This window comes from Tepidicaulis sp. (assembly GCF_965222285.1).
Taxonomy (GTDB): Bacteria; Pseudomonadota; Alphaproteobacteria; order Parvibaculales; family Parvibaculaceae; genus Tepidicaulis.
The window spans coordinates 115,343-173,013 of record NZ_OZ244942.1; the positions used below are offsets into that span (position 1 = coordinate 115,343).

Consider the following 57,671-nt stretch of genomic DNA (forward strand, 5'->3'; position numbering starts at 1 on the left):
CGCAGACCCGGCGTTCCGAGGAAAGCCAAAACCTCCAGCAATTTTCGACGCCGATCCCGCTCGGCCTTACCGCTCTGACGGCTGCCGCGATTACGCCCGATGACAGGGTGCTGGAACCATCGGCGGGCACCGGCCTTCTGGCGATCCTGGCGCAGACCATCGGTGGCTCGCTGATCCTCAACGAACTGGCCGAGACCCGCGCCGATCTGCTTGCCCAGATCTTTCCGGCTTTTGCCGTCACCCGCTTCGACGCCGCCCAGATCGATGATCATCTGGCTCCGGATGCTGTCCCGTCCGTGGTGCTGATGAACCCGCCATTCTCGGTCATGGCCAATGTCAGCGGGCGTGTCGCGGATGCGGCCTATCGCCATGTTGCCGCGGCACTGGCCCGTCTTGCTCCCGGCGGGCGGTTGGTGACGATCACCGGCGCTGGCTTTGGCCCCGAAGCTCCGGCATGGCGGGACGCCTTCATCCGCTTGCAGGCCCGTGGCCGCGTGGTGTTCAGCGCTGCCGTCGATGGCGCGGTCTATGCAAAGCACGGCACCACGATCGACACGCGGCTGACCGTGATCGACAAACTGCCCGCCGACGATCCCGCCAGTTTGCCGGCTTCGCCGGGGATCGCGCCTGATGTTGCCACGCTGATCAGATGGATCGAGGAACAGGTTCCGCCGCGCCTGCCAGTGTCATTGCCGAAGATCGTGGTTTCCGCTTCGGCCACCGCGCCGAAGACCGTGCGGGGCTATCTCGCACGCTCGGCGGTTACGCGATCTGTCGCTGCTTCGGCCAATGATCCTGATGGCGTCGAACTCGCCTATGAGACCGTGGACTGGACGCCACCGGAAGGCGCTCGCCTGTCCGACGCGATCTATGAGGAATATGCGCTGCAATCGCTGCGTATCGCTGGTGCACAGCCGCATCCGACCAAGCTGGTGCAATCCGCCGCCATGGCCTCGGTCGCACCGCCCAAGCCGTCCTACCGGCCCATGCTGCCGCCCGACATCTGCGCGCGTCTGTCGGACGCCCAGCTTGAAACGGTGATCTATGCAGGTGAAGCCCATGCCGATCATCTCGCGGGTGCCTGGACCGTGGACGAGCATTTCGACAATGTGAGTGCCGCGCCCGAGGATGCTGCCGGATCGATCCGCTTTCGCCGGGGCTTCATGCTCGGGGATGGAACCGGCGCTGGCAAGGGTCGCCAGTCCGCCGCCATCATTCTCGACAACTGGCTTCGCGGTCGGCGCAAGGCGATCTGGATCTCCAAATCCGACAAGCTGATCGAGGACGCGCAACGCGACTGGTCGGCGCTCGGCATGGAACGGCTGCTGGTCACGCCTCTGTCACGCTTCCCGCAGGGCAAGCCGATCACGCTGTCGGAAGGCATCCTTTTTACCACCTATGCCACGCTACGCTCCGACGACCGGGGCGAGAAGGTTTCCCGCGTCAAGCAGATCGTCGAATGGTTGGGGTCCGATTTCGATGGAGCCATTATCTTCGACGAGAGCCATTCCATGCAGAATGCCGGTGGCGGAAAAGGTGAACGCGGTGATGTCGCCGCCTCGCAGCAGGGACGTGCGGGCCTGCGGCTTCAGCACGCGCTGCCCGACGCCCGCGTCGTCTATGTCTCGGCGACTGGCGCCACCACCGTCCATAATCTCGCCTATGCTCAGCGCCTCGGCCTCTGGGGCGGTGAGGACTTTCCGTTCCAGACCCGCGCCGAGTTCGTCGAGGCGATCGAATCCGGTGGCGTTGCGGCCATGGAGGTCCTGGCCCGCGACCTGCGATCTCTCGGCCTCTATACCGCCCGCTCACTCTCCTATGATGGCGTCGAATATGAACTGATCGAGCATCAGCTCACGGACGAACAGCGGCACATTTACGACTCATATGCTGCCGCCTTCGCTGTCATTCATGGAAACCTGGACGCGGCGATGGAAGCCGCCAACATCACCGGCAGCGATGGGACGCTGAACCGGCAGGCCAAATCCGCCGCCCGTTCGGCCTTTGAAAGCACCAAGCAGCGCTTCTTTGGCCATCTGCTGACCTCCATGAAAACCCCGACCCTGATCCGGTCCATCGAGGCCGATCTGGAAGCGGGCCATGCCGCCGTCATCCAGATCGTCTCGACTGGCGAAGCCCTGATGGATCGGCGGCTGTCCGAGATCCCGACCGAGGAATGGAACGATATTTCCGTCGATGTCACGCCGAGGGAGTATGTCGGCTCGTATTTGCAGCATTCCTTCCCGGTGCAGCTCTATGAACCCTTCACCGATGGCGAGGGCAACCTGTCGTCACGCCCCGTCTTCCGCGATGGTCAGCCGGTGGAATGCCGCGAAGCCGTGGCGCGGCGCGACGAGATGCTGGAGCAGCTGGGTTCGCTTCCGCCTGTCCCCGGAGCGCTCGACCAGATCGTGCAGCGCTTCGGCACGGATATGGTGGCCGAGGTCACAGGCCGCTCACGCCGGATCGTGCGCAAGGGTGACGGGGTATCGGCACGTCTTGCGGTCGAGAACCGTGCGCCTTCTGCCAACCTTGCCGAGACCTCGGCCTTCATGGATGACCAGAAGCGCGTTCTGGTCTTCTCTGATGCCGGTGGCACGGGGCGCAGCTATCACGCCGAACTCTCGGCGAAAAACCAGCGGCTGCGCGTGCATTACCTGCTGGAACCTGGCTGGAAGGCCGATGCCGCCATTCAGGGGCTGGGTCGCACCAACCGTACCAATCAGGCGCAGCCGCCGCTCTTCCGGCCCATCGCTACGGATGTCAAAGCCGAGAAGCGCTTTCTCTCGACCATCGCCCGCCGCCTCGACACGCTGGGCGCGATCACACGCGGCCAGCGCCAGACCGGCGGTCAGGGGCTATTCCGTCCCGAGGATAATCTGGAATCCGCCTATGCTCGCGATGCGTTGCGCCAGCTCTATCTTCTGATTGTGCGCGGCAAGGTCGAGGGATGCTCGCTCGAACGGTTTGAATCCGCAACCGGCCTGAAGCTGATGGACGGCAATGGTGTGAAGGACGACCTGCCGCCGATCACCACCTTCCTCAACCGCCTGCTAGCATTGACCATCGAATTGCAGGGTATCCTGTTCGCCGCCTTCGAGCAGCTTCTGCAGGCGCGTATCGACGGGGCGATTGCATCCGGCACCTATGATATGGGGCTGGAAACGCTGAAGGCCGAAAGTTTCATCGTCACCGACCGGCAAGTGATCCACACCCATCCGGGCACCGGCGCGGAAACCCGGCTCCTGACGCTCACCGAGCGCAAACGCAATCAGCCGGTCACGCTCGATGCGGCCCTCGCGGAACTGGATGATCCCCGCGCAAGATTGCTCATCAACGAGCGATCCGGTCGCGCCGCCGTGCAGATCCCGACCACCAGCGTCATGCTGGATGATGGCGAGATCGAACGGCGCGTGCGGCTGATCCGTCCCATGGAGGCGATGAACATTCCGGTGCGGGCGACGGGCGAGACCCATTGGATCGAGGCTGACCGTGCCGCCTTCACCAAAGCCTGGAAGGCGGAACTGGCCCAGGTGCCGGAGTTCACCGACAGCATCCTGCATATGGTGACAGGGCTGCTTCTGCCGATCTGGAAACGCCTGCCGCAGGACTCCGCCCGCGTCTATCGGCTCCAGACCGACGAGGGCGAACGCATCATCGGTCGCCGGGTATCGCCGGCCTGGGCCGCCAAAGCTTCGACCAGTGGCGTCACCAACAGCCTGACACCGGATGCCGCCTATACCGCGCTGATCGAAGGTCGCACGATCCTTGATCTCGCCGAGGGACTGCAATTGCGCCGCGTCCGCGTCATGGGCGCCAACCGGATCGAACTGACCGGCTTTACTGACGCGATGCGCGAACGGCTGCGGGCCTATGGCCTCTTCAGCGAGATCATCTCGTGGAAACTGCGCTTCTTCGTGCCCGTCGATGCAACGGGATCGGAGATCATCGGCAAACTGCTTGACCGCTTCCCGGCCCTGCGCATCGGTGAGCGGGAGGCCGCATAATGGCGCGTCTCAACGCTTCCGAACTGGCGCAGCGTCTCGGCCGACAGGCCGAGGCGGTGTGCCGTCACTATCTGTCGAATGGTCGCAAACAGGGCAATTACTGGCAGGTTGGTGATGTCCGAAACACGGCTGGCCGCTCCATGTTCGTCCGGCTGCACGACAGCGTGAAAGGCATTGCCGGCAAATGGCAGGACTCGGCCACGGGTGAATATGGCGATCTGCTGGACGTGATCCGGGACTCGCTCGGCCTGATCGACTTCGCAGACGTTGCCGAAGAGGCCCGGCGCTTCCTCAGCCTGCCGCATCCTGAACCGCAGCCGCCATCCCGTCAGTCCAGAACGCCAGCACCATCGGGATCATCCGAGGCAGCACGCCGCCTCTGGCGCATGACGCAGCCGCTGATCGGCAGTACCGCAGAAGCGTATTTACGCGGACGCGGCATTACGGATTTACGCCAAACCGCAAATCTGCGCTTCCATCCCAACTGCTACTGGCGGCCCGAGGACGATGGCACGACCGAAACATGGCCCGCCATGATCGCCGCCGTCACCGACCTCGATGGCAGGATCACCGGTGCGCACCGCACTTGGCTGGCCCCTGACGGTTCCGGCAAGGCACCTGTCGATCCGCCGAGGAAGGCAATGGGCGACCTGCTCGGACATGCGGTTCGTTTCGGGGATGTGCGGGATGTCATGGCAGCGGGGGAAGGTATCGAAACCATCCTGTCGCTGCGTCAGGCTCTGCCCACCATGCCAATGGTTTCCGCACTCTCGGCCGGGCATCTCGCTGCCATCCTGTTCCCGCCGCACCTGCGCAGGCTCTATATCGTCCGCGACAACGATCCGGCAGGTGACAGCGCCCGCGATAGCCTGGTGGACCGGGCGCACGAGGTCGGGATCGAGACCATCACGCTCTCCCCCATGATGGGGGACTTCAACGAAGATCTCACAACTCATGGACTGGATGCCGTTCGGACAGAGATCCGGGTGCAAATCGCTCCCGAGGACGTCAGCCGCTTCATGGCTTCAATTGCATAGCCGGCACGGGGCCGTGATCGGACCGTTCCGATCCTGTCATGCGTGCAGGCTGCATCCTGTCATCAGCAGAGGACCGCGCCTTGGCCTTCCGAGAGGGCGATCGGCCCACAAACGCTCCGGTCAGGCAATGGCGGCGCCCGACTGATTTCCGTCGGCGGGCAAGCCCGCCTTTACAGCGCGAAACAAATCAGCCGGGCTTTGCCATCAAGGCCCTCGCCAGAGGCTCGCGCTGCCAGACCGGAGCGCCCGTGGGCGTGTCTCGCCATGAAGGCCGCGACGGTCGCGGTCCAACTGACGGAAGCATCCCATGTACGCGCACGACGATTTCGAACCCGATCACAGCACGTCCCCGACCGGCCATGCCATCGAAGAACTCGAACTCTACGGCTACCGTCCCTCCGAAGACGAGGCCGATCCCCGGATTACACCCGAAGATCACGTCATCCAGGGCGCAGTTTCCGACATCTTCGACGCCCTGATTTCCACCATGGCCGACACCAGCCTCGATTTCGACCTCGACGAGATCCTCTGGTCCACCGTCAACACCTTCCACCGCGCTGTCGAGCGGATCGAGACCAAACTCGACGATAACGAGCAGGCACAGAAGCGCCTTCAGCGTGAACAGGATGGCAGCGAGGTCAAATCCGTCCAGCTCGAAACCCTGATCGGCGCGGGACAAAGCCTGATCGAGCGCCGCGACAGCATGGAAACCTTCCGCGATACCGCCGCCGACATCTATCTGCGCACCACCGGAACGCCCTGGTCGCAACGCTCCGGCTCACGGGTCAACCATCGCCAGATGACCTCGGCCATGATCGACAGCCGCGACTTCATCGCCGCAAAACGCCGGGCCGACAACGAGGTGCTGCTGCCCGCCGGACCGAAAATCGCTTTCTCGGGCGGAGACACCACCGATCACCGGACGATCTGGGCCAAGCTCGATCAGGTCCACGCCAAGCACCCGGACATGGTGCTGATGCATGGCGGATCGCCCAAGGGCGCGGAACGCATCGCGGCCACATGGGCTAATAACCGCAAGGTCGCACAGGTCGCCTTCAAACCTGACTGGGCGAAACATGCCAAGGCAGCACCGTTCAAGCGCAACGACCAGATGCTCGACATCATGCCGATCGGGGTCATCATCTTCCCCGGCACCGGCATTCAGGACAACCTTGCCGACAAGGCCCGCAAGATGGGCATCCCAGTCTATCGCTTCGGGACCGGCAGCGCGTGAGCGCTGCCGGTTCGGCATAACGCCATTGCGCACTACTGCAAGAGCGCCAGGTCCTCCCAGCGAATCCGGAGATAACGGCCTGAGCGCTTTGGCAATTGCTTGCGGCTGACCATTCGCCCGGAGACCTGGAACTCCGCATTTATTTTGACCACGAGCAACTTGTTGAAATGCCTCGATGTATCCACCATCACTACGTCCTTGGTCTTGAAAGGTGTGATGGTTTTGATTTCGACATGATCGTTTTCGAGTCTGCCGTCCGAACCCTGCGCGTAGGTCTTGTTCAACTTGATGCCGTAGGTGATGGCACCGAACAGCTCACCGATGTCGCCATACACGGACAAATGCAGGCCCGTCTCCAGATGGTAGCTCTCAGCGAGTGAGATCAGGTCCTCAAAATACGGGATCATTGATCGGATGGCGTTTGGATACTTCGCTCCCCATTCCTTGTGGCGAAGCTGTTCGTCAATGTCTGACCAGCTTACCCATTCGCCATCGTCGTAAAATGCCCGATCTGACCAATCGACTTCTGCCATAAAGTTTAACCCGCATCCTTCCGCCCAACGATATGGTCATCGTAGAGGTGCAGCAGATACTGGTCCACCAGACGCATAAGGTTTCTCATTCAACCTGCTAGTTTTCGGACAGGCCTGGCCTCGAAAGCCATCGCTTCTCGCGCGGTGAGAGGAATGCTGCTATGCTGTGATTGCGCCATGGTGGTGGTGGTGGAAGGCGCAGCCGTCCGACCTTTTGCACGGAGTCACCGCCATGATCGTTCTCGGAATTATTGTTTCCATTGCAGCCATCGGGACCATGTGCTGGCTGCTGTTCAATCTCGCCGTTTTTGCCCTGCCGTTCTTTATCGGCCTGAACGCAGGCATATGGGCCTATGGCACGGGCGCTGGCTGGCTTGGCGGCATCCTCATCGGTCTTATCGCTGCGGGTCTGACAGTGGCGGTCGGTCAGGGCCTGCTCATGCTGGTTCGTCCGATCTGGGCACGGCTGCTGATCGCTTTGACCTTCGTTGCCCCGGCGGGCGTGGCAGGGTTTTACGCTACGCTCGGGATCGTCAAACACATGATGCCGTCCGAGACGTGGCAGATCATCTTTTCGGTAGTCGGTGCGGTCGCGGTGGGCGTGACGGCGTTCCTGCGCGTTGCAGGCATGGCGGCAACCGGCCCTGCGGACGGGAACCTTGCACGCACCTGAACTGGAGTGACCCGTAGAGGCAGGACCAGAAGCGGATACGGATCATCTGCCGTCTTCGTCAGGAGGCGGATGGGTAGATAGCGTGTGGATCCCAGGGCAGCGTGAGGCACAGGCACGGTCCATAGGAGCGCAGGACGGTCAGTGCCAGCATTCGAGGACTGACCGAAAACCGGTTGGGGCAATGCCGATAGCACAGGCCGGAGAAAAGGATGTGCACGACCTGAAACGCGGGGGACCAGACAAGCCGGTGCGCCGGTCTGGTCATCCTGATGGAGCCTCGAGGTTGCCACCGTCCCCGTTCACCCCCGTGTCTCGACCGCTCCAAACGGCCTCTTCAATGGCCTGATCTGGCCGAAGAACAGCGCGATGCGCTTCGACCGCTTTAGCGCAACAGCGTCGTCACAACTTTCTTCCCCTGTCGGCAAAGCCGCCATTCCGCGCGGAACAAGAAAGTTCCTCCTGTGCTGTCCAGCCCCTTTGGGGTGCGCCAGCGTTCGTCTCCGGCCGGTCGATCGCCATAGAGGCCGCAATGGTGCGGGCTCGGAAACGGAAAGCGGAGACTTAAAATGGCAACCATCGGCACCTTCAAGAAGACCGGCTCGAACGAATTCACCGGCGAAATCGTCACCCTCAGCGTCCAGGCCAAGGGCGTGCGCATCATCCCCGACCTGCGCGCCACCGGCGAGAATGCCCCCAGCCACCGCGTTCTGGTCGGTCGCGCTGAAATCGGCGCCGCCTGGTCCAAGCGCTCCAACGAGGGCCGCGACTATCTGGGCCTCAAGCTGGACGATCCAAGCTTCAACGCTCCGATCTACGCCAACCTCTTCGACGAAGAGGACGGCGAAACCTTCTCCCTCATCTGGTCCCGCCCCAACGGTCGCCGCGGCGACTGAGGCGCGGAACAAAGGCTCCGACCGCAAGGTCGGGGCCTTTCCCGTGCCCGCGGGAAAGCCGCCAGGCCCGGTGACCTGACCGGGCTGGAACTGCTCAGCCGGTCAGGATCGGGATCATGGTTTTCACATGGGCGTCGATCCGTTCCAGCACGGGCGGGGGGACCACCTCGCGTTCCGGCAGTGTCCACCATTTCGCATCGATGCGTTTCACCGTCTCGACAACGGCCTTGAGCACGGCAGGCTCGGGAAGCCTTGCCCGATTGGCAAACGTCTTCCAGCGGGCCGGGGCCAGGCCCTTGAAGGCCCGCTCGCCGCCCAGAGACAGCGCCAGCCCATCTGCCGGAATATAGGGAATGGTCGAAAGCATGTCGTAGATCGGTGCAAGAGCGGGGGTGTCGCCGTCGCCCGGATAGATCAGTGACCAGTTCTTGAGGTGCATGTCGCCATTGCCCATGACCACCGAGAAGGTCAGCCGCCGGACAAACTCCAGCGCGGCGAACGGCGAGATTGCCACATTCAGCACAGAGGCGATGTCGTGGGAGGCGGCGCCATCATATTTGCGCGCCGGGTACAGGCCGAAAACCTGCGCGAAATCCTCGATATGGATGCGCTGCCCGTCTGCCCCGCGATCAAAACGCCGCACGAGCAGGACCAGCCCCTCGGCAAGTGTTTCGAACTCTTCGGGAATCCCCTCGAACTGCCTTCGGCTGACCAGTTCCCGCTCGGGCACGTCCATGCCGATGGCTTCGGCAAGCGCGAGGTTCGCGAACTCGTTTTCCGACACACCCGGAAAGGCGGTCGAGGGGAATTTTGCAATATACTGGCCCTCGTCATCCCCGAGCGGCAAGGTCAGCCCCCCGCCTTTGCCCGTGTTCTTCATTACCGAGAGCTTCATCTGCACGCCCGCCAGCGAGAAGCGGGCTTTGGGCCGCCCTTGGGCGGGCGCCGCCCCGATGCCCGGTTGACCGTCACTGGGCACCACCCGAACGGCACCCGGCAGGTCCGCGCCCAGAGCTGCCAGGAGATCGAAATCATTCCCCGGCCGCACATTGCCCGCATGGTGTCTTTCCATCGCCTCGCGCAGCCGGTCTTCGGGCAGCAGGTTGGCAAAGAAGGGCGGCAGGCTGCCTGCGACAGGTCGCGGATCCTTGCGTAGCCCCCCTGATGCCGCGCGCAGCGACAGGCTCAGAACCGGAATGCCGCCGGTCGCGCGATAGGCCGGATCAAGGCTGAAGGCGTTGAAATCACCCGGCGTCCTGACGATCATGCCAACCTTCGCACTGTTCAGAAACACGTCCAGCGCGGTGATGGTCTCAGCGGTACGGACGGCTGTCATCGTCGCTCTCCGGTTGCGGGCTGAAGGCCGGATGATCATCCTCGGCCTCGGGGCGCAAAAGCGCCTCGATGGCGGGCACCATCGCCTGCGGGACCAGCATCATTTCCAGCCCAAGCGCCCTGGCAATGTTGATCAATGTCGTGGTGCGCGCAGCCGCCGCCCCCGTCTCGATGTCGCGGTAGCGCGGGCGCGAAATGCCCGCAAGATCGGCCACCTGCTCCTGGGTCAACCCCGCTGCAAGACGCGCGCGGCGAAAATGGTCGCCGATCAGCCTCAGTGTTTCTTCTTCCGCCTTCATGTGATGCCTTTACGGATCATTACTGTCGCATTGATCTGAATAGGTATCAGATCCAGTGTAGAATGCAACAAAAATGATCTCCAAACATATCATGATCATTTCCCGTGGAGCGTTTGGAGATCATCTTGCGCTGGTCGGCGCTACGGCCAGCACAAGCGCTGCAATTGTGACATACAGGCGAATCAGTCGGCTGCATGCTCAGCCGTGCAGATAACGCCCTGGCCAGATTCGACGATTTCGTATGGCGTATCAGGCGAAGGCGACTAAAATAGCCGTAGTTCTGGAATGCGCGCCGGTCGCGATGGGAGGTGATCATGCATGATCACCGCTCGACAGTCGCGGGCCGCACGCGCGTTGCTGGGTTGGACGCAGGAGACGCTCGCTGACAAGGCCCGAATATCGCTGACTGCCCTGAAACGCCTTGAGTCCGAGAACCGGCTCGAGGTGTATGAGACAACGCGGGATCAGGTGCGCCGGGCGCTTGAAGCAGCAGGGATTGTTCTCCTGTCCACGGATCGCGGGCAAGGAGTATTGCTGGTTCATGACCAAGACGAGAAGAGATACCGACAGATCCGTGACGCCTGACCGGCGCCGGCGACATCATCAATCCGCTGCGGCGGCCTATGCTCTGTGGCGACCCGCGACATGACATCTCCGGTTCCTCCCTTCGACGATATTGCACCTGTTAGCGACGAGCTGACCAAATATGATCGCGCGCATATCAAGCTCTATATGCGGCTGCTCGATGCCGCCGGTGATGGGGCGGAATGGACCGAAGCCGTCAATGTGCTGTTCGGAATTGACCCTGTTCGGGAACCTGAACGCGCCCGGCAGGTCCATGACAGCCATCTGGCACGGGCGCGCTGGATGACACAGAGCGGCTATCGTCAGCTGCTGCGTCATCCGACAGATCGGACCTGACCTCGCCGCCGTCGCACCAGTGATGCCTTCAGAGCATCACCCCATGTCTTTGTCCCGGCTTCCATCTCGGTAGAGGCGCCGCAATTCTTTCACGCTCCACCTGTGCAGTTTCAACCAGGAGCGGAGCAATGAAGCCGGATACATCCCGCTGGCGAGACCAGAACCAGTATGAATTCTACGATGCGCTGCCCGTTGAGGGTGTCGCCTGGGAATGCCTGCGGCGTAACGCCTCCTACCAGGCCAGTTTCGATGATCTTGTAGCGCAAGGCGCCGGGCATCTTCCCTTTGCGGATGATGTCCAACATCGCTGGGGGTTGCGATTTCCCGGCAGACCCCGGCTTTTCCGCGCTCGACCAACCGGTCATCTGGTCGCCTGTTGCCAATCCGGACATGCTGATGCTCGGGGCAGCGCCCGATTTTCTTCCGCCTTCTCCGTCCGCCTTATCGGTAGATCTTGCTGATGCCATCTGCGGACCAGAGGGGACATATGGTGTCTGCGACGCCAGAGACGGCGTTCAATATCTGATCCTCGCCGACACCGATGCCAATTCGCAGCCGGCGATCATTCTGCCACTTGACGAAAATCTGCCGGATCGGCTCGAAGCCATTCTCAGGCTCTGGCACATGCTGGCCGGGAAACCCGCGCGCCGCGACCCCAGGATGACGCCGTATCAGCGCCGGCGGTTTCGCCTGATGATGCAAGCTGCCGACGGAAACGCCAACCACGCGACCTATCGTGAGATTGCCATCGCCATCTACGGAGAGGCGCGCGTTCGCGCTGAGCCGTGGAAGACATCGGCTTTGCGCGCCTCTGTCATCGCCCTTGTCCGATCTGCCGCCGCGCTGATCGACGGCGGTTATCAGGACCTTTTGCGCCATCGTCGCAAACCCTGACACTGACGTCTGATCGAGGGTGAGGATTCTACCCCTTCGATCTTCCTCATCCCCCATGCCGCCGCGCCTTCGCCACCGTGCGCATGTCATGCCGTTGATCGTCAGCGGCATCCTGCACAACCACGGAGGCCACCCCATGCGACCTGATCTCGCCGCCTTGCCGCCACGCTATCTGCGCACCAAGGAAGCCGCCGATTTCCTCAGTCTGTCCGCGCGCACGCTGGAAAAGCACAGAACCTACGGAACGGGACCTGCCTATCACAAGCTCGGCGGCCGCGTTGTCTATTCGGTCGAGGATCTCGCAGCCTGGGTTGCGCGCGGATCGGTTACCTCCACGTCGGACCCACGCGGACAAGTTCTCCCGGCGAAACCTATGCCGCCGACCGCATTCACCTCGCCCAAGCGCATCACGCGCTGAACACGGCGGTCAGCCCCTGATGGCAGCGCAGCACCCATCCGCCTCGGAACGCGGGCAACTCGATCTGTTTCGGGCGCTTCCCGGGGAATTCGCACCACGAGACGCGCAGGATCTCATGGCCTATCCTTTCTTTTCCCTTTCCAAATCGCACCGTATCCGCCCGATTGACTTTGCCTTGGGCAACGTCTCGATCCGTGTCGAAGCTGTTCCCGATCACGGTATGGCGACGATCTGGGACGCCGATATACTGATCTGGGCGGCCAGCCAGATCGTGGAAGCGCGGGACGCCGGTCTGCGCACGTCGCGCCTGATGGCGGCAACGCCTTATGAAATCCTGACATTCACAGGGCGCGGAACTTCCCTGAGGGACTATCAGCGCCTGAAGGCGGCGCTGGACCGGCTGCAATCGACCACGGTTGCAACCTCGATCCGCCAGCGCGCGAATGGACGGCGACATCGTTTTTCGTGGATCAACGAATGGCACGAGCGGACCGATGCCAATGGCCGTCCGGACGGCATCGAGATGATCGTGCCCGACTGGTTCTACAGTGCGGTTCTGGATGACGCCCTGATCCTCACCATCGACCGGGCCTATTTCAATCTGACCGGCGGGTTGGATCGCTGGCTCTATCGCCTGGTGCGCAAGCATGGTGGGCGACAGAAAAACGGTTGGCGGTTCGACTTCCGTCACCTGCACCAGAAATCGGGCAGTCTGTCGCCGTTCAAGCGATTCGCCTTCGAGCTGCGCGACATTATCCGCCGCCAGCCACTGCCCGGCTACACCCTGTTCGCCGAGGTCGAAACCGGCGGCCGGATGCTGCTCGCTTTCGAGCCTGTCCCGGCCTGTGGAAAACCTGTGAATAGTCTCGTGCTATCGGGAACCCGGACTATCGTGCCATCAGGAACCGGAGGCTCGTGCTATCGGGAACCCAAACACCTCCTATCCTTCGGTAACAAAAGCGAAAATCGCGCCCTTAACTTAGAGTCTAACACAGAATCTAACTTTGAAGAGCGGCGGCGCGATGTGGAAAAGCTTATCGCGAAGGCTGGTGCGGCCCTCAGATCGGGTGCCCATAAAGGCAAGCTGACACCCCCAAAGCAAGGATCGCCCGCGTCAACAAGCACGCCTGAACTTCCTCTCGGCAAACCGGGAGGACGGCGATGATTGTCGCGCTCCTCAATCAGAAAGGCGGCGTGGGCAAGACGACGCTGGCGCTGCATCTCGCCGGAGCCTGGGCCGCGGAAGGCAAGCGCGTCATCCTGATCGATGCCGACCCGCAAGGCTCCGCACTCGACTGGTCGGAGCGGCGCAGCCATGAAGGGCTGCCAAGGCTGTTCACCGTCATCGGACTTGCCCGCGATACCCTGCACAGGGAGGCGCCGGAGCTGGCGCGTGACGCGGATCATGTCGTCATTGACGGTCCGCCCCGTGTCGCTGGCCTGATGCGCTCAGCGCTGCTTGCAGCCGATCTGGTGCTGATCCCGGTGCAGCCATCCCCCTTTGACGGCTGGGCCACAGCCGAGATGCTGGCGCTTCTGAACGAAGCGCGCATCTATCGACCGGAGCTGTCCGCCCGTTTCCTGCTGAACCGATGCGGTGCGCGCACCGTCATCGCCCGCGAAACGGCCAAGACACTGGCGGACCATGATCCGCCTTTGCTGGCCACGACGGTCGGCCAGCGTGTCGCCTTCGCCGAAGCCGCACAGTCCGGACGGCTGGTCTTGGAGACCGATGGCGGCGAACGGGCCGCACGGGAAGTCACAGCGCTGGTGGCCGAGATTGATGGCCTCGGTATCGGGAGGAGCGCGCCATGACACGTCCGCCTGTCAAATCCGGCTTCGTATCGCGTCCGGGCAATCCCGATAACTGGGTCAGAGCCGCCGATGCGCCGGCAACCGGCAAGACGGAGACGGAGGCATTCACCGCCCGTCTGACCATCGACATCACGCCTGAAATGCGCGGGCGCATCAAGGTTGCCGCTTTCCGGCGCGGCGTCACCGTCGCCGTGATGCTGCGCGAGCTGCTGGGCCGCGAGTTTCCACCCACCGAAGGAGACCGGCCATGACCGGCAAAACCTTGCGCGCTGCGCATGAACGTCCGCTGGCGGGCCGTCCAGCGCCTTTCACCACAATGGTCGAACTGACCTTCCAGAAGAAGAAGGTCGAGCGCTGGATCAGGTTCGGCCACAAGAGCTTTGAGCAGATCATCGACCGCCGCCGCAGTCTCGTCGGCTTCGCACCCGAAAGCATCTTCGCCTTCGTCCGCTGGGCCTCCAACGACTACGGCACCATCGTTTCGCGGCTCGACATCCTGCGCGCTGTCGGGCGTGGCGAGCCGTTCCAGACCGTGCCCTTCGTCCGCCCCGGCGGCGAGATCCTGCTGCGTATTGATGGCTGGCCAAAGGTGCAGCAAGCGCTGGCCGCCATCGACGCCGTGGACGCGCTTGGCGTCGATCCTGCGGATGCTGCGCCGGACCATTGGCGGCACGTCCACAACCGCATGATCGCCGGTCAGGACCCCACCCCCTACACGCCGGAACGCCATGCCGCATGGGTCAGCCGCCGGAGGATCGCACCATGAGCCGCCGTCATATCCTCGCCGTGTCCATGTTGGCCGTCGGTACGCTTGTCGCCACGGCCGTTGCCGATCCGCCAACCAGGCTGATCTGGAATGCGACCGCCAGCGCGCCCATCGGCTTCTACACAGTTGTTCCTGCCGATGTGGTCGAAGTTCCTGAACTCGTCGTCATCGCGCCGCCCGAACCGCTGGAGCGGTTCATGGTCGAGCGCGGCTATATCGGGCGGGACGTGCCGATGCTGAAACGCGTCCTCGGCTTGCCGGGACAGCGCGTCTGCCGCAACGGTGCGGCGATCACCGTCGATAACGTCGAAATGGGCGATGCACTGGAGCGCGACCGGATGGGACGCGATCTGCCGGTCTGGCAGGGCTGCCGCATCATCCGCGACGGCGAACTCTTCCTCATGAATTGGGAAATCCGGGACAGCCTCGACGGCCGTTACTTCGGACCTGTTCCCGCCAGTTCCGTCATCGGCCGGGCGCTTCCGCTCTGGACCGATGAGGAAGGCGATGGCCGCTACGAATGGCGGGCGGTCACGCATTGAACCCACGCCAAACCCACCAACACAGGAGACATACCATGCCACAGATCGGTCAATTTGCGCGTGACGCATCCGGCTTCGCCGGTCAGCTCGTCACGCTCACCATGAAGCGCGATCTCGTCATCGTGCCCGCTGAACATTCCGATGCGGAGAATGCGCCGGACTATCGCGTCCATTACATTGAGCATGACGGTCCCGAGGTCGGTGCTGCATGGAAACGCACCGGCGAAAAGGCTGGCGAATATCTCTCGGTGCTGCTCGACGATCCGGCCTTACCGCACCCGATCCGCGCCAACCTGTTCCGCGACGACGATGCAGGCTCGTCATGGTCGCTGCACTGGAGCCGCCCGCGGCCCCGCGAAGATCGCGACTGAGATCATGCGATCCCGCACCTTTCTTCTCTTCACGGCCCTGCTGTCGGCTGGCAGCGGCTCGATGCCGGCCATGGCGCAGGTCACGCTGCAACCTGCGCCTGTCACCGCGCATCCCCATGCTGCGTTCATTGCCGAGGCGTCACAGCGTTTCGGCATTCCAGAGCACTGGATTCGAGCCGTGCTGCGCGTGGAAAGCGCGGGCGATGTGCGCGCAATTTCATCGGCGGGCGCGATGGGACTGATGCAGGTCATGCCCGATACCTGGGCGGGCCTGCGCCGCCGCCATGGTCTCGGGCGCGACCCTTACGATCCGCGCGATAACATCCTCGCAGGCACGGCGTATCTGCGCGAGATGTGGAACCGCTACGGCAATGTTGCGGCCATGCTTGCCGCCTACAATGCCGGACCCGGTCGCTATGACGAGCATCTGGCGACGGGCCGCGTTTTGCCCGCAGAAACGCGCGCCTATGTCGCCACGCTCGCGCCGCTTCTTGGGCATGCGACTGCGCCCGATGTGCCGACAATCGTGCCGCCACCACCACCGGATTGGCGCGAAGCCCCGCTCTTCGTTGCGCAATCCGGCGGCATTTCAGCGGCGGCCAATCAGCCGTCGGGCGACATCCAGGCAACCGTTTCTCTGCGCGATCCCGCCGTTCAGGAACCGCAGGACAGCGGCATATTCGTGGCCCTTGCGGGCGATGGCGACAAGCCATGAGCATGGCGTTTTCGCGCTCGTTCGGTCCATTTGCGGTGTGCAGTCAGGCTTGGGGGCGCCTGGCAGCATTCCCGGCAGGAAGGGCAAAAAGGGAAGGAAAGGCGGAGGGCAAGATAAAGGAAACCGGCACCCTGTCGGGGCGGTTTCTGGGCAAGCCCTTGTCTGCACACTGTTTTGGGACGCGGGGCACGGCACCATGCTTTTGGGTTTCGCGTGCCGCGATTTGGCGCAAAGCCTTGGCTTCGCTGGGTTTTGACCGGCACTATAGCCGAATATATGTCGTTTGCGTGCCTACACGGCATGGGATGCGCTCATGAGCGCCGACGACGAGAACCGCTTTCGCCCGAAGCCTGGCCGCATCAGGTCGGACGTGCCGAAGGCGGGCAAGGCGAAGAGCTTTCTGACGCAGGCGAAGAAGCTGGCGCGTCAGCATAGCAACAGCCCCGGCAAATCATCTTCATTCGCATCACGGACATCCTCGTCGTCTTCATCTGGTTCTGCCGGAAAGATCGGGAAGGCGTCGCAGGCTGGCAAAGGTCCGGGCGTCAAGCGTGGTCGTGGTGCGGCCTTTGTCCGCGCCCGAACCCTGTCGAGCGGCTGGCGTCACAGTACGGCTGGCGCGCGTCGCGTCGTCGTCAAAACCCGATACGTTCAGAGCGCGGGGAAGAATGGCAAAGGTGCTGCCCATCTGCGCTACATCCAGCGCGACGGAACATCGCGTGATGGCGAGCGTGGTCAGCTTTATTCCGCCACCGACGATCGTGCCGATGGAGATGCCTTCCTTGATCGCGGCAAGGATGATCGCCACCAGTTCCGCTTCATCGTCTCGCCGGAAGATGCCGCCGATCTTTCCGATCTCACCGAGCACACCCGCGATCTGATGAGCCGCATTGAGGGCGACCTTGGCACGAAACTCGATTGGGTCGCGGTCAATCACCACAATACCGGCCATCCCCATGTCCATGTCATCGTTCGGGGCAAGGACGATCTGGGCGAGAACCTGGTCATCAATGGCGATTATCTCGCCAATGGAATTCGTGAGCGGGCGAGCGAACTGACCACGCTGGAACTTGGACCCGCCACCGAGATCGAGCAGAGCCGCAAGCTGTCTGCCGAAATCGATCAGGACCGCTTCACGCGCATCGACCGCGCCATGACCGAGGAAGCCGACGAAAGGTTCCTCGATCTGCGCCACGAACCGGCAGATGCACGCCGCCAGTTCAACCGCACACTTCGCCTGCGCCGTCTCGCCAAGCTGGAAAAGATGGGGCTGGCTACGGAACATGCACCCGGCGTCTGGGAGCTTGGCGCGAAGATGGAACCGGCGCTGCGTGAACTCGGTGAGCGCGGTGACATCATCCGCAACATGCACAAGGCGCTGAAGGCCGATGGGCAGGAACGTGATCCGATGACCTTCCAGCTTCACGATGCCGCACCCGCGGCACCCATCACCGGCCGCGTCGTGGACAAATATCTCACCGACGACATGGGCGAGAACCTGACGCTCGTGGTGGACGGCATCGACGGGCGAACACACCATCTTCCCGGCATTGATCCGGCCCGCGTTGAAGTTGCCCGGATCGGCAGCATCGTGGAAGTCGGTCCCGCCGATACAGCGCAACGTCCCTCTGATCGCACCATCGCTGCGATCTCGGAAAATGGTATCTACCGACCGAGCCGCCACCTCGAACAGGCGAAGTTCGAGGGACGTGTACCGGGCGGTGATTACGAGGGCTATTTGGATGCCCATGTCCGGCGACTGGAGGCGCTGCGCCGCGCCGGCATCGCTGAACGGATTGACGCCGACCAGTGGCGCATCCCCGAAGACTTCGAGAGCCGCGCCACCGCCTATGATGCCGGTTGCAACCGGCAGGCCAGCATCCGCGTCGTCTCGACCTTCGATCTGGAAAAACAGATCGGCGCCGATGGCGCGACCTGGCTGGACCGGCGATTGGTCACACCGGACGCCTCGGACCTTACCCCGGCAGGGTTCGGCCAGCAAGTGCGCGAGGCTATGGACCAGCGGCGTGAACACCATATCGCACAGGGCGCTGCCACGCGACAGCAGAATGGACGCATCCTCTATCGGCGCAACCTGCTCGCCAATCTGCGAGAAAGGGAAGTGGCCCGCGTCGGTGCGGAAATGGCCAGCAGCAAAGGCTTGCCGTTCCGGGCGGCTGCCGATGGCGAAAATATCAGCGGCAAGTTCACCGGGATCGCACATCTATCGAGCGGCAAGTTCGCCATTATCGAAAAGAGCCACGAGTTCACTCTTGTCCCATGGCGGCCAGTGATCGACCGCCAGCTCGGCCGCGAGGTTGCGGGCATCGTGCAGGGTGGATCGGTATCGTGGCAAATGGGGCGAACACGAGGGCTCGGGATTTGAGCCTTTGCCGATCTGGCACCTCGCAAATTGTTCTGTCGACATCGGCATCTGAAAGGGCCTGTCCGATGTGCCGCCGATAGTATCCGGCAACACGGCACCCCTGCTTTTCCTGTTGCCGCTTTCGAAAACGTCTATTCTTTGATCGGCTCCGACTCTCTTGCCGATTGGAGCCTGTATGCGTGGTGGCCGAATACTCTGGGGCCAGATCATTGTCGTATTCACCATTGTCCTGGTGATGGTCTGGACTTCGACACAATGGGTGGCCTTCCGCCTTGGCTTTCAGCCCCAGCTCGGCAATCCGTGGTTCGATGTTGCGGGATGGCCGGTCTATTATCCTCCGGCCTTCTTCTGGTGGTGGTTTTCCTATGACGCCTATGCGCCCGGTATTTTCACCGAAGGCGCGTTCATCGCCACGTCCGGGGCGTTGTTCGCTATCGCCGCCGCTTTTTTCATGTCGATCATCCGGGCGCGCGAGGCGCGCAACGTCGCCACCTACGGTTCTGCGCGATGGGCCGAGGACAAGGAAATCCATGCTGCCGGACTGCTCGGTCCCGATGGCGTGGTCCTTGGCAGGCACAGCAAGGATTATCTGCGTCATGACGGCCCCGAGCATGTTCTGTGCTTTGCACCAACGCGATCCGGCAAAGGCGTGGGCCTCGTCGTACCGACGCTGCTGACCTGGCCGGGAAGTTGCATCGTGCACGACATCAAGGGTGAGAACTGGAATCTGACGGCCGGCTTCCGGTCCCATCACGGCCGCGTCCTGCTGTTCGATCCGACCAATGTGCATTCCGCAGCTTACAACCCGCTGCTGGAAGTCCGTCAGGGGGAGTGGGAAGTCCGCGATGTCCAGAACATCGCGGATATTCTGGTCGATCCCGAGGGCAGTCTCGACAAGCGCAACCATTGGGAAAAGACCAGCCATTCGCTACTGGTCGGCGCCATCCTGCATGTTCTCTATGCCGAGAAGGACAAGACGCTGGCGGGGGTCGCGAGCTTTCTGTCCGATCCGCGCCGTCCGGTCGAGGCGACCTTGCGCGCCATGATGGACACGCCGCATCTGGGCGAAGCCGGTGTGCATCCCGTCATCGCCTCATCGGCACGCGAGCTGTTGAACAAATCCGAGAACGAACGCTCCGGCGTGCTGTCCACGGCGATGTCCTTTCTCGGTCTCTACCGAGATCCGGTCGTGGCCCGCGTGACGGCCCGCTGCGACTGGCGCATTGCCGATCTGGTCGGAGCAAAAGAACCGGTCAGCCTCTACCTCGTCGTACCGCCCTCGGACATCAACCGGACCAAGCCGCTGATCCGTCTGATCCTCAATCAGGTCGGGCGGCGGCTGACCGAGGAACTGGAAACCACCGGAAAACGCCATCGTCTCCTGTTGATGCTGGACGAGTTCCCCGCGCTCGGGCGGCTTGATTTCTTTGAATCGGCGCTCGCCTTCATGGCCGGCTACGGCCTCAAAGCGTTCCTGATCGCGCAGTCGCTCAACCAGATCGAGCGGGCCTATGGACAGAACAACGCCATTCTCGACAACTGCCATGTGCGTGTCGCCTTTGCCGCAAACGATGAACGCACCGCCAAGCGGATCAGTGATGCGCTCGGCACGGCCACGGAAATGCGCGATTCCACCAACTATGCGGGCCATCGCCTCGCGCCCTGGCTCGGGCATCTCATGGTTTCGCGGCAGGAAACAGCGCGGCCGCTCCTGACACCGGGCGAGATCATGCAGCTTCCGCCAACCGACGAGATCGTCATGGTAGCGGGTGTGCCGCCCATCCGCGCCGCCAAGGCGCGCTACTATGCCGATGCGCGGCTTCAGGAACGGGTGCTGCCGCCGCCCGATCTGCACAAGCAGTCGGTGAAGATGGAAACATCGGCACCAGACGACTGGACGAGCCGTGTTGTTGCGGCCGCGGCCGGCCACGGACCAGCGTCGAACAGGTCCGACGACGATCCTGCCAATGCCGGTATCCGTCTTGAGCCGGAGCTTCCCGAGCATGAGGAAATCATCCCGCCACCACCGCCGCCATCGCAGGAGTTCGATTTTCTCGATGATGAGCCCGACGTCGATGCCGCCAAAGCCCGTGCCATGCGTCAGCGGATGCGCATGGTCGCGCGGCAGGCGTCACTCGACCCAAATGACGGCATCGAGCTTTGAGAAGGAAGACAGGCATGACGAGTCGCACCCGCATGAATGTCTACTTCTCCCCGGATCTGCTGAAGCAGGTCGAGGGTCTGGCGCTGCGTCGCAATGTTTCAAAATCCGCAGTGATCGAGGCTGCGGTAGCATCCTTCCTGTCCGGTGACACGACCGAACGGCTGGAAGCCGCAATGTCGCGACGCCTGGATAAGCTTGGCCGCCAGTTCGATATGCTGGACGAAGATGTCGCCATCCTCGGCGAGACGCTTTCGCTGTTCGTACAATTCTGGCTCACCATGACGCCGCCGCTGTCAGATAGCGCGAAACAGTCGGCACGCATCAAGGGCAACGAGCGCTTCGAAGGCTTCATGCAGACGCTGGGCAAGCGCCTGGCTTCCGGCGACAGATTCCTGAAAGAGTTGTCGCGGGATATTGATTCGCTTCACGATCTTTCGTCACAAGGCCAGTCCGAAGCGGATGGAAACCAGCTCTGATCTTTCGATCCATCCTATTTACCGCCCTGCGCCGCCGATGCCTGCACACGCGTAAACATCTGTTGAAACGGCCCTAAATCAGGTTCTTTTAATCGACCCCAATCCGGGGTCCGTCTTTTGCGCGTCCCGCCATGAACGGGGCCGCCATGACCGCATCACATCAGAAACCCGAGACGATTGCGCGTGGTGCGCGGATGCTGCGCACCGCGCTCGGTACATCGATTGCCCGGTTTCTGGAAGATCCAGCTGTGGTCGAGGTGATGCTGAATCCCGATGGCCGCATCTGGGTGGATCGGCTCTCCGAAGGGCTGGCCGATACGGGGGAGAGGCTGTCGGCTGCCGATGGCGAGCGGATCGTCAGGCTGGTCGCCCATCATGTCGGCGCCGAGGTTCATGCCCGCAATCCGCGTGTGTCGGCTGAACTGCCCGAGACCGGAGAGCGCTTCGAAGGGTTGCTGCCGCCTGTCGTCACGGCGCCGACCTTTGCCATCCGCAAGCCTGCCGTCGCGGTGTTCACGCTCGACGACTATGTAAACGCCGGGATCATGACCAGTGCTCAGGCCGAGGTGCTGCGCCTGAACGTCGCCACGCGCGCCAATATCCTTGTCGCGGGCGGCACCTCGACCGGAAAAACCACGCTGACCAACGCGCTGCTGGCAGAAGTCGCCAAGACTTCGGACCGCGTCGTGATCATTGAAGACACGCGCGAACTGCAATGCGCCGCGCCCAATCTGGTCGCGATGCGCACCAAAGATGGCGTGGCGACGCTCTCCGATCTGGTGCGTTCGTCGCTACGCCTGCGCCCGGATCGCATCCCGGTCGGCGAGGTGCGCGGGTCCGAAGCTCTCGACCTCCTTAAAGCCTGGGGCACCGGCCATCCGGGCGGGATCGGCACCATCCATGCCGGTTCCGGCATTGGCGCGCTGCGACGCCTCGAACAGCTCATCCAGGAAGCCGTCATCACCGTCCCGCGCGCCCTGATTGCCGAGACAATCGACCTCGTCGCCGTTCTTGCCGGACGCGGCTCTTCCCGCCGGCTGGTCGAACTCGCCCGCGTCGATGGGCTGGGGCCGGACGGCGATTACGCCATCACGCATCCCATCACTTTGGCAACCACCCCGAAAGGAAACCCTTCATGATCCGCACGATTTCACGCGGCTGCCGCATCATGGCAACCGCCGCTGCCACTGTTTCCATCAGTCTGATGCTGGCGCCTGCCGCACACGCCTCCGGCTCCTCCATGCCCTGGGAGGCCCCGCTTCAGTCGATCCTCCAGTCGATCGAGGGTCCTGTCGCCAAGATCATCGCCGTCATCGTCATCATCGCCACCGGCCTGGCGCTGGCCTTCGGTGATACCTCCGGCGGCTTCCGCCGCCTGATCCAGATCGTCTTCGGCCTGTCCATCGCCTTCGCCGCGTCGAGCTTCTTCCTGTCGTTCTTCTCGTTCGGCGGCGGGGCGCTCATCTGATGGCGGGCGGGTTTGAACAGCTCGATGCGGTGCCGGGCTTCTCCATCCCGGTTCACCGGGCGCTGACCGAGCATATCCTGCTCGGCGGCGCACCGCGTTCGATTGCCATCGTCAACGGCACGCTGGCCGGCGCCGTCGGCCTGGGCCTTCGTCTCTGGCTGGTTGGCATCGCCATCTGGGCGGTCGGTCATTTCCTCGCGGTATGGGCTGCCAAACGCGATCCGCTTTTTGTCGAGGTGGGCCGTAAGCATCTGCGCATACCCGGTCATCTGTCGGTGTGAGGGCGCAGCCATGATGAACCTCACCGAATATCGCCGTACCGCTACCCGCCTCGCGGATTTCCTGCCCTGGGCCGCGCTGGTTGGCTCGGGCGTCGTGCTGAACAAGGACGGCAGTTTCCAGAGGACTGCGAAGTTTCGCGGGCCGGATCTGGATTCGGCTGTTGCCGCCGAACTGGTCGCGGTCGCTGGGCGTATCAACAACGCCGTGCGCCGCCTCGGCTCCGGCTGGTCGATCTTTGTTGAGGCACAACGAAGCGAAGCCGCGACCTATCCCGGCAGCCAATTTCCTGATCCGGCCTCCGCTCTGGTCGATGCCGAGCGCAAAGCTGCCTTCGAGGAAGCGGGCACGCATTTCGTGTCAGGCTACTTCCTGACCTTCCTCTGGCTGCCACCCGCCGAAGATGCGGCTCGCGCCGAGACCTGGCTCTACGAGGGCCGTGAGCAATCCGGCGTCAATCCATGGGAGCTGATGCGCGGCTTCATCGACCGCACCGACCGCGTGCTGGCGCTGCTCGACGGCTTCATGCCCGAATGCCACTGGATCGATGACGCGGGCACGCTGACCTATCTCCATTCCACGATTTCCACGAACCGCCATCGTGTTCGCGTGCCCGAAGTGCCCATGCACCTCGATGCGCTGCTGGCCGATCAGCCGCTGACTGGCGGGTTGGAACCGCGCCTTGGTAACAAGCATCTGCGCGTCCTGACCATTATCGGCTTTCCGACAGCGACCACGCCCGGCCTGCTCGACGAGATGAACCGGCTCGCGTTCCCGTATCGCTGGTCCACCCGCGCCATCCTGATGGACAAGACGGACGCGACGAAACTCCTCACCAAAATCCGCCGTCAATGGTTCGCCAAGAGAAAATCCATCGCCGCGATCCTCAAGGAGGTGATGACCAACGAGCAATCGGCGCTGGTGGACACCGATGCGTCCAACAAGGCGCTCGATGCCGACATGGCCTTGCAGGAACTGGGCGCTGACGTCGCCGGCATGGCCTATGTCACAGCAACCGTCACCGTCTGGGACGCCGACCCCCGTATCGCCGACGAGAAGCTGCGTCTGGTCGAGAAGATCATTCAGGGCCGAGACTTCACGGCCATGCCGGAAACTGTCAATGCCGTCGATGCCTGGCTAGGCTCGATCCCCGGACATGCCTACGCCAATGTCCGGCAGCCGCCGATCTCGACGCTCAACCTCGCCCACATGATCCCTCTATCGGCCGTGTGGGCGGGGCCGGAACGGAACGAACATCTCGGAGCGCCCCCCTTGCTGTACGGCAAGACCGAAGGTTCGACTCCGTTCCGGCTTTCCCTTCATGTCGGCGACGTGGGCCATACCCTCGTCGTCGGCCCGACCGGCGCGGGCAAGTCCGTGCTGCTGGCGCTGATGGCGCTGCAATTTCGCCGCTATGATCGCAGCCAGATTTTCGCTTTCGATTTCGGGGGATCGATCCGGGCATCCGCGCTCGCCATGGGTGGCGACTGGCATGATCTCGGCGGTGGATTGACCGAGGGATCGGAGGTTTCCGTTTCCCTGCAACCGCTGGCGCGGATCGATGATGCCTATGAACGGTCATGGGCCGCTGACTGGATCGCCGCGATCCTGATGCGTGAAGGCATGATCATCACGCCGGAGGTGAAGGAGCACATCTGGACGGCGCTGACATCGCTGGCATCCGCCCCGGCGGGGGAACGGACCATCACCGGCCTTGCCGTGCTGCTGCAATCCAACGATCTGAAACAGGCGTTGCGCCCTTACTGCATTGGCGGCGCCTATGGCCGGTTGCTCGACGCCGAGGCCGAACATCTCGGATCAGCCGATGTACAGGCCTTTGAGATCGAGGGGCTGGTCGGCACTGGGGCTGCGCCTGCCGTCCTGTCCTATCTGTTTCATCGGATCGGCGACCGGCTCGACGGTCGGCCAACCCTGCTCATCATCGACGAAGGCTGGCTGGCGCTCGATGACGAGGGGTTCGTCAACCAGCTGCGCGAATGGCTGAAGACACTCAGGAAGAAGAACGCTTCCGTCATCTTCGCCACGCAATCGCTCTCGGACATTGACGGCAGCAATATCGCGCCCGCCATCATCGAAAGCTGCCCGACGCGGCTGCTTCTCCCGAATGAACGCGCCATCGAGCCGCAGATCACGGCAATCTACCGCCGCTTCGGCCTCAATGACCGGCAAATCGAGATCCTCGCGCGGGCCACGCCAAAGCGGGACTATTACTGCCAATCGCGGCGCGGCAATCGCCTGTTCGAGCTTGGCCTCAGCGAAGTCGGCCTCGCGCTCTGCGCCGCATCATCCAAATCCGATCAGACCCGTATCGCCGAACTCGTCGCCGAGCATGGGCAGGACGGTTTTCTCGCGGCCTGGCTGCGCCATCGCGGCGTCGAATGGGCCGTCGATCTGATCCCGAACCTCACCAATCTTGTCGAACGGACAGAGCCCGCTCGGCCGGTCGCGCCAGACCAAATCCATCCAGATGACAGCCAAGAAAAGGAGACCCTGCCATGATCCGTATCCCCGTTTCCCGATATGTCAGTGCATCCGTGCTGGCGCTGACGCTCGCCATGCCTGTTGCACTGTCGCCCATGCTGGCAAGCCCCGCTCACGCTTTTGGCTTCGGCCGCATCGTCTATGATCCGACCAACTATGCGCAGAACCTTCTGACTGCCGCACGTACGCTGGAGCAGATCAACCACCAGATCACCTCGCTTCAGAATGAAGCGCAGATGCTCATCAATCAGGCGAAGAATCTCGCCAGTCTGCCATATTCCTCGCTCCAGACTTTGCAGCAGAATGTCCAGCGCACGCAGCAGCTTCTGGCCCAGGCGCAGAACATTGCCTTCGACGTGCAGAACGTCGATCAAATGTTCCAACAGAAATACGGAAAGGTTTCGCTGTCCGCGACCGACGCCCAGCTCGTCGCCGATGCGCGGTCCCGCTGGCAGAATACGGTCGGCGGTTTGCAGGACGCCATGCGCGTGCAGGCTGGTGTCGTCGGAAATATCGACACCAACCGCGCTGAAATGTCCGCCCTTGTCGGGCAGAGCCAGAACGCCACCGGCGCGTTACAGGCGACACAGGCGGGCAATCAGCTTCTCGCGCTCCAGTCGCAGCAGCTTTCCGACCTGATCGCGCTGATGTCCGCCAATGGTCGCTCCGAAGCCCTGATCGAAGCCGAGCGTGCCACCGCCGCCGAACAAGGCCGCATCCAGCGCGAGCGCTTTCTGACGCCGGGATCGGGCTATCAGCCCGGCAATGCCCAGATGTTCGGCAACGGCAACAACTGACCGGACAGGAGGGGCGCGACATGGACGGCAAGATGCTGGCCCGGCTGGGCGCGATCATATTCGTGGCCATCGCCATCACCGCGACGGTGATCGAAATGACACGCGAGGACGAACCAGCACAGCCCCGCGCGGCGCCGGCGCTTCAGGCGCCTGCCGATCCGCTGCGCCAGAGCCTGCGCCACTGCCAGCAGTTAGGCGAGGCCGCCGTGAACGATCCCGGCTGCCTCGCCACCTGGGCCGAGAACCGCGACCGGTTCCTCGGCCGGACGCCGGTGCCCGCCGCCCCGCATCAGAACGGGGGACAGTGAACCATGGGCGGCACCGGCGTCATCGACAACTTTCTGGGTGTTTTCACCAGTTACATCGACAGCGGCTTCGGCCTGCTTGGCGGCGAGGTCGCCTTCATCGCCACCACCCTGATCGTCATCGACGTGACGCTCGCGGCACTGTTCTGGTCCTGGGGTGCGGATGACGACATCATCGCCCGGCTGGTCAAGAAGACGCTCTTCGTCGGGGTCTTCGCATACCTGATCGGCAACTGGAACAATCTCGCCCAGATCATCTTCGACAGCTTCGCCGGTCTTGGCCTGAAAGGTTCGGGCACTAGCTTTTCCGCCGCCGATCTGCTGCGGCCCGGCAAGGTGGCGCAGACTGGCCTCGATGCCGGTCGCCCGCTGCTCGAATCCATCTCGGACATGATGGGTTATTGGTCGTTTTTCGAGAACTTCATCCAGATCGCTTGCCTGATGTTCGCCTGGGCGCTGGTACTGCTGGCCTTCTTCATTCTCGCCGTGCAGCTCTTCGTCACGCTGATCGAGTTCAAGCTGACCACGCTGGCGGGCTTTGTCCTTATTCCCTTCGGCCTCTTCGGCAAGACCGCCTTCATGGCCGAGCGCGTTCTTGGCAATGTCGTCTCCTCCGGCATCAAGGTGCTGGTGCTCGCCGTCATCATCGGCATCGGCTCGACATTGTTCTCGCAGTTTACGGCCGGTTTCGGCGGCGTGACGCCGACCATCGACGACGCCATGGCGATCGTGCTGGCCGCACTTTCCCTTCTCGGCCTCGGCATCTTCGGTCCCGGCATCGCTTCCGGTCTGGTTTCTGGCGGCCCGCAGCTTGGCGCAGGTGCAGCAGTTGGAACCGGTCTCGCCGCTGGCGGCATGATGCTTGCTGGCGGCGCTGCCGCAGGCATGGCCGCGAAGGGAGGGGCAGCGGCGCTGTCGGGTGGAGCTGCTGCCGTCCGTGGCGGTGCTGCTGCCGCAGGTGCGGCGAGCGCCGCCTATAGTGTCGGATCGCTCGGCCAGTCAGGGGCTGCCGGTGTTGCCTCCGGCCTCGGCGGTGTTGCCCGCGCGGCAGGCTCAGCCGCAGCATCGCCCCTGAAGCGGACGGCATCGAAAGCAGCGGAAAGCGCCAAATCCAGCTTCTCCGATGGCGCGCGCGCCGGGCTCGGCGTCACCGGTGGATCGTCCTCGCAGGGAGCCATTGGTGGTGCGAGCGTGGCCGGTGCCGCACCCGCCTCCGCACCGGCGGGCGGACCGCCTGCATGGGCGCAGCAGATGCACCGCCGCCAGGCGCTCAATCACGGCACGACCATGGCCGCCCATGCCGTCCGCTCCGGTGACAGCCACGGCGGCGGCTCTTCCGTCAACATTTCCGAAAGTGACCGCTCATGAACATCTTCAGACGTCCAGCGACCCATTACGGCAAATCGCCCGAACCCGAGACGCCTTACCAGAAAGCCGCGCAAGTCTGGGACGAGCGTATTGGCACGGCTCGCGCGCAGGCCAAGAACTGGCGCTATATGGCCTTCGGCTCACTGATCCTCTCGGCGGGCTTCGCTGCCGCGCTCGTTCTGCAATCGGCGCGAGGGACCGTCGTGCCCTGGGTGGTGCAGGTCGATAATCTCGGCCAGGCCCAGACCGTCGCCTCAGCCACGGCCGATTACCGTCCGACCGATCCGCAGATCGCCTTCCATCTCGGCCGCTTCATCGAGCAGACGCGCTCGATCCCGGCGGACGCCATCATCGTGCGCCAGAACTGGCTGCGCGCCTATGAGTTCACCACAGATAGGGGAGCGGCCGCGCTCAACGACTATGCCCGCGCCAACGATCCGTTCACCCGTGTCGGCCGCCAGCAGATCGCAGTCGAGGTTTCCAGCGTCATCCGCGCCTCGAACGACAGCTTCCGAGTCGCCTGGACCGAGCGCCACTACGAGAACGGGCAGCTTTCCACGACCGAGCGCTGGACCGCGATCCTGACCATCGTGATCCAGACTCCGCGCGATGCCGAGCGTCTGCGCGCCAATCCGCTCGGCATCTACGTCAATGCAATTTCATGGTCGCGGGAGATGAGCCAATGACCATCGCGTCTTCCCGCAATTCCGCCCTGCCGGTTTTCCGAAAACCCGCCTTCGCGGCTTTGTTGCTTTCGGCCACCATGCTGGCAGGCTGCGCCACCAACAAGACGCCGCAGTTCAGCTATGATGCCGATGTGCCGGCGTTGCCCGTCGTGCCGACCGCTGTCACCGATGACCGGCCTCGGCCGCTTCACACGCCGCCGGCCTGGACGGTCGCACGCGGCGGTACTGCTGCCGGAACACCGGCAGGCCGCGTCGAGAACGCCAATGCCGCCGCCCGCGTCGAGCCGCGCCGCGAGGGTTACTATAACGCCATCCAGATCTATCCCTGGTCGGAAGGCGCGCTCTATCAGGTCTATGCAGCACCAGGACAGATCACCAATATCGCGCTGGAGCCGGGCGAAAGCCTAACCGGCGCGGGACCGATCGCGGCGGGAGACACCGCCCGCTGGATCATTGGCGATACCGAGAGCGGGAGCGGTACGTCGCGCCGGGTCCATATTCTCGTCAAACCATCCCGATCCGACATCTCAACCAATCTCGTGGTGACGACCGATCGGCGCACCTACATGATCGAGCTGCGCGCCCGTGAGGCGCTCTACATGCCATCCGTATCCTGGTCTTATCCGGCGCTGCCTGCCGGTCAGCGCCAGACCGTTCCGGCAGCACCCATGATCCCGGTCGAGGCGGCACGCAACTATCGTTACGGCCTGACCCGAGATACTCCGCCATGGCGGCCGATTTCCGTCTTCGATGATGGCCGCCGTGTCTATGTCGTTTTCCCGCGCGGCATCGTGCAGGGAGAGATGCCACCGATTTTCGTCATCGGTTCCGAGGGCGAGACCCAGATCGTCAATTCCCGTGTTCACCAGAACATCTTGATCGTCGATCGGCTGTTCGGAGCGGCTGAGCTGCGTCTTGGTAGCGGCAAGCAGCAGCAGACGGTCAGGATCGTTCGCATCGAGCAAAGGCAAGCTGCCCAGCCCGCTAAAGCCGGAGAGCAACCGTCATGAGTGAAGAGGCTACCACCAACCCAACGCCGATGCGTCTGCGTGCCGAGCCGCCGCGCGTCACGCGCCTGTCGCGCAAGATGCTGGCCGGTGCCGGAGCTGTTGCGCTCCTCGGCATCGGCGGGGCGCTGATCTATGCGCTCCAGACGCGCGACATGAGCGGAAACGGTGAAGAACTCTATTCGACCGAGAACCGCGCCACGGCAGATGGACTGGCGGGGCTGCCGAAGGATTATACCGGGCCGGTCTTGGGGCCGGCATTGCCGGGCGATCTCGGTGGCCCGATCCTCGACGCCCAGAACAGGGGGCAACCCGTTACGCCGCCCACTATGGCAACACCAACCCGTGATCCTGCCGAGGAGCGACGTCTTGCCGAGGAAGAAGCCGCACGTCTTAGCACCGTGTTCTTCCAGTCGGGGCAGAGATCAGCGACGACGCCTGGCTCCAATATGCCGGGCCTTGCTGGCCTTGACCTTGGTGGCCAGCCCGCAACACAGGACCGCCACACGGCATTTCTGAATGGGCCGGTGGAACGGCAGACCGTTGCCATGGATCGGATCATGGCGCCAGCCTCGCCCTACATCCTTCAGGCAGGGGCCGTAATCCCGGCGGCGATGATTACCGGCATCCGCTCGGACCTTCCCGGCCAGATCACCGCGCAGGTCACGGAAAATGTCTATGACAGCCCGACCGGCAGCCTGCTCCTGATCCCGCAGGGAACGCGCATCATCGGTCAGTATGACGCCGGGGTGCAATTCGGTCAGCGCCGCGTGCTGCTGGTCTGGAACCGCCTGATCCTGCCCAATGGCCGCTCCATCGTGCTGGAGCGCCAGCCCGGTGCGGACGCTTCCGGCTATGCCGGGCTGGAAGATGGCGTTGATTACCACTGGTGGGATCTGATGAAGGCGGCGGGGCTGTCCACGCTGCTCGGCATCGGCACGGAACTGGCGACCGACGACGAGGATCGTCTGATTCGCGCTATCCGCGACGGAGCGCAGGATACCATCAATCAGGCCGGGCAACAGATCGTCCAGCGCCAGTTGCAGGTCTCGCCGACCCTGACGATCCGGCCGGGCTACCCGGTCAGGGTCATCGTTATCCGCGATCTCGTACTCGAACCTTACAGGAACTGACCATGACGAAGCTGAAACTCGGCCCCCTCATCGAAGACAAGCCCGTGAAGGTGACCGTGGAACTGCCGGGGCCGCTGCATCGCGATCTTGTCGCCTATGCCGAAGTGCTGGCTCGCGAAACCGGCCAGCCAGCTGCCGATCCTGTCAGGCTGATTGTGCCGATGTTGGAACGGTTCATCGCCACGGATCGGGGTTTTGCCAGTGCCCGAAGATCGCGCTCATGAGGTGCTGCGCGATTCATGGCGCGTCGCGGCGATGATTTCCATGAGCGTGTCGACGGCCTCGCGCGCCGCGTTCCATTTAACGGACTGGTCCATTTCCCGGTTCTGAAGGGTGAGGCTCACCGCGCCATGTACCGTTGACCAGAACATGAAGCTGTAGCGGCTAAGATCCATGCCGGGCAAAAAACCTTGGTCCTGAGAGCAGCGAAGTCCCGTCAGCAATAGATTTAGTATCTGTCTTCCAGCTGCGCCCGACCATGGATCATCGCTGCCTCCGAGTCGTGGCGGCGGTGTGAACATCAGCCGGTACAGCGTGGGGCTTTCCAGTGCAAAGCGGACATAGGCATAGCTGCCATCACGCAAATAGCCGAATGGATTGCCGCGCATCTGTTCGAAGACGGCCAGCTTTTCTCTGTAGAGCCGGTTGAACCCTTCTTCCCGAACGGCGCGCAGCAAGGCGCTCTTGTTGCGGAAATGGCCGTAAAGCGCTGGTGCTGTGCAACCGATGGCATGCGCGACCGCAGTCAGCGGTACGTCGAGGTCGCCACGCTCTGACAGCAGCCGGATCGTTTCGTCGATCGCACGACGAGCAATATCAAGTTCTTGCTCTTTCCGGGGACGGGCCATTCCGATGCCTGTTGCAACTTGTCGTAAAAACTAAACGACATTTACTTTTTTCGTTGACGGCTTGGATGTCAAGAAGCAGCATTCTGTAACTAAACGTCGTTTAGTTTGAGGATGTGCGGAGAGCCGATGAACGCACACAGATCGATTTTCGCGCTGATGATGGCGGGGTGCCCGTCAGAAACCGAACGCTGTTTCGGATGATGCACCATGGCTGTGATCGGAAACAATCAGACCTCGCCTGATGATAGCCTCACAAAGGTCGTTGAGGGGAAACCCGGCACATCTGCGGTCCGGCTGAACCAGTTGCGATATTTTGTTGCCGCCGTTGATTATGGGAGTTTTCGCAAGGCTGCTGCCGCGCTTTCTGTGCAGGAATCCTCCATCAGCCGACGAATCCGTGATCTCGAAGATGAACTCGGGGCGTCGCTTTTCATGCGTCATGCTGGTGGGGTGCGGCTGACCGTTGCCGGGCGGGAATTCCTGCGCAACGCCCGCCATGCGCTTCGTCAGATCGACATCGGGGTGACCAAGGTGGCAGCGGTTGGCCGGGCGGAACAAGGCCTTATCAAGGTCGGGATATTTTCATCTCTCGCGTCAGGATTTCTGTTCGATCTGCTGCGTGATTTTGGGGAGCGTCACCCGAAGGTGCATGTAGACATCATTGATGGCAATCCACCTGAACACGTCGCTGCAGTGCGCAAACTTTGCCTGGATGTCGCGTTCATCACCGGAACGGCGGCCTGGGATGACTGTGAGGCCGAGCATATGTGGTGCGAAAAGGTTTTCGTGGTGCTGCCCGATGATCACCCGTTGGCGAACAAACCCGAACTTGGATGGGCCGATTTGGCATCCGAGCAGTTCATCGTGAGCGATGTTGCGCCGGGACAGGAGATCCATGACTATTTGGTGGCCCATCTTGCCGGCCTCGGACGCGGTCTCGACATTCAATCGCAGCAGGTCGGCCGCGACAATATTCTATCGCTTGTCGCTCTCGGTCGAGGCCTCACTCTGACGAGCGAAGCGACGACCGTCGCGCAGTTTCCGGGGGTCACCTATCGGGAACTTGCGGGTGAGATCCTGCCGTTCAGCATGGTCTGGTCTGCCCAAAACGATAATCCGGCATGTCGACGGTTGATGAGCTTGGCTCGCTCGATGACAGGTTTTTCCGGGAGGAAATAGGGTTTAAGGGCCTGTTCGGTCGGAGGCGCCGGGCCGCTGCTCACCTCAACCCTGGCAGACCTCGATGGCGCTTTTCCCGCCCCCCTGTTTGTGCACGGCGATTCGGGTGGGGATGCGCTCCTTCATGGCCTCGACATGGCTAATGACACCGACCTGACGGCCCTGGGATTGCAGGCTTTCCAGTGCATCAATAGCCAGGTCCAGGCTGCCTGCGTCGAGTGATCCGAACCCCTCGTCGATGAATAATGTCGCCGCGAGACCACCTTTGCCGCCCATTCGCGAAAGGGCGAGCGCAAGGGCGAGCGACACCAGGAAGCGCTCGCCGCCTGAAAGGCTACGCGTGGCACGGGCCTCGCCGCCCATGTCGCAATCTTCGACCTGCAGTGCGAGATCAGCCGCGCGGCGCAGACGGTAACGCGGATTGAGGTCCGACAGATGGTGGTTGGCGTGATCGACCAACACGTCCAGCGTGATGGATTGCGCGACCCTGGCAAATTTGTCCCCACTGCGAGAGCCCGCTGCGTGGTTTACAGCCTCCCAGATATCCAGTTCGGAGCGAGCTTGGGCAATTTCCACCTCCAGCCCGGCAAGCGCGGTCCGCGCTGCAATATCGCGTTGGAGTTCCCCGTCGATTGCCCCGATCCTTTCAGCGCGCGTCTGGTTGGCGGCATCCAGCACCGAAAGTGCCTCTGCCAGAGCCTCGGGTGGATCTTCGGGCAGGCCAGCAGCTTCAGCGTCGGTGTGATCTTTGCGCCGAGAGTCCAAAGTGGCGCGAGCCGAAGTGACGGAATCGTCGAGTGCACGAAGCCGTTGACGCAAGTTGGCGACGTCCGTTGCCGGGAGACCAAAAAGAGTGTCCAGATCAGCCGGGGCCAGATCCGTGCTGGCCAATGCCTCGGCAAGCGCCGACTGTGCGATTTCCTGCGCCTGATTTGCGCCCGTCATTTCAGTAGCAGCGGCCTCGGCCTTGGCGCGAGCAGCGGCCCAGGCAGCCGTAGCTTCCGCCAGAGCATTTCGGGCCGCATCCAGTGCGGCAGCAGCGCCTTTGCGTGCTTCGTTGTGACGGGTACGATGCGTGGCAGTAACTTCGCCGCCTAAAAGAGGTGCACGTTCGTCCTGGAGGGTCTGCAGCGTATTCAATCGAGCCGTGACAGCTTCATTCGCTTCGCCAAACTGTTTTGCGGCGTTTTCAGACCGGCTTTCCGCCTTTGCAAGCTGGGGCGCCAACGCGACAAGTGTGGCCGAGTTGCTATCACGAACCTTGCGTAGCTGGGTGACTTCCGCGACCCGGCTTTCCAACCGACCCGACAGACCGGGAATGGCCAGGTTTTCTCCTACCTGCTCCAGAATCGGAGAAATCGCGGTAGCATGACGAAGACTCTCCGCTTCAGCGGTTTCGGCTGCACGCAGGTCCAGCATTTGAAGGCTGGTGGCATTGGCAAGCTCGCCGTTCCAAGTTTCGCGCGCGGAGGTATGACCGGCAATGATCTTGCGCAAACCTTCGCGCTGGCTGGTCGTGCTGGCCAGTGAGTTCCGCAGTCTGGAAAGTTCCACTTGAGCTGCAGCTTCGGCTTGCCGAGCGGTTTCTGTCGTATCCAGCAAAGTGGCGAGATATGCGCGATCTTCGCCGGGTTCCTTGGGCAGAGCGGGGCAATTTGGTACGGCCAAGGCCCGGTTGTATGCATCCTGCCAATGAGCCCATGTGGTGGCTATCATCGCTTCGGCTGTCTGCGCATTCTTTCCGGCTTGTTCCAACTCTCCCTGTGCACGATCCTGAGCGCGCAGTGCCGCGGCCTGTTCATTGCGAGCATTCTCGACGGCTGCGCGTGCCGCAGCCAGGTCGGCGCGTAGCCCTGCGGCCAGCTCGGCCAGTGCGTTATCGGCATGCGTTTGATGTTCGGGGGATCCGCAAACCGGGCATGGCTCTCCCGGCTCGAGCCGCAAGCGCAGTTCTCGCGCGGCATCTGACGCCGCCATGTCAGCGCGTTCGGTGGGGGCGATTAGGGCCGTGACCTGCGCGTTCGCAGTTGTCATGGCCTCGGCAGCAGCGCCTGCTTGGGCTTTGGCAGTGGCTAGGGCCTCTTTTGCAGCTTCGGCGGTTTTTTCTGCCGCCGCAAAATCTGATCGAGCAGAACCGTGCTCCTGCTCGGCGCGGCGCATATCTGCAAGGGCAGTGGCAAACGTCTGAAGTTCACTTCCTCTTTCCGGCGGATGAGTAGTCTCGAGTGTGCGGAGGCGGTCTGCCAGATTGGCGGCTTCGTTGGTCAGCCTGACTTCATCTGTCGCGTCGGTTTCGGTCCGGTTGGCGAGTTCGGCCAATGCGACGGTCAATCGCTCGATCTCAGCCCGATGAGTTCCGCTGTCGCTCCTTGCCCGTGTCAGGGCGGACTGCGCTTCGTCATGCGCCACAATATGCTGGCGGATTTGCAACCAGTTATCGGCCAATGCACAATCAGAGGAACGTTCGGCGAGTTCCGCTTCAGTCGCCTGCAAAGTTTCGCGGGCTTTGGAATCATCTTGCTGCAAGGCCTGAAATGCAATCCGGGCCTGCTCGGCTTCTTGTTCCAATGCCTCAGCTTGCGAGCGGGAAGTTTCCAGCTCAGTCGTGGCGGACGTGATACGGCTGTCGAGCGCGGCGGCCTGATCCCAGAGCGGGCCAAATATCTTGAACTCATTCTCGCGGGATGTGTGTTCGGCCTCCGCCTGCCGGGTCACTTCCTGAAGCGCATTGGCTTTCGCGGCAGTGTCGTTGGAAAATTCGGTGGTTGCCGCTACCGAGCTGGTAGCATTGCCTACTCGATCCTTGGCATCTCGCAGGGTTTGCCATTGAGCGCGCAGTGGGATTGCCTGGTCAATACGGGCAAGTTGTGCGCGATCAACACTGGCATCGCCCTGACTTGTCAAAGCCTGTTCGAGCGCGGCCTCAGCGAGTCCGACTTGCCGGGACGTTTCAGCATATCGGGTATGGCGTGCCAAGGCATCCTTGAGGGTCTTGGCCTCTGCGCCTGCTGCCTGATTGGCTTCGGTTATGACAAGCCGTTCGGCCTCCAGTGCCGCACGGTCCTCATCCGTCAATATCTGATGGCCCTCGCGCCGCTGGACCAGCGCCCCATGCGTCTGACGGGCGGCCTCGGTCCGTTCATAGATTCGCGATGATACCGCTCGGTACAGCCCAGTGCCCGTCACTTTCTCCAACAGGCCCGCGCGATCATTGGTGTCGGCGCGAAGAAAGGCATCGAAGTCGCCTTGAGCGAGCAAGACAGTGCGGCGAAACTCGTCGTAGGAAAAGCCGGTCAGCGCGGTGATTTGGTCGCTGACGATTGTGATCTGGCTGGCTAGTACCTGCCCGTCAGAGACCCGGGCCAGTGAGCGCGAGACGTTCTGTAATTGCCCGTCGACCTTATCGCGGGCGCGGCGCGCCTGCCAGCGCGCGACATAATCCTGTCCGTCGCGAGCGGTGAAACGAACCTCGGCCCAACCCTGGGCGGCGCCCCGACGCAAGATGGCACGGGAATCGCGCGCCTTGATCGCCTTTCCGGACGGATCGGGGACTTCGTCGCCCGCGGATCCTGCCAGGCGCGGGGCATCGCCATAAAGCGCCAGGCACATGGCGTCTAGGATTGAGGATTTGCCCGCCCCTGTCTCACCGGTGATGACGAAGAGACCAGCGCCCGCCAATGGTGCTGCGGTGAAGTCGATAGCGAATGGCTGGGCAAGGCTTGCGATGTTCTGGCCCGAAATGGAGAGGATGCGCATGGGATCAGAACTCAGCTTCAGATTTCGGACAAGGCATCGCGGAAGGCGGCAAGATGCGCCGTGTCCGGATTGACACCGTGGGATTGGTTGAATGCCATCAAGAATAAATCCTCCGGCGAGGTGTCTGCCAGGTGCGGCGGCGGTGTTTCGGGCGTGCCTTCGGCCTCAGACCGCGCAATCGTCAGGCCAGCAAGCCGAACGGGAAGTGCCTCAATCAGCGCTTCGGCCTCGGCTGCGATCTGAGTTACCGGCCTGTCTGCAATGAGGGACAGATAGATAAACGGTTGCGCGTCGCGCGGCGTCTCGGATTGCAGGTCTAAAGCATTCAGGGCTGAGGCAACTTCCGCCAGCGGCGCGACGCCCGTGGCTGGCAGGCGGTGCATTGGGACGGGCCGAGGCAGAGGGATGTGTCGGGGCGCGAACCCATCGTCGAGATCGAGCAGCGTGACACCATGATCATAGCCGATTTCGGCGGCGGACATTGGGAAGGGTGAACCGGAATAACGCACCCTGCCGCCGTCAAGCGATTGCGGCCGGTGTAAATGGCCAAGGGCAACATACGACAGGGCTGGCGGGAAGATGTCAGGCGGCACCGCATGCTCGCCGCCGATGAGAATGCGTCGTTCCGCCCCTTCGGATTCTAGGCCACCCGAACAGGTAAGATGCCCCATGGCAATGATTGGTAGTCCGCCCGCTTGCGTCTCTGCGGCATCCGACATCGCCAGATGTAATGCGCGAACCGCGGCGGTAACGGCGGACTCGGCGCCACCGGTCGCCCCGAGTTGCAGCCCCGGCAGGTCAGCCTGTCTGAGGAAGGGCACAGCCAACACGTGCGCGCGGACCGTTCCGGTGTTGTCACACAAGGGAATAAGATGGCGCTGCAAATCTACATCCGCAGCATCGCGTCGCAACGTGCCGAGCACATGTACGCCAAGCTCGTTCAGGACGGCCTCGGGCGCCTCAAGCCGCTGCGCCGGATCATGGTTGCCTGCCGTTATCACGATTTGCAGCCGGGGATTTACACGCAAAAACCCGGCGATCGCGGCATAAAGCATACGCTGCGCTTCACCTGACGGATTGATGCCATCGAACACATCGCCGGCAATCAGGAGCGCGTCGACGCCCTCTGTGACAATCACATCGCGCAGAGCGTCACAGAAGACCTGATGTTCATACTCGCGCGACCAGCCATTCAGGGTTTGACCGATGTGCCAGTCAGCAGTGTGCAGAATTCGCATCAGGTCTCCCCCAGGCTTGACAGTTGGATGCATGTCAGAATAAAAAATATACGGGCATCGCAAGATTGTCCATATATTTTATATCCTTGTGAGCGCGACGGGACGAACAATGTTGAAATGGGGTGTCGAGAGGCGGCTGGAGTTCATCGAATTCCGCCTGTTCTGGGAGGGGGGTGTCAATCGCTCTGACCTGATCGATACGTTTGGCGTTTCGGTTCCGCAGGCATCAAAGGATTTGACCCATTATCAGGAACGGGCCCCGCTGAACGCGGTCTATGACAAAAGCGCTCGCCGCTACGTAGCCGGGCCGGAATTTCGGCCGGTGTTCCTTGATCCGGATCCGGATGCCTATCTCATGCGGCTGCGCTCGATGGCGGAAGGTTTCGCCGAGCCAGGCTCGAACTGGCTTTCCACCCCGCCTGATATGGATATCGCACTTTCTTTGCGCCGTAAGATCGATACCGAAGTTCTGCGTTCAGTTCTGTCGGCAGTGCGAGATGAAAGGTCGCTCAAGCTTTACTATCAATCCATGAACCGCGATCGACCCGATCCGGCATGGCGGCGGATCACCCCCCATGCCTTTGGCTTTGATGGTCTGCGCTGGCATGTTCGGGCCTGGTGCCATGAAACGGCTCGGTTTAAGGATTTCCTGCTTTCGCGCGTCCTTGGACACGGCGAGTTCGGTGAGCCGGGTGCCGGTGCGGCTCAGGACAGGCTGTGGCAAGAATCATTCGACATCGTCATTGTGCCGCATCCCGAACTGTCGGCCGGTCAGCAGGCGGTGGTCGCGAAGGACTACAACATGGTGGATGGGCGCGCTGTGCTGACAGTTCGCTATGCCATGTTGTTCTATGTGCTCAAGCGGCTGGGGCTCCTTGAAGGGGCAAGGCTGCGAGACCCCCGGACCCAGCATATCGTTGCAGCAGACGAACAGGAGGTTGCCGCCGCCCTTGAGCGTGCGCAGCATGAGTTCGATGACGCTGACAGGGCAAGCGGGGTCGCGCCCCGATGATGTCTGCCGTACCGAAATACCGGATGTCCTTTGGTGTGGGCGGGCTCATGCTCAATGAGAGCCTCGCGATTGCGCAAGACTATCGGCCCGGTGAGAGCTGGGTGTCTGCTCGTGAGCGCTTGCTGGCCCAGGGCGCGTCATCCTTGCCCAAACTGGCCTCGCAAACCCGGACGCTTCGTGAAGTGTACGACCGGATAGGTCATCTCTCGGATGCCGAACGCGATTACCTGTCGGCAGAGGCTGACCGCGCTGAACAGCAGGCAATGGTGTGGCTGGCGGTCTGCCGGACCTATCGCTTTGTATACGAATTCGCAGTCGAGGTGATCAGCGAACGCTACCAATCATGGCGGCTTGACCTGGGTCATGAGGTTTTTGACCGCTTTCTCGCGGAGAAGGCCGAGAGTGATCCTGGCATCGCTGAGCTTTCAGCTTCAACCTGTGCGAAATTGCGTCAGGTCCTGTTTCGGATATTGCGTGAAGCTGGCTTGAGAAGTGTCGAGGGCAGAATTCAGCCGATCTGGTTGTCGGGGCGCATGAAGCGGCTGATTGAGGAGAGTAATCCGGCGGACTTGCGGGTCTTTCCCGGAAATGGGGGGTAATTGTGGGCACGAAAACTGATCGGCGCGCCCGCGCCGAGCACTTATTCAGGGTAATTTCCAGTGATCGGTTCTTGCAAAAGCAAGGGCTGGGAAACGAGGTTCCCTTTTTCATCTGCGCTTTTGATGCCGAAGACGGATTGAGCCTGGGCGAGGATCGCGAGGATCTGATCGCCCGGCTGGGCCACGCTGGTGTGCGCGTCCTCGATATCGATCTCTATGACCTTTCGCTCAGGATCCTCGAGGACCGGGGAATCTTCGAGCAGATCCTTGAGATTGAAGCCGAAACGGAAAAGGCGGAGCTCAAGGAGCTGTTGCAGGGCGTTCTGGACCCGCAGGCGCACCTCATTCCAGAGATTGCGCAGCGCATCGACGACGTCCCGCACGATGTGATCTTCCTGTCAGGCGTAGGCGAGGTTTACCCCTACCTGCGGTCGCACAACGTACTCAACAACCTGCAAAGCACCGCGAAAGACCGCCCGACGGTCATGTTCTTTCCGGGGAAATACACGCACGCGTTGGCGACAGGAGCATCGCTGGAACTGTTCGGCTTGCTGCATGACGACAAATATTACCGCGCATTCAATATCATGAATTACGAGGTCTGACCGATGGCTACTCTTCTACGTGACATCTTTGCCAAGCCGGTCGACCGTTCGATCGATGGGGTGATCAAGGCTGACGACAAGGCAAGCCTCCTGACCGAGCTCGATGAATATGTCATCACCAACGAGATCGGCGCCCGACTGGAGCAGTTCCTCGACGCCTACAACAATTACGATACCGCGAACGGCGTCTGGATCTCGGGCTTCTTCGGATCCGGTAAATCTCACCTGCTGAAGATGCTCGCCCTCCTTCTGGAGAACGACGAGGTCGAGGGGCAGCGCGCTGTCGAAATCTTTGAGCGAAAGCTCGCAGGCAACCCAATGCTGGCGGGGGCCTTGCGCAAGGCAGTGTCGATTCCGTCCCGATCGGTCTTGTTCAATATCGACCAGAAGGCGGATGTGATCTCGAAGACGGATGTCGATGCGCTTCTGGCCGTCTTCCAGAAGGTCTTTGACGAGATGTGCGGCTATTACGGCAAGCTCCCGCATATCGCGCAGTTCGAGCGTGATCTCGACAGCCGCGGGAAGCTCGATGCCTTCAAGGCGGCCTTTGCGCAGTCTTCCGGCAAGCCCTGGGAGCGTGGGCGTGAACAGGCTCTGATGGAAGGCAAGCATATTGCCGCCGCCTTCGCGGAGGTCACGGGCGATGAGGTCACGGATATTCTTGGCCAGTATCGCAAGGATACCAAGGTCTCGATCGAAGATTTCGCCAACATGGTGAAGTCGTGGATCGATGCGCAGGGGCCAAAATTCAGGCTGAACTTCTTCGTCGATGAGGTCGGGCAGTATATCGCCGACAACGTCAAACTCATGACGAACCTGCAAACCATCGCCGAAAGCCTGAACACGAAGTGCAAGGGGCAGGCCTGGATTGTTGTCACCGCCCAGCAGGACATGGGTTCGGTTATCGGCGATCTGACGGCGCAGCAAGAGAATGACTTCTCGAAAATCCAGGCACGCTTCGCCAACCGAATGCCGCTGAACTCTCAGGATGTGGCCGAAGTCATCCAGCGCCGCCTTCTCGCCAAGACCGAGGCTGGTCAGATCACCCTTGGCAATCTTTACGATGCTGAGGAGAACAACCTGCGCACTCTGTTCGATTTCGGCGATAATTCCTTCAAGTTCAGGAATTTCTCCGGAAAGGAGCAGTTCGTCGCGAGCTATCCGTTCCCGAACTACCAGTATGATCTGTTCCAGCGCGCGATCATGGGCCTCTCTCAGCATAACGCGTTTGAGGGCAAGCACAGCTCGGTCGGTGAACGCTCCATGTTGGGGGTGTTTCAGGAGGTAGCCAAGAAGCTGGCGGATACGCCGGTCGGGGGGCTGGCGACCTTCGACCTGATGTTCGAGGGCATCAGCACAGCACTTAAGTCCTCGGTTCAGCAGTCAATCCAGCTGGCCAAGAAAAACCTTGGCGATGTCTTTGCTCTTCGGGTTCTGAAAGTCCTGTTCCTTGTCAAATACGTCAAGGAATTCAAACCGACTGCCCGCAACATATCGATCCTCCTGCTGTCCCGGTTCGAGGCGGACCAGACCGAGCAGCGCCGCAATATCGAAGAGGCTTTGTCGCTTCTGGAACGCCAGACGCTGATCCAGCGTAATGGCGAGGTCTATGAATTCCTCACCAATGAGGAAAAGGATGTCGAGGCCGAGATCAAGGCAATTGCCGTCGATCCCGCCGAGATTGAGCGGCAGCTCGATGAGCTAGCGTTCGGCGCTATCCTCCGCCACGGCAAGATCAAGCATGCCGGCACGGGTGTGGACTATGCCTTTACCCGCAAGCTCGACGGGCACAGCCTGAACCGGGAGCATGAGCTTTCGGTGAATATCGTCTCGCCCTTCAGCGACGATTCCGACGCGCCGGATGTGGTTCGTTCGAACAGCATGGCAAGCGATGAGATGGTTGTCCTGCTAGGACGTGATGTGCGCTTCACGCGCGATCTCATCCTCTGGCTCCAGACCGTGAAATTCGCCCGTCAGGTCACCAGCGGTGACGCCCAGCCCGGTCGTGATCGCATCATTGCGGAAAAACGTGACCAGAATACGCGACGCGAAAAAGAACTGGTGCAGCGTCTCCGCACTTTGATCGCGGATGCTCGCCTTTTCGTGCGTGGAGCCGAGCTGGAAATCGGAGGCGAAGACCCGCAGGAACGGCTGGTCAAAGGTTTCCAGGTCCTGGTCGACAAGGTCTATACCAGCCTGCCTGTGCTGCGCGGCGCTACTTACACCGAAGCCGATCTTGGGCGCGCCGGCCGTGTCGATGGTGGCCTGTTTGGTGGCGAAGGCAGCGGTTTGACCGAAGCCGAGCAGGACGTGCTGAATCACGCTCAGGCCCAGATGCGCCTCGGGACGCGGGTCTCGGCCAAGGCTTTGGTCGAGAAGTTTGGCGCAAAACCTTATGGCTGGCCATCCATTGCGGTGCTGTGTCTGACCGCGAGCCTTGTCGCGCGCGGCAAGCTTGAGGCAAGGGCCGACAGTGCTCTGCTGGAAGGGGATGCCCTGGTTCAAGGGCTGCGCAACAGCCATGCCCTTGGCAATATTCTGCTCTCTCCGCAGATCGAGTTCACTACCGCCCAGATCCGCAAATCGCGCGAACTGTTTCAGGAGCTGTTCGATCTTCCCGCCTCTGGGAATGACGCGCGCAGTTTGGGTGCCGAGTGGCAGACGCAACTGCGCAAGCTGCTCGGTGAAGTCGAGCAAGAGAGCCGTGCCATTGCAGCCTATCCCTTCGCCGCGTCCCTTGATCCTCTGCGCACCATGCTGGATGGGATGCGCGACCAATCGGCAAACTGGTTCATTACCGGCCCTATCGGGCAGGAAGAGCAGCTGCTTGATGAAAAAGAGGATGTCTTCGACAAAGTCCGCAGTTTCATGCGCGGGGCGCAAAAAGGCATCTACGATGAAGTGCGCGCTTTCCTGACCACGCAGGATCAGAACGTTACCTTTGCCGAAGATCCTGCCGCCGATACGTTGCGTCAGGCGCTGGCCGATCCGCAGTGCTTCAAGGGCACCGCGATCCAGGAACTGAAGGCGGATTTCTACGCCCTGAAGGAACGCATCGAACAATCGGTTCTGGCCGAGCGCAACGCCGTCATCGCGGCAATTGAAGAGGTGACCGAGAAAACCACCCAGACCTCGGAATTCCGTGCGCTACCGCCAGAGCAGCAGACGCGTATTCGCGATGAGCTTGCCGCGCAGAAAGCCGCCGTGGCCTCGCAAACCCTGATCCCGGCCTTGCGCCATCGGGCGACAGAGGTGCGTTCCAATCTTCTGGCCGATACGCTGACGCGGATCGCCGAACTGACGCCTGCTCCGGCGCCGACGCCCGCACCGCAGCCCCAACCTGCAGGTGGTGTGGCCGAAGCCCCGGCCAAGCCATATGTGCCGCCGGCACCGGCAAAGCCCCAGTATGTCAACGCCCAGTCGATCACCGTCTCTATCGGGAAAGCCTATCTCGAAGATGAAGACGATGTGACCCGCTATCTTGATGAGATGAAAAAGACCCTGCTGGCCGAGATCGGCGCGGGCAAGAAAGTGATTGTCTGATGGATACCAACGCCCTGAAGAAATTTGCGCAAAGTGCGCGCAACCTGCTGATTGACCAGGTCACCGCCCGGCTGGACATGGTGCTGGCCGAAGGCGCAGCGGCTCGCCGCGAACATCCTAAGGCGATTGCGAAACTGGAGGCCGCTGCCAACAACAACCGCGCCCAGGTGATCGAACAGGCCGCCTATACATGGTTCAACCGCTTCACCGCGTTGCGCTTCATGGATGTCACGGGCCTGACTAACCCGCGGGTGGTGTCGCCTGCCGATGGTGCCACCCGGCCCGAGATTCTGGCCGAGGCGATGGCCGGCAACCTGCCGGATCGCGCTCGTCCCGAGATTGCCGAATATCTGAACGGAACTCGTCCCGCCCATGACGGGCAGGCCGAAGCCTATCGGCTGCTGCTGATCCATGCCTGCAACGAATGGCACGGCGCGATGCCCTATATGTTCGAGCGCGCCGATATGCTCGACCGGGCCGAGGATTATACCGAACTGCTGATGCCCGACGATCTTCTGTCGCCGGACAGCATCCTTGCCCGCCTGCGGGAGGTGATGACGGAAGAGGCCTGCCAGGATGTCGAAATCATCGGCTGGCTTTACCAGTTCTACATCAGCGAAAAGAAGGATCAGGTTTTTGCGGGTCTGAAGAAAAACCAGAAGATCACGGCGGAAAATATCCCCGCCGCAACGCAATTGTTCACCCCGCACTGGATCGTTCGCTATCTGGTGGAAAACTCGCTGGGGCGGCTGTGGCTGCTGAACCGTCCGCAGTCCGGGCTGGCGGCGAAGATGGATTATTACATCGCGCCGGAAGAGCCGGAAACGGATTTCCTGCGCATCACCCGGCCCGAGGAAATCCGCATTTGCGATCCGGCCTGCGGCTCGGGCCATATGCTGACTTATGCATTCGACCTGCTCTATGAAATCTATGCCGAGGAAGGCCATGACGCGGCCGAAATTCCCGGTCTGATCCTGCAGCACAACCTGACCGGTATCGAGATTGACGACCGCGCAGGCGCCTTGGCGGCCTTTGCGCTGTCGATGAAGGCGGCGGCAAGGCTGGGGCGGCGACGGTTCCTGCGGATGGAGGAAAAACCCGATATCGTCGTGCTGCAAGATGTTCGCTTCACTCCCGCCGAGATGCAGGACGTGGCCGCCGTGGTGGGCAAAGATTTGTTCACCGATGAGTTGCGCGAAACAATGGGGCAATTCGAGCAGGCCAAGAACTTCGGCTCGCTGATTGTGCCGAAGCTGCGCGATCCGGCGGAAACGTTGCGGGTGGTTGAATCGCGGGATTTCGGGTCCGACCTGCTGATGAAGGAGGTGCAGGCGCGCGTTGTCGCCGTGCTGCGCATGGCTGAGGCGCTATCGCGGAGATATCACGTGGTGGTGGCTAACCCGCCATATGCGGGTGCAAAGGGTTTGAATGATCAGCTGAATGACTGGCTAAAATCCGAATATGCTGAGACAAAATCAGATCTATTCGCATCCTTCATTGATCGAGGTTTCAAACTAATTCAGAGGATTGGTTATAACTCCATGGTCACCATGGAAAGTTGGATGTTCTTGCCAACTTACCGAGCTTTCCGTGAACGTCTCCTTCATCGAAACCACATCCGATCAATGGTGCACATGCCTTACCTCGGTAAAGGAGGCACCAGCATGGGGATCAGCTTTGGAACCACGGCATTCGTGGTTCAAGCATGTCGTAACCCGACATATAAAGGCACCTTCAGCTGCACGCGTTACTACGAAACAGATGACGCTGGCGTGCCGTTGGAATTTCCAACTCCCAATGAGCGTCTTGCGAGGGCGTCGAGCGAAGATTTCGATCTGATACCCGGCATGCCAATTGCTTACTGGGCAAGTCCAACCCTCAGGGAGCAGTTTTCTAAAGATCTGCTCTCAGAGCTTGGAACCTGCAAAAATGGGATGACGACTGGCGACAACGACCGCTTTATGCGTGCTTGGCATGAAGTTAGCGTCGCCTCCGTGAAAGTTGATGCGATCAACCAAATTGACGCGAAGAATTCCGGACGCACCTGGTTTCCATACAGCAAAGGCGGAGAATTTCGGCGCTGGTATGGAAATAACGACTTCGTTATAAACTGGAAGAACGACGGTTTTATTCTAAAATCGAATAAACCGAAGAGCATTCTTCGGAATCCAAATTTCTACTTTCAAGACGCTTTGACATGGTCATTAACTTCTAGTGCGCATTTTGGTGCGAGGGATCGAGGCGTAGGAGCCCTGTTCGATGTGAACGGGATGTCAGGGTTTTTCGGGGATAATAAGCATGGCGTGTTAGCTCTTCTGAATAGTGTCGTGTCGACAGATATTCTGAAGATTATCAATCCGACAATGGCGTTCCAATCTGGCGACATTGAACGGATTCCGTTCGCGGAAGTTGCTAAAACCGAGGGCGTTAGAACTCGCACACGCATGGCGGTTGAGAAAACCAAAGCCGATTGGGACGCTTACGAAACTTCTTGGGATTTCACTACCCTTCCGCTGCTCTCGCCCGATCACCGAGCCGAAACGCTGCCGCTCACCTATTCCAACCTTCGCGCCCATTGGCAGAGTATGACCGATGAGATGCGGCGGTTGGAGGAAGAGAACAACGGCATCTTCATCGACGCCTATGGATTGGCTGATGAACTCAGCCCCGAAGTGCCGATCGAGGAAATCACCCTCACCTGTAACCCGGCCTATCGCTATGGGGTTAAGGGTTCTGAAGAGGAGCGTGAGGCGCGGCTGCGCGAGGATACGGTGGCCGAGTTCCTCCACTATGCCGTGGGCTGCATGTTCGGGCGCTACAGCCTTGATGCGCCGGGCCTGACCCTCGCCAATCAGGGCGAAGGGATCGAGGAGTATCTAGCCCGCGTGCCGAAGCCCAGTTTCGCGCCAGACCGCGACAATGTCATCCCGGTGCTGGATGCCGACTGGTTCGCCGATGACATTGTCACCCGCGCCCGCGATTTCCTGCGCGTCACCTTTGGAGAAGCGAGGTTCCGCGAAAACCTCGCCTTCGTTGAAGCGGCGCTCGGCAAAGATCTGCGCCGCTGGTTCACGAAGGATTTCTTCGACTATCATGTGCGTCGCTATAAGAAGCGTCCGATCTACTGGATGTTCTCCAGCCCCAAGGGCAGCTTCAACGCGCTGATCTATATCCACCGCTACCGGCCCGACACGGTCTCGGTCGTACTGAACCAATATGTGCGCGAGTTCATCCACAAGCTGGAAGTCGAGCGCGCCCGGCTGGAAAAGCTGGCTGTGGATCCTGCCGCTACGCCCGCTCAGCAAACAAAGGCGCAGAAGGAAACGGCCACGGTCATCAAGCAGATCGCCGAGCTGACCGAATGGGAACGCGATGTCGTCTATCCGATGGCGCAGCAGAAGATCGCCATCGATCTGGATGACGGCGTGAAGCGCAACTATCCGCTGTTCGCCGGCGCGCTGAAGCCGGTCAAGGGGCTGGAGGCTGCGGATGACTGACCGCATCACCACCGGCCTGATGCGCCTCTATGAGGATCAGGGCCACCGCATCGTCTTCTGGTATGACGCGGCCCGCGATCTGCGCACAGCGTTCGATGCGGTGGACCTGCCCGGCGTGACCAAGGTGGTGATCGCCAACAACGAGTTCGGCGTGAAATACCGCATGCTGCGGCAGGAGCCGAAGGCGCGGTTCCTGCTCTACAAGGATGGCCCCGAGCCGCCGATGCCCGAGAACTGGCTGCTGGATGTGCAGCTCGCGAGCGCCGTCTTCCGCGCCGATCAGGCGGCGATTTGGGTGGCGGATCTCGGCATTCCGGCGAAATATGAAGCCGCCGTGCGCGATCACGCCGAATTCTACCGTTCCGGCAAGCGGCTGGAAGCCCTGCGCGCCATCGAGCGCGAGCGCCCGTCGCAAAGCGCCAACGATGTTCGCCGCAAGATGCTGGCGGTCTGCGCCGGTGCAGATGGCGATCTCGATACGGTGATCGAGGCGCTGCTGGCCGAACTGGCTGATGGACAAGATGATGCACTGCGGCTCATCGACCGGGTCGGACTGGCGGAGTTTTTCTGGAAAGAGGTTTCGGCGCGCTATGGCTATGCGCCGGGTACCCCTGATTTTCAGGATTTCGCGATCACGCTATTTTCCAGCGCCTGGGCGCGGGCCATGGGGGAGACTGCGCCCCTGAATACCGATGCCGCGCTGATGTTCCGCCGCTGGAGCGCTTCGCGCCGGTGGGGTGAGGCGTTCGAGAAGCTGTCGGGCGACTATCAGGATGTGTTGAAGATCAGGGACAATCTGGCCTCCCGCGATTTCCGCGTCCTGATCCCGCATGACCATTTCGAGGAAGTGGACCGGCGGATCGTCGTCGCCATCGTTGAGGGGCTGGCCCGGCAGAGCCTGCCGGCGACAGATGTGCTGAAATGGGTGCGCGACCGCCGTCAGAGCCACTGGTATGGCCGTTACGCGGATGTCTATCAGGCCATCAGCTATGCGACCGAGTTCCAGCAGGCGCTGGCCGAAGCCGACCTGACGATGACCAGCTTGTCCGATGGCGTGAAGCGCTATTCCGCAAGCTGGTTCCGGTTGGACCAGCTTTATCGCAAGTTCATCTATCACATGCAGAAAAGCGGGCAGTCCGGGCTGCTATCCGCGCTCTATGATGCGGTCGAGAACCGATACACCACGAATTTCGTGCTGAAGCTCAACGACGCCTGGCAGGATCAGATTGCCCGCCTGACGGATTGGACGATTCCGGGCTTTCCGCGTCAGGTAGATTTCTATCGCGAACAGGCCGCGGAGTTCAGACGCAAAGACCAGAAGGTCGTCGTCATCATCTCGGACGCGCTACGCTACGAGGTAGCCGAAGAGGCGCTGCGCGAGATCCGCAAGCTCAACCGGTTTGATGCCGATCTGAAGCCGATGATCGGGGCCTTGCCCAGCTATACCCAGCTAGGCATGGCGGCACTCTTGCCGCACCGGCAGCTGGCGATCCGCGATGACAATGATCTGGTGCTGCTGGATGGTGAAAGCACCATGGGCGCCGCCGCCCGTGAAAAGGCGCTGGCTGCTGGCCGGGCTGGCGACCGGGTAAAGGTGCTTGCGGCGAAGGATTTCATGAATCTTGGATCGTCGGAGGGCAAAGACCTCTTCCGGGATCATGACATCCTCTATCTCTACCACAATCAGATTGACGCGATCGGCGACAAGCTCGCCACCGAGGAGAATGTTCCCGCAGCGGCAGAGACCGCCATCGAGGACCTGGTGAAGCTGGTGCGCAAGCTGACCTCGGCCAATTTCTCGAACATCCTGATCACCGCCGACCACGGCTTCCTGTGGCAGCACCGGGCGTTGGAAGAGAGCGGTTTTGCGCTGAGCGAGCCGGAAGGCGACATCGTTACACGCAACCGGCGCTATGTGATCGGACGGGGCCTCAGCAGTAGCGGTGGCATGAAAAAGTTCACGGCCGCGCAGCTTGGGCTGGAGGGTGATCAGGACATCCTGATTCCAAACTCTATCAACCGCCTGCGCGTGAAAGGATCAGGCAGCCGTTTTGTCCATGGTGGGGCGAGCCTGCAGGAGATCGTCCTGCCGGTTCTGCGTGTGGGCAAGCAGCGCAAGGAGGATGTCGGGCAGGTGTCGGTGCAGATCATTCCGCCACCCCGTGCCCAGATCACCACGGGCCAGATCCAGATCACTTTCTATCAGGCGGAGCCAGTTACCGAGAAGCAGCAGCCCCGGCAGGTGCATGCAGCCATCTTTGCGGACGATGGAACGCTCATCTCTGACGAAGCCGAGCTGGAGTTCGATTTCGCGTCCGAGAACCCGCGCGAGCGTGAGCTATCGCGGGGCTTCCTGCTGACCAAGGCGGCAGACGCCTATAACAATCAGACAGTCTTCCTGAAGCTGCGAACGCGCATCGGCAAGACTAGCCATTTCGAAGATCACGCTTCGCAGCCGCTGCTGCTGAAACGCGGGATCAGCACAGATTTCGATTTCTGAGGTGCCGATGTCGACCCTTGATGACAAGATCAACGAGCATTTTGCCGGTTTCGTAGTCCGCAAGGACCTGGTGAAGGCGGTGAAGGGGAACGCCATTGTTCCCACCTATGTGCTCGAATACCTGCTCGGCCAATATTGTGCGACCGACGACGAAGCCTCGATTGCGACGGGCATCGAGACGGTCAAGGACATCCTGCGCAAGCACTACGTCCATCGTTCAGAGGCGGGGCTGGTCCAGTCGACGATCAAGGAGCGGGGCCGCTACAAGGTTATCGATCAGGTCAGCGTGGCGCTGAACGAAAAGACCGATGCTTATGAGGCGGTGTTCGAAAACCTAGGGATCAAGCGGGTCGCGATCGACAGCGCCACGGTCAAGGCGCATCCGAAACTGCTGGTAACGGGTATCTGGTGCATCGCCGATGTGCAGTACGAATTCTCAGAAGACAACCGGATTTCCCCCTGGATCATCGACACGCTGAAGCCGATCCAGATCGCCCGCGTCGACTATGACGGCTATCGCGAAACGCGTGACAAGTTCACCACCGAGGAATGGATCGATCTGCTGATGCAGAGCATCGGCTTCGATCCGTCCCTATTCGGGCGCCGGTCGAAACTTTTGCAACTGCTGCGCCTGATCCCCTTCGTCGAGCGCAACTACAACCTCATTGAGCTTGGCCCCAAGGGCACGGGTAAATCGCATATCTATTCCGAGTTCTCACCCCATGGTCAGCTGATCTCTGGCGGTGAAGTTACGGTTCCCAAGCTCTTCGTAAACAACTCCAATGGGCGGATTGGGCTGGTCGGCTATTGGGACGTCGTAGCCTTTGATGAGTTTGCAGGCCGTGAGAAGACGGCCAACAAAGCGCTCGTCGACATCATGAAGAACTACATGGCGAACAAGCAGTTTTCGCGCGGTGTAAATCCGATGGGTGCCGAAGCCAGCTTCGCCTTCGTCGGCAACACCGACCATAATGTTCCATGGATGCTGAAGAATACCGACCTGTTCGAGGCTCTGCCACCACAGTTCCACGACAGCGCCTTTATCGATCGGCTGCACGCATATCTGCCCGGCTGGGAGGTCGATATCATCCGGGGCGAGATGTTCACATGTGGCTATGGGTTCATCGTCGACTATCTGGCCGAAATCCTGCGCCATCTGCGCGCCGAGGACTTCTCGCACCGGCCGGATCGGTTCTTCACCGTGCCCGTTCAGACCCACATCCGGGATCGCGCGGCGATCAACAAAACCATGTCAGGCCTACTAAAGCTGATCTTCCCGAACGGAGGCGAAACAGAAGCCGAGGTTGAAGAGCTGCTGCGGTTTGCGATTGAATGCCGTAAGCGGGTGAAGGACCAGCTCCTGCGGATTGACAGCACTTTCGAGGACGCGGACTTCCATTACGTCGCCTCGGATGGCGCAAAGCGCCCTGTCACCACGCTGGAGGAAGAGGAGTTTCCCCAGTTTTACCATCGCCGATCGACTGGCGATGGGGATGGCAGTGGGGGGCAATCTGCGATCACGCCGGTACCCGCGCAGCAGTCGTCAACACCAGCCACTTCTCAAGCACCTGCTGTTGCCGTTGTCCCAGCGTTTGCTCCGAAGCCTGGACATGTCGTTTTCACGGAAAACCGCAAGGGCGTGAGTTTCGACAAGATCTTTGGTCCGTGGACGGATGGCGCAACCAGGATCATCATCACCGATCCTTATATTCGGAAGTTCCATCAGGCCCGCAACGTGATGGAACTGATCGAGATGCTGATTCGACGCAAACAGCCCGAGGATCAGGTCGCAGTGCATCTCGTAACCGCTCCTGATGATGGGAACATTCAGGAGCAGCGGGAATGCCTGGACGGGATCGTCGAGGCTTGCACGGACACGGGTGTTGATTTCACCTGGGCGTTTGATGGGAGCGGAACGCTCCATGCCCGCGACATCACCACAGACACCGGATGGAAGATGGTTCTGGATCGTGGGTTGGATATTTTTCAGCCGACTCCCCGGAAGATGAACGGTTTTTCACTGGGGGAACGGATGCAGGAGCATCGGATGATACGAGGTTTCTACGTGACCTATGTCGAAATCATGTAACTCTTAGGGGCGGATGAGGCTCCGACAGTCAGACCAGTAAACTGGCAGTTATGCGGTGTCGGTGTGTTCGTCCAACTCCTAGTTGAACTAGGTCGAAATTGGACACATGCTGCCCGTGAGTTTCTCGCCAGAATCCAACAACAACTGGGTTAAACCGGGAAGCGATTTGAAGTTATTACGCTCGACCTTTCGGTGGAGTTTAGCATGAGGGGGGAGTTTATTCATGAATCAAGCGGCAAACGAGGCGCTAAAACTTAAGGCTATTTACCTAGGCCCTGTTGCGAACGTGGATGCAACTCTTAGCAAATATGCACAGAACTTAATATATGCCAGAAATGGAACTGGAAAATCTTTCCTCACGAGAGCCCTTCGCTATCTTGACCTCCATACTCAAGGACTAGACATAACCAACGCGGCTTTCGATCTGGTTTCAGAAGAATCCGCTGATAGCCGGGGGAGTTTTAGTCTAGCTCGTGGCGCTACCAGCTTAGGAAGCCTTTCCCTGAACTGCGGAAGCAATCAAGTATCCGCGAACTCGCATGATCGAATTTTTCACGTTTTTTCAGATGATTTTGTTCACTCAGAACTGCGGCAACAAGATTTTGATCCCGATGGAAAAATTGAAAGCCAAATTCAGCTAGATCAATCCAATATCGACACCAAGGGACTAGAACTAAAGCGGGATTCTGCAAAAGATCATGCCACTACCAAAAGGGACAAGCTGAAAGGCGTGCTCGAGTCCGCCAAAACAGATGAGCTGGTCGGTAAGGCCTCGGTCAGAAGGCAGCTATCCGAATATGCGGCGCTGACAATCGATCAGGTTTTGGTCAAGACACACCAGCCCGATCTCCCCGATCGATCACTCAAGGACATCGTGGGCGATTTAGATTCACTGAAATCCATTCCCGCCGAGCCAATCTACCCACACGCCGTGACGACCATGTCGCTACCGAGTGATCGGTTGGAAGAGATAAGGTCGTTGATTGGCAAGATCACATCGCCTTCAACAGTATCCGCCGAGATTAAGGATATGCTAGGCGCGAACCCAGAGTTCTTCGAGACAGGGCTGCATCTTCTCAAGGAGCCTGAAACAGACGATTGTCCTTTCTGCCTTCAGTCCATTGCCCATCCCCCAGCAAAAGATAGGATTGAGCTATATCTCGCGTATTTCGCAGATGCTGAAGGCAAACATAAGAAGGAATTGCGCTCAGCATGGTCAGACGTGAAAGGCCTCCGCGCGACTGCTAAAGAGAAAATTGCTGCTATCGCTGCAGAAATATTGAAGTACGAAGCACTTCGTAAGCTGGTGCCGTCACAGAAGGATGTCGTTTTGCCGGAGTTTTCTGGGGTTGCGGCACAGCTCGATGCAGCCTTGGGTGAGCTGCTGACGGCCGTGGAGGAAAAAGGCACGTCGCCGAGTATGGATGTCGCGGCACCTCAGTCCAACATCACCGCCCTTATCATCGAATTGAACGCGCATGTCGAAAACCTAAATGAGAGGTTCGACGAGATCACAAAGGCGGTCAGTCAGTCAGACAATGAGCGGAAGCGTTTGCAGCGAGAGGCATGCACCGCATTTGAGCGAGAATTCGTGCACTCTCATTGGTCGGATATCGACGCTATACATTCGCACAATCGTGACGTTACAGAGGCGCAAATAGAGATTGACACACTCAAGAAGTCACAGCTCTCCGCGAGTGTAAAGGAGCGTGTGGCAGAAACCTTCGAGGCATTGATCGCTAGTTTCTTCGGAAAAAAATACAGCTTTGATCGTACTGAATTTGTCCTTAAGCGTAATGATAAGAAAATGGCACGCGGTGTAAGTCGCACTTTGAGCGACGGAGAAAAGACAGCGATTGCCTTTTGCTATTTTATTGCCTGCGCACATAAGAAAGTTAAGTCATCATCTGATTACTCAAGACTTTTCTTGGTATTCGATGACCCTATCACGTCAATGTCTTATGATTTTGTATTTACGATAGCGCAAACTCTAAAAAACATGAGCATATCGAATTCAGGGGAAATATCTATAAATCCGGCCGATATAAAAAAGGCCAGAAGGCCTGATCTTCTCATCTTCACTCATAGCAGCTATTTTTATAATATCTGCGTAACAAACAATGTGGTCAAGGATGGAGCCGCGTTTTTCCTGCACAGCGCTGGACAGCAGCATAAACTCTCAAGACGCAATCAATTCGTGGCGCCATTTGAGCAGCACCTCAAAGAAATCGTTGACGTGCACAATGGGCAAGATCCGAGTCATACTACCGGCAATGCCGTTCGCTGCATCCTTGAAGCAATTGGGCGTTTCTGTCATCCCGACAAGCCATCCTTAACTGAGTTCATTACCTATCTGGCTGGAGATGGCGGTTTTGAGGTTAAGAGCGTACTTATCAACAATCTGTCTCATGGAACTTACTACGACGAGGTTCCAAGTCCTGACGAATTGAAAGAAGCTTGTGCGGAGACCATCCAGATCGTCGACAAGTTTGCTAAAGGCCAACTTGAGGTCGTGCGGTTGCTGGCAAGCGCCCCGGCGCGCAACTAGCGTGACCCATTTCCACGTCCGCAGCTCATTACCTCGATAGTGGCTTAGCGGGAGTGAAATTCTCGCAAAGCATACGCCACCTTGCAAATCTGCGGAGGGCAAAACTGACCGGGAGAAATTGGATATTTTTCAACGCCTGGCGGCACCATCTTGCCGCGCTTTTGCGCTTGCTATTTCCGCTTACGTAAATGCGTAAATTTGCGGGTGGCCGATGACCTGAGAAAGTCATTTCAAATGGCGCACCCGACACGATTCGAACGTGTGGCCTCCACCTTCGGAGGGTGGCGCTCTATCCAGCTGAGCTACGGGTGCATCGTTGTTTTGATAGTGTGCGAGATCAACCAAGGTCAATCCCAAAACCAGATACTCGAATCGACGTCATTGGTGCGGCTCTGAGGGCCGCCAACTTCCGTCGTTCGTACTCTACAACCTCCTTAAGTTTGCTTCCGTGGTGCTTCCGCGACCAAGATAGCGATATTAACATTTACACCGACTTCCGCCAAGCCTTTGGTTTCTATCGATATTCTCTGCACCCATAACGAAGCCACTTGACTTACGCCTGCCTTCGGAGGGCAGCGCTCTATCCAGCTGAGCTACGGGTGCCGCGTCCCGCCAGGGCGGGAGGGGGTCCGGCAGGCGCGGGGCACCTTGTGGACGCGGCGCACCATAACCGAAGGGCGCGGGGCTGGCAATCGGGGATGAGTTGCCGGCGGCGCGCCGTTTCTGGACGAATCACCTTCCCCGTTCCGGCGGGCGGGCCTCCCGAAACCCGCAGAAAAGAGGGCTTCGATCAATTCCTTGCCAAGGGGGATTAACGGACGGGCCTTGGGGCGTTATACCTATGTCCCGAGGGAGTTCTGATGGTTCAGGCGTTGCAGCTCAAACCGCTCGAATTGTATGTCGATCCGGTGGCCAAGCCGGTCGATGCACGCCTTGGCGCGCTCATGTCTTATTGGCGCGGCAAGCGTCAGGGCACGGCTGCCCTGCCCACGAGAGGCGACATCCGCCCCGGCGAGCTCATTTCCCATCTGCCCTCGCTCATCATGCTCGATGTGGAAGAGACGGCGGAAAAGACGCCGGATTTTTCCGTGCGCCTTTCCGGCACCGCGCTCGATGATCTCTTCGGCGGCAATTATATGGGCCGCAGACTTGAAGAGATTTTGCCTGCGAAGCGCGCCTGGCTTGCCCGCGCCGCGCTCGGCCTCGTGGTGGAACATCGCCGCCCCATGCGCTTTTTCGGGCGGCTGGAGTTTCCCTCCGAGCCCGGCAGCAAGATCATGATTGAGGCGCTTGCCCTGCCGCTCAGCCGACCGGACGGGCAGGTGCATATGATCCTCGGCGAGATCGTGCAATTGCGCGCCGCCGCCATTGCCTCTTTCCCCGAGCTTTGCCGTCCCGCGGCCGACTGAGCCTGCGCGTTCTGCTTAGAACCCGTCCCGTTTGATCTCAACGCCTTCCTTGACGAGCATTTCATGCAGCCGCTCAAAGTCGGGCGCGGTTTCAGGAAAGCAGATGCCCGCCGGCAGCGCCTCTTTGCCGCCAAGGCCGAGCACCCGTTCAAGCTGCAGCAAAACCCCGAGCGCGGTCAGATGTACCTGGCCTTGAGGATCGAGCAGGCCGAGGCGCCGTTTCGCCGGCTTGCCGTCCTTGCCGGTCCCTTCCGCCTCGATCACCACTTCATGGCGCGCGCCGGGGCCGGGATTGTGCACGAGGCTGCGGCGTGTTTCGCGCGGGATCAGCTTCCAGATGCGCGAGCGCAGCAAAAACATCGACAGGAAATTGTTGATGGGACTGTCGACGGTAAGGCGCACGGTGGCGGAGGCCGCGCCGCTTGCCAGCGGCAGCGTCAGCACATCGGGCATGTTGACCCGGTAGGCCTTGGCCTTTTTGCCGCTTGGAAAGCGCAGCTTGCGGGGGTCGGTCATGGGCAGCACTTCCTGCCAGGCCTGCCCGAGGCGCTGAATGAAGGGCGCATCGATCCCGTCAACGGCGGTGGCCGAATCCGGCCCGCCCCGGTCCTTGCCGTAAAAGAGGATCGACATGTCGAGACGGGTGACGGCGTCCATATCCGCCGTAGCTTCCCGCGCCAGCATGGCCGGAATACCCGCCATCCAGTTACTGGAAAAGAGCACGGGCTTTTTGGGCGCGCGCTGCGCGGTGAAAATCATGGCGCGCATGAGCTCATCCCCTGCCCGCGCGATTTCTATAAGGCCTGCGCCATTTGAAATCGCGTAATCGAGCAGCCGGTTGGAGCTGTCATGAACGGCGGCGATGACGGCGCCGGGCGCTTCGTGTTCCGCAAGAAGCGGCTGCTTGCCCGACAGGTCGAGCGCCACGGCTTCCGCATTGCCAAGCTCTTCGGCAAGGGCGCGGCCTTTTTCCGGGTGCCGCCCGCCGAGCAGGATGCGGATACCCGGGTGATAGGCGCGGACCAGCCGCGCAATGTCGCTGCCCACCACGCCGTAGCCGCCGGCAATCAGGACTGAAGGTGAAAGATTTTCCGGCATGAGGCTCCTCCCTCGGAAAAAATGCTGTAAGGTGGTCAGTGACCAGTCTTGGTATAATATTGGTCATTGACCAATAAATTACAAGGGCGGGTTTCATGCGCGCGGGCCGCAAGGCCTGCGTGCAGGCAAAGAGGTGAAGATGGCGGAACGAAAAAGCGTGGAAAGTCCTGCCCCGCGCGTAAGGCAAGGGATCACGCGCCAGCAAAAACGGGCGGAAACCGAAGCGCGCATTCTCGATGCCGCTCATCTGCTCCTGAAGGAAGACCGGCTGGCGGCGTTCTCATTGCGCGGCCTTGCCGCCCGGCTCGATATGCGCCTCAGCCATTTGCAGCACTATTACCCGCATGCCTCGGACCTTCTGGCGCGGCTTTTCGAGCGCTTTATTGAGCATGATTCCGGCGTCTTTCTGCAGCATTTCGAGGAAGCCTCCGGCCCGCCGGAGCAGAAACTGCAAAAGGCGCTCGCCCGGCTTCTGGAAGATGAGGCCTATCTTGATAGCTGCGACCTCTTCATGTCGGAAATGGCAGCTTTAGCGCGCGAGGATGAACGGATCGCCCGTTCGCTGGAGCGCTACTATGCCCAGTACCGCAAAGGCGCAGCGGATCTGCTTGCCCGGCTCAATGCCGATCTGCCGCCGAAAAAACGGTCTGAGCGGGCTGCCCTTGTCGTCTCGCTGATCGAAGGGGCTCTCCATTTGCGCCATCCCCTGGCCCAGGGCGGCGGGCT

The 57,671-nt window shown here is 60.9% G+C and carries 49 protein-coding genes and 2 tRNA genes (2 of these 51 running past the window's edge); 42 read left to right on the forward strand and 9 right to left on the reverse strand.

All coding sequences use genetic code 11. The features are described from left to right. The 3 genes from ACOQOT_RS00495 to ACOQOT_RS00505 all read left to right on the forward strand — a co-directional run. Positions 1-4,007, forward strand: the 3' portion of a protein-coding gene (locus tag ACOQOT_RS00495) for a strawberry notch-like NTP hydrolase domain-containing protein (protein ID WP_420560459.1). It extends 316 nt beyond the left edge of the window; only the last 4,007 of its 4,323 coding nucleotides appear in the window; the start codon falls outside the window, past its left edge; it ends in the stop codon at positions 4,005-4,007. Then, on the forward strand, positions 4,007-5,044 hold the full coding sequence (locus tag ACOQOT_RS00500; RefSeq protein ID WP_376711160.1) for a DUF7146 domain-containing protein: 1,038 nt from the start codon (positions 4,007-4,009) through the stop codon (positions 5,042-5,044). Before ACOQOT_RS00495 ends, ACOQOT_RS00500 begins: the two co-directional genes overlap by 1 nt. 307 nt (positions 5,045-5,351) lie before the next feature. Further along, positions 5,352-6,278 (forward strand): DUF2493 domain-containing protein, encoded by a 927-nt coding sequence (locus ACOQOT_RS00505; RefSeq protein WP_009450561.1) that lies wholly within the window; start codon positions 5,352-5,354, stop codon positions 6,276-6,278. Between the two features lie 32 nt (positions 6,279-6,310). Here the strand turns inward: ACOQOT_RS00505 and ACOQOT_RS00510 are convergent, their stop codons facing one another. Further along, on the reverse strand, positions 6,311-6,811 hold the full coding sequence (locus tag ACOQOT_RS00510) for a hypothetical protein (RefSeq protein ID WP_009450560.1): 501 nt from the start codon (positions 6,809-6,811) through the stop codon (positions 6,311-6,313). Between the two features lie 232 nt (positions 6,812-7,043). On the opposite strand from ACOQOT_RS00510, the gene ACOQOT_RS00515 reads away from it, so the two are divergent. Together ACOQOT_RS00515 and ACOQOT_RS00520 are read left to right on the forward strand one after the other, a co-directional pair. Further along, positions 7,044-7,484, forward strand: a complete 441-nt coding sequence (locus tag ACOQOT_RS00515) for a hypothetical protein (RefSeq protein WP_009450559.1) — start codon at positions 7,044-7,046, stop codon at positions 7,482-7,484. Positions 7,485-8,050: 566 nt separating this feature from the next. Continuing rightward, entirely contained in the window at positions 8,051-8,377 is a 327-nt protein-coding gene (locus ACOQOT_RS00520; protein WP_009450558.1) for a DUF736 domain-containing protein, read from the forward strand. Between the two features lie 94 nt (positions 8,378-8,471). Here ACOQOT_RS00520 and ACOQOT_RS00525 read toward each other — a convergent pair whose 3' ends face one another. Continuing rightward, complete coding sequence (locus ACOQOT_RS00525) at positions 8,472-9,713, reverse strand: type II toxin-antitoxin system HipA family toxin (protein WP_420560460.1); 1,242 nt, start codon at positions 9,711-9,713, stop codon at positions 8,472-8,474. Beyond that, a complete protein-coding gene (locus tag ACOQOT_RS00530; RefSeq protein ID WP_009450556.1) occupies positions 9,691-10,011 on the reverse strand; it encodes a helix-turn-helix domain-containing protein in 321 nt (106 codons plus the stop codon). Before ACOQOT_RS00530 ends, ACOQOT_RS00525 begins: the two co-directional genes overlap by 23 nt. Before the next feature lie 318 nt (positions 10,012-10,329). Between ACOQOT_RS00530 and ACOQOT_RS00535 the strand changes: the two genes are divergently transcribed. The 26 genes from ACOQOT_RS00535 (at position 10,330) to ACOQOT_RS00660 (ending at position 31,248) form a co-directional block, all read left to right on the forward strand. Beyond that, positions 10,330-10,596 (forward strand): helix-turn-helix domain-containing protein, encoded by a 267-nt coding sequence (locus ACOQOT_RS00535; RefSeq protein WP_035746341.1) that lies wholly within the window; start codon positions 10,330-10,332, stop codon positions 10,594-10,596. A 60-nt stretch (positions 10,597-10,656) separates the two neighbouring features. Next, positions 10,657-10,932, forward strand: coding sequence for a DNA -binding domain-containing protein (locus ACOQOT_RS00540; protein WP_309588308.1), 276 nt, complete (start codon positions 10,657-10,659; stop codon positions 10,930-10,932). A gap of 128 nt (positions 10,933-11,060) precedes the next feature. Then, positions 11,061-11,393, forward strand: a complete 333-nt coding sequence (locus ACOQOT_RS00545) for a transcriptional regulator domain-containing protein (RefSeq protein ID WP_219436409.1) — start codon at positions 11,061-11,063, stop codon at positions 11,391-11,393. Next, entirely contained in the window at positions 11,329-11,826 is a 498-nt protein-coding gene (locus ACOQOT_RS00550; RefSeq protein WP_198647107.1) for a DUF2285 domain-containing protein, read from the forward strand. The genes ACOQOT_RS00545 and ACOQOT_RS00550 overlap by 65 nt, the downstream gene beginning before the upstream one ends. A gap of 136 nt (positions 11,827-11,962) precedes the next feature. Beyond that, positions 11,963-12,244 carry a helix-turn-helix transcriptional regulator gene (locus ACOQOT_RS00555; protein WP_035746363.1) on the forward strand — a complete coding sequence of 94 codons (282 nt, stop codon included), beginning with the start codon at positions 11,963-11,965 and terminating at the stop codon, positions 12,242-12,244. A 19-nt stretch (positions 12,245-12,263) separates the two neighbouring features. Beyond that, positions 12,264-13,409 (forward strand): replication initiator protein A, encoded by a 1,146-nt coding sequence (locus ACOQOT_RS00560; protein WP_420560461.1) that lies wholly within the window; start codon positions 12,264-12,266, stop codon positions 13,407-13,409. Further along, positions 13,406-14,059, forward strand: coding sequence for a ParA family partition ATPase (parA, locus tag ACOQOT_RS00565; protein ID WP_420560462.1), 654 nt, complete (start codon positions 13,406-13,408; stop codon positions 14,057-14,059). Before ACOQOT_RS00560 ends, parA begins: the two co-directional genes overlap by 4 nt. After that, a complete protein-coding gene (locus ACOQOT_RS00570; RefSeq protein ID WP_420560463.1) occupies positions 14,056-14,310 on the forward strand; it encodes a hypothetical protein in 255 nt (84 codons plus the stop codon). Before parA ends, ACOQOT_RS00570 begins: the two co-directional genes overlap by 4 nt. Next, positions 14,307-14,825: a DUF2840 domain-containing protein gene (locus tag ACOQOT_RS00575; RefSeq protein ID WP_420560464.1), complete on the forward strand. Its 519-nt coding sequence runs from the start codon at positions 14,307-14,309 to the stop codon at positions 14,823-14,825. The genes ACOQOT_RS00570 and ACOQOT_RS00575 overlap by 4 nt, the downstream gene beginning before the upstream one ends. Continuing rightward, positions 14,822-15,367: a S26 family signal peptidase gene (locus ACOQOT_RS00580; RefSeq protein ID WP_420560465.1), complete on the forward strand. Its 546-nt coding sequence runs from the start codon at positions 14,822-14,824 to the stop codon at positions 15,365-15,367. Before ACOQOT_RS00575 ends, ACOQOT_RS00580 begins: the two co-directional genes overlap by 4 nt. Before the next feature lie 35 nt (positions 15,368-15,402). Next, entirely contained in the window at positions 15,403-15,738 is a 336-nt protein-coding gene (locus ACOQOT_RS00585; RefSeq protein ID WP_009450545.1) for a DUF736 domain-containing protein, read from the forward strand. Between the two features lie 4 nt (positions 15,739-15,742). Next, positions 15,743-16,453, forward strand: a complete 711-nt coding sequence (locus ACOQOT_RS00590; RefSeq protein WP_035746332.1) for a lytic transglycosylase domain-containing protein — start codon at positions 15,743-15,745, stop codon at positions 16,451-16,453. A 1,264-nt stretch (positions 16,454-17,717) separates the two neighbouring features. Further along, positions 17,718-18,839 (forward strand): DUF3363 domain-containing protein, encoded by a 1,122-nt coding sequence (locus ACOQOT_RS00595; RefSeq protein WP_420561971.1) that lies wholly within the window; start codon positions 17,718-17,720, stop codon positions 18,837-18,839. Positions 18,840-19,014: 175 nt separating this feature from the next. Further along, the gene (locus ACOQOT_RS00600) at positions 19,015-21,003 is read left to right on the forward strand and encodes a conjugal transfer protein TraG (RefSeq protein WP_088233914.1); all 1,989 of its coding nucleotides are present in this window, start codon (positions 19,015-19,017) and stop codon (positions 21,001-21,003) included. A gap of 14 nt (positions 21,004-21,017) precedes the next feature. Beyond that, complete coding sequence (locus tag ACOQOT_RS00605) at positions 21,018-21,479, forward strand: CopG family transcriptional regulator (RefSeq protein ID WP_015740163.1); 462 nt, start codon at positions 21,018-21,020, stop codon at positions 21,477-21,479. A 146-nt stretch (positions 21,480-21,625) separates the two neighbouring features. Continuing rightward, positions 21,626-22,618: a P-type conjugative transfer ATPase TrbB gene (gene trbB / locus ACOQOT_RS00610; protein ID WP_035746328.1), complete on the forward strand. Its 993-nt coding sequence runs from the start codon at positions 21,626-21,628 to the stop codon at positions 22,616-22,618. Next, positions 22,615-22,947 (forward strand): TrbC/VirB2 family protein, encoded by a 333-nt coding sequence (locus ACOQOT_RS00615; protein ID WP_009450539.1) that lies wholly within the window; start codon positions 22,615-22,617, stop codon positions 22,945-22,947. Before trbB ends, ACOQOT_RS00615 begins: the two co-directional genes overlap by 4 nt. After that, positions 22,947-23,228, forward strand: a complete 282-nt coding sequence (locus ACOQOT_RS00620) for a VirB3 family type IV secretion system protein (protein WP_035746326.1) — start codon at positions 22,947-22,949, stop codon at positions 23,226-23,228. Before ACOQOT_RS00615 ends, ACOQOT_RS00620 begins: the two co-directional genes overlap by 1 nt. 10 nt (positions 23,229-23,238) lie before the next feature. Continuing rightward, positions 23,239-25,746: a conjugal transfer protein TrbE gene (trbE, locus tag ACOQOT_RS00625; RefSeq protein ID WP_420560466.1), complete on the forward strand. Its 2,508-nt coding sequence runs from the start codon at positions 23,239-23,241 to the stop codon at positions 25,744-25,746. After that, a complete protein-coding gene (trbJ, locus tag ACOQOT_RS00630) occupies positions 25,743-26,525 on the forward strand; it encodes a P-type conjugative transfer protein TrbJ (RefSeq protein ID WP_420560467.1) in 783 nt (260 codons plus the stop codon). The genes trbE and trbJ overlap by 4 nt, the downstream gene beginning before the upstream one ends. Positions 26,526-26,545: 20 nt before the next feature. After that, the gene (trbK-alt, locus tag ACOQOT_RS00635; protein ID WP_035746321.1) at positions 26,546-26,833 is read left to right on the forward strand and encodes a putative entry exclusion protein TrbK-alt; all 288 of its coding nucleotides are present in this window, start codon (positions 26,546-26,548) and stop codon (positions 26,831-26,833) included. Positions 26,834-26,836: 3 nt separating this feature from the next. Further along, a complete protein-coding gene (trbL, locus tag ACOQOT_RS00640) occupies positions 26,837-28,198 on the forward strand; it encodes a P-type conjugative transfer protein TrbL (RefSeq protein WP_420560468.1) in 1,362 nt (453 codons plus the stop codon). Continuing rightward, entirely contained in the window at positions 28,195-28,884 is a 690-nt protein-coding gene (gene trbF / locus ACOQOT_RS00645; protein ID WP_420560469.1) for a conjugal transfer protein TrbF, read from the forward strand. Before trbL ends, trbF begins: the two co-directional genes overlap by 4 nt. Then, entirely contained in the window at positions 28,881-29,894 is a 1,014-nt protein-coding gene (gene trbG, locus ACOQOT_RS00650; protein ID WP_420560470.1) for a P-type conjugative transfer protein TrbG, read from the forward strand. The genes trbF and trbG overlap by 4 nt, the downstream gene beginning before the upstream one ends. Next, positions 29,891-31,024, forward strand: a complete 1,134-nt coding sequence (locus ACOQOT_RS00655; RefSeq protein ID WP_420560471.1) for a TrbI/VirB10 family protein — start codon at positions 29,891-29,893, stop codon at positions 31,022-31,024. The genes trbG and ACOQOT_RS00655 overlap by 4 nt, the downstream gene beginning before the upstream one ends. Positions 31,025-31,026: 2 nt before the next feature. Beyond that, positions 31,027-31,248, forward strand: a complete 222-nt coding sequence (locus ACOQOT_RS00660; RefSeq protein WP_020818575.1) for a DUF2274 domain-containing protein — start codon at positions 31,027-31,029, stop codon at positions 31,246-31,248. On the opposite strand, the gene ACOQOT_RS00665 is transcribed toward ACOQOT_RS00660, so the two are convergent. Then, positions 31,243-31,872, reverse strand: a complete 630-nt coding sequence (locus ACOQOT_RS00665; protein WP_094540674.1) for a TetR/AcrR family transcriptional regulator — start codon at positions 31,870-31,872, stop codon at positions 31,243-31,245. The two genes, ACOQOT_RS00660 and ACOQOT_RS00665, sit on opposite strands and share 6 nt — an antisense overlap. Before the next feature lie 207 nt (positions 31,873-32,079). On the opposite strand from ACOQOT_RS00665, the gene ACOQOT_RS00670 reads away from it, so the two are divergent. Beyond that, positions 32,080-33,051: a LysR family transcriptional regulator gene (locus ACOQOT_RS00670; RefSeq protein ID WP_420560472.1), complete on the forward strand. Its 972-nt coding sequence runs from the start codon at positions 32,080-32,082 to the stop codon at positions 33,049-33,051. 45 nt (positions 33,052-33,096) lie between these two features. Here ACOQOT_RS00670 and ACOQOT_RS00675 read toward each other — a convergent pair whose 3' ends face one another. Beyond that, positions 33,097-36,807 carry an AAA family ATPase gene (locus ACOQOT_RS00675; protein ID WP_420560473.1) on the reverse strand — a complete coding sequence of 1,237 codons (3,711 nt, stop codon included), beginning with the start codon at positions 36,805-36,807 and terminating at the stop codon, positions 33,097-33,099. A 17-nt stretch (positions 36,808-36,824) separates the two neighbouring features. After that, the gene (gene sbcD, locus ACOQOT_RS00680) at positions 36,825-38,045 is read right to left on the reverse strand and encodes an exonuclease subunit SbcD (protein WP_420560474.1); all 1,221 of its coding nucleotides are present in this window, start codon (positions 38,043-38,045) and stop codon (positions 36,825-36,827) included. 109 nt (positions 38,046-38,154) lie between these two features. Here sbcD and ACOQOT_RS00685 point away from each other — a divergent pair, with 109 nt between their 5' ends. The 8 genes from ACOQOT_RS00685 to ACOQOT_RS00720 all read left to right on the forward strand — a co-directional run bounded on the left by ACOQOT_RS00685 (position 38,155) and on the right by ACOQOT_RS00720 (position 54,438). Next, entirely contained in the window at positions 38,155-39,057 is a 903-nt protein-coding gene (locus ACOQOT_RS00685; RefSeq protein ID WP_420560475.1) for a WYL domain-containing protein, read from the forward strand. Then, positions 39,054-39,656, forward strand: coding sequence for a DUF1819 family protein (locus tag ACOQOT_RS00690; RefSeq protein ID WP_420560476.1), 603 nt, complete (start codon positions 39,054-39,056; stop codon positions 39,654-39,656). Before ACOQOT_RS00685 ends, ACOQOT_RS00690 begins: the two co-directional genes overlap by 4 nt. A gap of 2 nt (positions 39,657-39,658) precedes the next feature. Further along, a complete protein-coding gene (locus ACOQOT_RS00695) occupies positions 39,659-40,261 on the forward strand; it encodes a DUF1788 domain-containing protein (RefSeq protein ID WP_420560477.1) in 603 nt (200 codons plus the stop codon). A gap of 3 nt (positions 40,262-40,264) precedes the next feature. Next, positions 40,265-43,804 (forward strand): BREX system P-loop protein BrxC, encoded by a 3,540-nt coding sequence (gene brxC, locus ACOQOT_RS00700; protein WP_420560478.1) that lies wholly within the window; start codon positions 40,265-40,267, stop codon positions 43,802-43,804. Then, positions 43,804-47,301 (forward strand): BREX-1 system adenine-specific DNA-methyltransferase PglX, encoded by a 3,498-nt coding sequence (pglX, locus tag ACOQOT_RS00705; RefSeq protein ID WP_420560479.1) that lies wholly within the window; start codon positions 43,804-43,806, stop codon positions 47,299-47,301. The genes brxC and pglX overlap by 1 nt, the downstream gene beginning before the upstream one ends. Further along, entirely contained in the window at positions 47,294-49,801 is a 2,508-nt protein-coding gene (gene pglZ / locus ACOQOT_RS00710; protein ID WP_420560480.1) for a BREX-1 system phosphatase PglZ type A, read from the forward strand. Before pglX ends, pglZ begins: the two co-directional genes overlap by 8 nt. A 7-nt stretch (positions 49,802-49,808) precedes the next feature. Further along, positions 49,809-51,890, forward strand: coding sequence for a BREX system Lon protease-like protein BrxL (brxL, locus tag ACOQOT_RS00715; protein WP_420560481.1), 2,082 nt, complete (start codon positions 49,809-49,811; stop codon positions 51,888-51,890). Positions 51,891-52,113: 223 nt separating this feature from the next. Further along, on the forward strand, positions 52,114-54,438 hold the full coding sequence (locus ACOQOT_RS00720; protein WP_420560482.1) for an AAA family ATPase: 2,325 nt from the start codon (positions 52,114-52,116) through the stop codon (positions 54,436-54,438). Between the two features lie 235 nt (positions 54,439-54,673). On the opposite strand, the gene ACOQOT_RS00725 is transcribed toward ACOQOT_RS00720, so the two are convergent. Continuing rightward, positions 54,674-54,750, reverse strand: a tRNA-Arg gene (locus ACOQOT_RS00725). 216 nt (positions 54,751-54,966) lie between these two features. Beyond that, positions 54,967-55,041 (reverse strand) — tRNA-Arg (locus ACOQOT_RS00730). A 257-nt stretch (positions 55,042-55,298) separates the two neighbouring features. On the opposite strand from ACOQOT_RS00730, the gene ACOQOT_RS00735 reads away from it, so the two are divergent. After that, positions 55,299-55,847: a PAS domain-containing protein gene (locus ACOQOT_RS00735; RefSeq protein ID WP_420560483.1), complete on the forward strand. Its 549-nt coding sequence runs from the start codon at positions 55,299-55,301 to the stop codon at positions 55,845-55,847. A 15-nt stretch (positions 55,848-55,862) separates the two neighbouring features. Here the strand turns inward: ACOQOT_RS00735 and ACOQOT_RS00740 are convergent, their stop codons facing one another. After that, positions 55,863-56,945 carry a hypothetical protein gene (locus ACOQOT_RS00740; RefSeq protein ID WP_420560484.1) on the reverse strand — a complete coding sequence of 361 codons (1,083 nt, stop codon included), beginning with the start codon at positions 56,943-56,945 and terminating at the stop codon, positions 55,863-55,865. A gap of 139 nt (positions 56,946-57,084) precedes the next feature. Here ACOQOT_RS00740 and ACOQOT_RS00745 point away from each other — a divergent pair, with 139 nt between their 5' ends. After that, a protein-coding gene (locus ACOQOT_RS00745; RefSeq protein WP_420560485.1) for a TetR/AcrR family transcriptional regulator crosses the window boundary here: on the forward strand, positions 57,085-57,671 show its 5' portion. 49 nt of this gene lie beyond the right edge of the window; the window shows 587 of its 636 coding nt (coding positions 1-587); it begins with the start codon at positions 57,085-57,087; the stop codon falls past the right edge of the window.

Coding starts and splice junctions, on each gene's coding strand:
- ACOQOT_RS00620 (WP_035746326.1), top strand. CDS start 22,947: ATGGCGGGCGGGTTTGAACAGCTCGATGCGGTGCCGGGCTTCTCCATC.
- parA (WP_420560462.1), top strand. CDS start 13,406: ATGATTGTCGCGCTCCTCAATCAGAAAGGCGGCGTGGGCAAGACGACG.
- ACOQOT_RS00575 (WP_420560464.1), top strand. CDS start 14,307: ATGACCGGCAAAACCTTGCGCGCTGCGCATGAACGTCCGCTGGCGGGC.
- ACOQOT_RS00590 (WP_035746332.1), top strand. CDS start 15,743: ATGCGATCCCGCACCTTTCTTCTCTTCACGGCCCTGCTGTCGGCTGGC.
- ACOQOT_RS00545 (WP_219436409.1), top strand. CDS start 11,061: ATGAAGCCGGATACATCCCGCTGGCGAGACCAGAACCAGTATGAATTC.
- ACOQOT_RS00655 (WP_420560471.1), top strand. CDS start 29,891: ATGAGTGAAGAGGCTACCACCAACCCAACGCCGATGCGTCTGCGTGCC.
- pglX (WP_420560479.1), top strand. CDS start 43,804: ATGGATACCAACGCCCTGAAGAAATTTGCGCAAAGTGCGCGCAACCTG.
- ACOQOT_RS00605 (WP_015740163.1), top strand. CDS start 21,018: ATGACGAGTCGCACCCGCATGAATGTCTACTTCTCCCCGGATCTGCTG.
- ACOQOT_RS00570 (WP_420560463.1), top strand. CDS start 14,056: ATGACACGTCCGCCTGTCAAATCCGGCTTCGTATCGCGTCCGGGCAAT.
- ACOQOT_RS00685 (WP_420560475.1), top strand. CDS start 38,155: ATGTTGAAATGGGGTGTCGAGAGGCGGCTGGAGTTCATCGAATTCCGC.
- ACOQOT_RS00550 (WP_198647107.1), top strand. CDS start 11,329: ATGCTCGGGGCAGCGCCCGATTTTCTTCCGCCTTCTCCGTCCGCCTTA.
- pglZ (WP_420560480.1), top strand. CDS start 47,294: ATGACTGACCGCATCACCACCGGCCTGATGCGCCTCTATGAGGATCAG.
- ACOQOT_RS00520 (WP_009450558.1), top strand. CDS start 8,051: ATGGCAACCATCGGCACCTTCAAGAAGACCGGCTCGAACGAATTCACC.
- ACOQOT_RS00535 (WP_035746341.1), top strand. CDS start 10,330: ATGATCACCGCTCGACAGTCGCGGGCCGCACGCGCGTTGCTGGGTTGG.
- trbK-alt (WP_035746321.1), top strand. CDS start 26,546: ATGGACGGCAAGATGCTGGCCCGGCTGGGCGCGATCATATTCGTGGCC.
- ACOQOT_RS00540 (WP_309588308.1), top strand. CDS start 10,657: ATGACATCTCCGGTTCCTCCCTTCGACGATATTGCACCTGTTAGCGAC.
- ACOQOT_RS00515 (WP_009450559.1), top strand. CDS start 7,044: ATGATCGTTCTCGGAATTATTGTTTCCATTGCAGCCATCGGGACCATG.
- ACOQOT_RS00665 (WP_094540674.1), bottom strand. CDS start 31,872: ATGGCCCGTCCCCGGAAAGAGCAAGAACTTGATATTGCTCGTCGTGCG.
- trbJ (WP_420560467.1), top strand. CDS start 25,743: ATGATCCGTATCCCCGTTTCCCGATATGTCAGTGCATCCGTGCTGGCG.
- ACOQOT_RS00600 (WP_088233914.1), top strand. CDS start 19,015: ATGCGTGGTGGCCGAATACTCTGGGGCCAGATCATTGTCGTATTCACC.
- ACOQOT_RS00510 (WP_009450560.1), bottom strand. CDS start 6,811: ATGGCAGAAGTCGATTGGTCAGATCGGGCATTTTACGACGATGGCGAA.
- ACOQOT_RS00740 (WP_420560484.1), bottom strand. CDS start 56,945: ATGCCGGAAAATCTTTCACCTTCAGTCCTGATTGCCGGCGGCTACGGC.
- trbG (WP_420560470.1), top strand. CDS start 28,881: ATGACCATCGCGTCTTCCCGCAATTCCGCCCTGCCGGTTTTCCGAAAA.
- trbF (WP_420560469.1), top strand. CDS start 28,195: ATGAACATCTTCAGACGTCCAGCGACCCATTACGGCAAATCGCCCGAA.
- trbE (WP_420560466.1), top strand. CDS start 23,239: ATGATGAACCTCACCGAATATCGCCGTACCGCTACCCGCCTCGCGGAT.
- ACOQOT_RS00555 (WP_035746363.1), top strand. CDS start 11,963: ATGCGACCTGATCTCGCCGCCTTGCCGCCACGCTATCTGCGCACCAAG.
- ACOQOT_RS00675 (WP_420560473.1), bottom strand. CDS start 36,807: ATGCGCATCCTCTCCATTTCGGGCCAGAACATCGCAAGCCTTGCCCAG.
- ACOQOT_RS00585 (WP_009450545.1), top strand. CDS start 15,403: ATGCCACAGATCGGTCAATTTGCGCGTGACGCATCCGGCTTCGCCGGT.
- ACOQOT_RS00505 (WP_009450561.1), top strand. CDS start 5,352: ATGTACGCGCACGACGATTTCGAACCCGATCACAGCACGTCCCCGACC.
- ACOQOT_RS00720 (WP_420560482.1), top strand. CDS start 52,114: ATGAATCAAGCGGCAAACGAGGCGCTAAAACTTAAGGCTATTTACCTA.
- ACOQOT_RS00615 (WP_009450539.1), top strand. CDS start 22,615: ATGATCCGCACGATTTCACGCGGCTGCCGCATCATGGCAACCGCCGCT.
- ACOQOT_RS00660 (WP_020818575.1), top strand. CDS start 31,027: ATGACGAAGCTGAAACTCGGCCCCCTCATCGAAGACAAGCCCGTGAAG.
- brxL (WP_420560481.1), top strand. CDS start 49,809: ATGTCGACCCTTGATGACAAGATCAACGAGCATTTTGCCGGTTTCGTA.
- ACOQOT_RS00670 (WP_420560472.1), top strand. CDS start 32,080: ATGGCTGTGATCGGAAACAATCAGACCTCGCCTGATGATAGCCTCACA.
- ACOQOT_RS00690 (WP_420560476.1), top strand. CDS start 39,054: ATGATGTCTGCCGTACCGAAATACCGGATGTCCTTTGGTGTGGGCGGG.
- trbL (WP_420560468.1), top strand. CDS start 26,837: ATGGGCGGCACCGGCGTCATCGACAACTTTCTGGGTGTTTTCACCAGT.
- ACOQOT_RS00580 (WP_420560465.1), top strand. CDS start 14,822: ATGAGCCGCCGTCATATCCTCGCCGTGTCCATGTTGGCCGTCGGTACG.
- ACOQOT_RS00735 (WP_420560483.1), top strand. CDS start 55,299: ATGGTTCAGGCGTTGCAGCTCAAACCGCTCGAATTGTATGTCGATCCG.
- ACOQOT_RS00595 (WP_420561971.1), top strand. CDS start 17,718: ATGGGGCTGGCTACGGAACATGCACCCGGCGTCTGGGAGCTTGGCGCG.
- brxC (WP_420560478.1), top strand. CDS start 40,265: ATGGCTACTCTTCTACGTGACATCTTTGCCAAGCCGGTCGACCGTTCG.
- ACOQOT_RS00530 (WP_009450556.1), bottom strand. CDS start 10,011: ATGAAGGCGGAAGAAGAAACACTGAGGCTGATCGGCGACCATTTTCGC.
- ACOQOT_RS00560 (WP_420560461.1), top strand. CDS start 12,264: ATGGCAGCGCAGCACCCATCCGCCTCGGAACGCGGGCAACTCGATCTG.
- ACOQOT_RS00525 (WP_420560460.1), bottom strand. CDS start 9,713: ATGACAGCCGTCCGTACCGCTGAGACCATCACCGCGCTGGACGTGTTT.
- trbB (WP_035746328.1), top strand. CDS start 21,626: ATGACCGCATCACATCAGAAACCCGAGACGATTGCGCGTGGTGCGCGG.
- ACOQOT_RS00500 (WP_376711160.1), top strand. CDS start 4,007: ATGGCGCGTCTCAACGCTTCCGAACTGGCGCAGCGTCTCGGCCGACAG.
- sbcD (WP_420560474.1), bottom strand. CDS start 38,045: ATGCGAATTCTGCACACTGCTGACTGGCACATCGGTCAAACCCTGAAT.